Genomic DNA, 57,671 nt, shown 5'->3' on the forward strand with positions numbered 1-57,671 from the left:
GTATTTATCATCTGCACTTGCCGCACGGGATACCAGAAGCACCGGGACCTGTGCCCCGAGCACTACGCCGCCTGTACGTCCCCCGCCTATGACAGTGACCGTTTTTGCCGCTACATTTCCGCTTACAATATCAGGCATAACCAGAACGTCTGCATCTCCCGCAACCGGACTTTCGTACCCCTTGACCGGAGCCGACTGCGGGTCCATCGCCAGGTCATAACTGATCGGGCCTTCGATGATACAGCCCTCCACCCCTTCTTCTTTGATCTCTCCTGCCTCGACCGTTTCCTTCATCTTTGGATTTACTTTTTCCACAGCCGCGATAATGGCTACCTTCGGCTGCTCCACTCCCAGCGCATGGAAGGCCTCTACCGCATTGATGATTGCCGCCCGCTTCTGCTCTTTTGTGGGATATGTCAGAAGTCCCACATCGGTAATAGCAAAAACTTTGTGGTAGTTTGGGCTTTCCATAAAGGCCAAAAGGCTCATGGTATCATTTTTGCGGATACCGCGTTCTTTATTTACCAGCACTTTCATCAGTGTCCCGGTCTCCGTCCTGCCTTTCATAATGCAGTCCACTTCTCCCGCACGCGCCAGGTCGGCCGCCTTCTGGATACTCTCAATTGGATCCTGGATATGGATGATCGTGATTCCTTCTGCCGAAACCCCAAGCTTCTCCAAAATTCCCCTAATAGCCGGTTCATCGCCGATCAGAACCGGATCCACCATGCCATCCTGATAAGCACGGCAGACAGCTTCCAGTGTATGTTCGTCCTGAGCCGGTGTCACTGCAACGCGGCGTCTGACCGGCATGGAGCGAAGCATGTCTTTTAACTGTTCAAAATTCTTTATCATATTGGTTACTCCTTTGCAGGCGTCTGCACCCGCATCCATCCTTTGCTTGTTAACTGCGCGGATCTGTCACAACTCCCGCAATTGCAGTTGCCGCCGCAACAGTCGGGCTGCACAGATAGCTCAGAGTCTTTTTCGTCCCCTGTCTTCCGATAAAGTTGCGGTTTGCTGTGGACAGGATCCTCTCATCGTCTGTCATCAGTCCGTACGGCATACCGCAGCAGAGACCGCAGCACGGATGAGAGATCACAGCTCCGGCTTCAATGAATGTCCTGATATATCCCAACTCCATCGCCTGTTTGAAAATGGTGTTGGTCGCTGGAACTACGATAAAACGCAGTCCCCTGGCAATCTTTTTGCCCTTAAGGATCTCAGCTGCCGCCGCCATGTCCTCAATGCTCCCGTTTGTACAGCTTCCTAAATACACCTCATCGATTTTGGTACCTGCAATTTCGCTGACCGGATGAACATTATCCACCCCCTGCGGACAGGACAGCTGCGGTTCCAGACTGCTCACATCATAGGTTAACACCTTTTCATATTTTGCATCTTCATCAACGCAGACCCAGTCAATCTCTGACAACGGCATATCGTAGTATTCTGCGGTTTTCTCATCCGCCTCAAACAGACCGCATTTCGCGCCTGCTTCCAGCGCCATATTGGCTACTGTAAATCGCTGTTCCATACTCATCTCATGTGCTGCAGGACCCGTAAATTCCAGAGATTTGTACTGACCGCCATCCGCCTTAATATCGCCCAGTATTTTGAGAATAACATCCTTTGACATAACGCCGTCCTGCAGATGTCCATTCAGCACAATCTTGATCGCATCCGGAACCTTAAACCAGAGTTCTCCGGTAATCAGGGCCGCCGCCATCTCGGCTGTACCGATGCCGCTGCAGAAATTTCCTGCACCGCCATAGGTGGTCGTATGGCTGTCGGTGGCTGTGGCGATCTGCCCCGGTTTTGCATATTTTGCTTCATGCATAATGGTGTGGCAGATACCCTCGCCGATATGCAGCTTTTTGATTCCATACCGGGTAGCCAGTTCCAGGCCTGCATCGTAATGGCTGTAGTCGTTCTTCGCCACTGCGGTCGGCATACAGTGATCCCAGACGATTGTCACCTTATCCGGATCGTCAATCTTATCTGCACCGATCTTATTCATGGTATCCACCAGATAAGTGGTGTAAATGTCATGGATCATAAACATATCCGGCCTTGTGATCACGATATCCCCAGGTTCTACATGCTCTTTCCCTGCATTCTTTTTCAAAAGCTTCTCAGCCATAGTATAGCCCGGCTTACGGCACTGCTCAATGGTTAACGGTTTCATCTCTGATTTTTTAAGTCCTGCTGCGATCCGCTTCCTGGTATCCTCGATCAATCCTCCGTTTGAAACAATGTTAAACAGATTCTCCGGGACAGCCCCCACCCTGAAGCTTTTTCCATTGACTGATACGGTCTGTCCTTCCACATCCACCGTCACGATATCTCCGCCTTCACAGACGTCCTGAATTCCGTCACATTGCAGCAGAAGGATTCCGCTGTTAAATGCATTTCGGAAAAAGATTCTGGCAAAGCTTTTGGCAATGATGCAACGGACGCCGTTATAAGAAAGAACGGTAGCCGCCTGTTCACGGCTGGAACCACAGCCAAAGTTGCTCCCTGCAACCAAAATATCTCCCGCCTGGACCGTGGAACCAAACTCCGGCTTCAACAGCTCAAACGCGTATTTCTTCATTTCTTCGATTGTGGGAATTGTCCCGCGTTTTCCCGGAATAATAGTATCTGTATCAATATCATCTCCGAATTTCCAAATCTTACCGCTGAATATCTTGTCCATCTGGCTCCTCCTTACATCTCTTTGCTGGACGAGGCTGCCATAACAGACTCAACCGAAGCAGTATAAACTTCTGCATCTTCGCATCCCATTGCACCTGCAAACGTATACAGGCCTGTGGTCACAAGACGCTCCCCGGGCCCCATCGCCCCCGGACCCTGGACGACCACACTATGGTCGCCGGCTGCGCTGATCTGTGCACCATAGTCGATAAACTTGTGAAGGAGTCCCTCTTCCATGGCCTGAATATAATCTCTGCTGGTAGCCGGGCAGACGGTCAGGCGGAAACCAAATGCCAGTTTTTTGCCCTCTATCATAGCTGCCGCCTTTCGCAGTTCTTCTATGGTCCCACCAGTGTAACCGCCGATCTGTCCGGCCTTCACTGCAAGCCCTTCTACTTTGCTCTTTTCACAGATCTCCGCATTCTGCTGATCAGTTCTGCATCCGCAGGGCATCATCACCATGGGCTTTACACTTAAAAGATCCAGGACAAAACCGCTTTCCGGCCTCTGCTCTGTCATGCCTGCCGCATAAGCTCCGGTCTGGCAGGCCATACTGCAAAGCACCTCTTTCTGGTGCCGGTCCAGCGTTGGGCAATAGAATTCAACTGCTTTCCGGTTCAGCTCCCTGCTCCGGCTCAGAAACGCAAGCGCTGCATCCATGATGCCCACTCCCTCCTGCAGACTTCCGGTCATCGTCACATATTCCGTCTCCGGCACTACAATGCTGTAGCGTCCGGTCTCCACCACTCTCGCAAGCTCAGGGATGCTGACATTGATACCCAATGCGCCTTTTGCTCCAAAGATACTTCCGTGAGAACCTCCGCCGATGATGATCTGACCTGGCTTTACCACCTCATTTAACATGTACTGATAGCCTACGCCCTCAGCCTGGATATACGGACAGCCAAACCGCTCTGCAAACTCCAGGTTTTTCCGCAGAACGGCTGCCGCCTCCGGTCTCCCGGCCGGAACATCATGGTCATAAATAACAAGAACTTTTTCCGGTTCTGCCACCGTGGAAATCGCTTCCACGGCAGCATGTGATACGCCATCATTAATCACAATATAATCCGGTTCTACCGTAACAACGCTTCCGGCAGACCCTCCAAGCATAGTTTCAATAAATGTCCCCATACACGTTTCTCCTTACTGCGCCAGCGCTTTATATTTTGCATATCTCGCCATAGCTTCTTTCTCGGTCTTCGCAAACAGGTCTTCTGCCTCTTCCGGGAATGTCCTCTCCAATGCAGAGTAGCGGACCTCTCCTCTCAGGAACTCACGGAAATCCCCTGTAGGTTCTTTAGAGTCCAGTACAAACGGATTCTTACCCTCCGCCGCCAGTTCCGGGTTGTGGCGGTAAAGCTGCCAGTACCCAACCTCGACGGCACGTTTTATCTCGCCCTGCACATCCCCCATACCGCAGCGCAGGCCATGGCTGATACATGGGGCATAGGCAATGATCAAGGACGGGCCGTCGTAAGCCTCAGCCTCAATAATTGCTTTCAGGAACTGCGATGGGTTCGCCCCCATTGCAACCTGCGCAACATATACATCACCATAGCTCATGGCCATCATACCAAGATCTTTTTTCTTACTTCTCTTACCCGCCGCTGCAAACTGCGCAACAGCGCCGGTAGGGGTCGATTTGGACGCCTGTCCGCCGGTATTGGAATAAATCTCAGTATCAAATACCATGACGTTGACATTCGCTCCAGATGCCAGAACATGATCCAGGCCTCCGTAACCGATATCATAAGCCCAGCCGTCACCGCCGAAGAACCATACGGACTTCTTAGTCAAATGATCCAGATTTGCTTTGATCTCATCAACAAGCGCTGCCTCCTCTGCTGCCGGAGCATAGCTGTCCAGTGCAGCCCTGAATGCGGTACCGGTCACCTTAGACGCTTCCGTCTCGTTCATTCCATAAAGCCAGTCCTCTGCTGCTGTCTTCAGCACCACATCCGCAGTCAGCTTTGCAAGCTCTTTGACATGCATAGCCAGCTTCATTCTCTGCTGTTCCACGGATAACCAGATGCCCATGCCATACTCTGCATTGTTCTCAAACAGAGAACCGCCGACTGCCGGTCCTTTCCCCTCCGAATTGGTCGTATAGGGGAATGACGGGAAGCTGGTTGCCCATACCTGGGAACATCCGGTTGCCGTTGCCACATACATGCGGTCACCAAACAACTGCGTGATCAGTTTTGCATAGGGTGTCTCACCGCATCCGGGACATGCCCCCGGGAACTCCAGGAGCGGCTGCTCAAACTGACTTCCTTTTACAGTGGATATCCCCATCGGATTCTTCTTCTGAGACAGGGCAATGGCATATTCCCAGTTCTCAGCCTCATGACGGTGATCGTCCAGAGGCTTCATGGAGATGGCTTTTTCCTTTGACGGACACACATTCACACAGCTTTTGCAGCCCGTACAATCCAGTACCGAAGTCTGAATACGGTATTTGTAAGTTTCCATGCCCCTGCCAACAGCCGGAACCATGATGAAGCCTTCCGGAGCCTTTGCAGCCTCCTCCCCGGTTGCCAGAAACGGGCGGATACACGCATGAGGGCAAACATAAGAACACATATTGCACTGGATACACTTACTGCTGTCCCAGACCGGAACGGTTACTGCAATGCCGCGTTTTTCGTATTTGGAGGTTCCCTGCGGCATGGTGCCATCCGGAAGATCTGTAAAATCACTGACTGGAATATTGTCACCCTTCATCGCGTTAACCGGAATCTGAATCTTCCTGATCCAGTTCGGCAGATTCTCATCCGGCTGCCCGGTTTCCACCGCCAAATCCGCCCATCTGTCAGGTACTTCAACCTCTTCAACCATTTCTACGCCCTTATCCACAGCCGCGTAGTTCATATTGATGACCTTCTCACCCTTTTTGCCGTAAGATTTGAGAATTGCTTTCTTCATATAACCGACCGCTTCCTCAATCGGCATGATTCCGGTAATCTTGAAAAATGCTGCCTGCAAAATGGTGTTGGTCCTGTTCCCCAGGCCAAGCTCAGCCGCAATCGCAGTAGAGTCAATGGTATACAGATGCAGCTTTTTCTGTGCTGCTGCTTTCTTAAACCCGGCAGTCAGATGCTTCTCTAACTCCTCACCTTTCCAGTCACAGGTGATCAGCACATTGGCGCCTTCTTTTGCATCGGCCAGGATGTCATAACGGTCCAGATATGATTTATTATGGCAGGCAATGAAATCTGCCTGGTTTACCAAATATGTAGATCGTATCGGCTGCCTGCCGAACCGCAGGTGTGAACGGGTCACTCCGCCGGACTTTTTACCGTCATATTCAAAATATGCCTGTACATTCATATCCGTATGGTCACCGATGATCTTAATGGTGTTCTTATTCGCTCCCACGGTACCGTCGGAACCAAGCCCCCAGAACTTACAGCTGATCGTCCCATCCGGAACGGTGTTCACTTCCGGACCATAGGCGAGGGATAAATGCGTCACATCATCGTTGATACCGATGGTGTAGTGATTCTTCGGCGTTGCTGCTTTCATATTCTCGAACTGTGCAATCACCTGGGCCGGAGTATACTCCTTGCTTGCCAGGCCATAACGGCAGGCCAGTACACGGATATCCTTACCTGATTCCAGAATAACAGAACACACATCCTCATATAAAGGCTCACCGACTGCCCCTGGCTCTTTTGTCCTGTCATTTACAGTGATCAGCTTTACGGTATCCGGCAGCTGGCTTAAGAAATATTTGGAAGAGAACGGGCGATACAGATGGACATCGATATATCCAACCTTCTCCCCCCTCGCCATCATATGATCGACCGTTTCGCGGACGCAGCCGCTGGAGGAACCCATGACCACGATCACGCGGTCCGCGTCCGGTGCGCCATAATAATTAAATGGTTTATAGTCACAGCCGGTCAGTGCATTGATCTTATTCATATATTCTTCCACAATCTCCGGAAGCGCATCGTAGTAACTGTTGCAGGCCTCACGGCTCTGGAAATAGGTGTCCGAATACTGACCGGTCGTACGCAGCACCGGATGTTCCGGGTTCAGCGCATTCCTTCTGAACTTATCCAGTTCCCCCCAGTCAACCAGCTTCTTTAAATCCTCGTAATCCAGGCACTCTACTTTCTGGATCTCATGAGAAGTACGGAACCCATCAAAGAAATGTAAAAAAGGAACATGCCCTTTGATTGCTGCCAGATGGGATACTGCTCCAAGATCCATCGCTTCCTGCACACTGGATGACGCCATCATGGCGAATCCGGTCTGGCGGCAGGCCATAACATCTGACTGTTCTGCAGAAATGGAAATGGCATGAGTTGCCACATTCCTCGATGCCACATGAATAACCCCCGGCTTCAGCTGTCCCGCAATCCGGTACATGGTCGGAATCATCAACATCAGGCCCTGAGATGCTGTATAGGAAGAAGACAATACTCCGCCGTCCAGTGCACCGTGCATCGCGGATACGGCGCCGCACTCAGACTGCATCTCAACCAGCTTCACCTGCTGGCCAAAAATATTCTTCATTCCATTTGCCGACCACTTGTCGACCAGTTCCGCCATCGGTGAAGACGGAGTGATCGGGTAAATCGCCGCTACTTCAGTAAATGCATAGGAGGCATAAGCTGCTGCTTCATTTCCATCCATTGCTCTTTTTACTTTGCTCATGATTTTCTACCTTTCTTCCTCTGAGCCGCATATGTTCTCTTCCCTTAAAACAGCTGCAGTTCACATTTTTACAATTTGTTACTGAGAATTTTCAATAAGTTTAACGTATTAGTATAACGTTCATCCTATGGCACAAATAATAGTTTAACGTTTTACTTTTGTCAAGATATTTCTGATATCCTTTTCCAATTCCAGCATTTTATCCAGTTCCATTTACATATTTTTGTAAGTTTTGCACAGTGCCGTTTCTGTTTGCTTGACAAATGGGGTCTCAATAGATAAGATAGAGTTTAGTAAAACAATTATTATGGATGAGGCAATAAAACCTGATTCCACCGGAGGTATTGGATGGCTACTATAAAAGATGTCGCAAAATCAGCAGGCGTTTCCGTCACTACTGTTTCTATCATAATCAATGGTAAATCAGAAGAAAGAAAGATTTCCGCTGCAACGCAGGAGCGCGTGCAGGATGCCATGCGCGAATTGGGATATCAGCCTAATTTAAGCGCCCGCCGTCTGCGCTCACAGGACAGTAAAAAACCTGTCATTGCATTTTTCTGGCCTCTGGACTATCGCACCTCGATCCTTGCTTCATTTATGAATTCTCTGCAGGTCGAAATCCAGCGTATTGGTTTTGACTGCGAACTGGTCATTCAAACTTACGAAAATGATAAATTAGACCAGTATGATGCTTCGATTTTAAAAAACGGATACAGCGGTATTGTGATAGGAGCCTGTTCCAACAGTGATTTAAAATACTTAGAACAGCTTTCCCCGCAAATGCCTTTAATTCTGATCAACCGCTATTCAGAGCACTTTTCCACGGTATGCACAGACAACCGGGAAATCGGTCTGATGGCTGCAAGACAATTTCGGCAGCGAGGATATACGGAAGCCGCTGTCATCGCCTCCCAGCACTCTTACGTGGCAACCGGCCTCCGCACCCAGGCTTTCCTGTATGCATGCTCTCAACTTGGTATTAACGTCCTCAGCGAGCATATTTTTAAAAATCTGGGGACAATAGGCGGCGGATACCATGCAGCAGAAGCCTACTGCAACACACCCAATCCGCCCAAAGTGATTTTCTGTGATTCAGATGCTATGGCAATTGGTGCACTAAGCGCTTTTCATAAACACCAGAAGCAGATTCCAGAGGATGTTGAGATCCTCTCCATCGCCATGCTCGATCCCGAACATGCTGAACATACCATTCCGCCTCTAAGTGTGATCAAGATGCCCAATGAGGAGATTGGCAAGCAGTTAGTCGATATCCTGCAGGAAAAGATCACAACAAATAATCTGGAACCTACCCATATCAACCTGGAAGCTACTCTTGTTTTGCGCGAAAGTTTCCTCGGTATTCCGAAATCATAATATCAGCGTGCTTTTTAAGGGTCCGGTTTCCCGGATCCTTTTTGTCATTTATCAGTCTTAATATTTCTGCTCCTGCTGATTCCGATATTCCTATTTTTCCAAATTTTGATTTCTTTGAGTTCCCAAATTGGGGCTTGACAAACACGATTTGTTATAGTATTGTTGTTTTAACGTTTTAGTTTAACGTTACACTTATCCTGATTTATAATTCCTACTTCCCGATTTGGAATTATCAACCCAATAACACGAATCACCTTAGAAAGAAAAGGATGTGATACTTTGTTCTGGAATAAACGATCAAAGCTTCCAGATGGTATAGGTGCCGCCGACTTTATCGGTGCAGGCACTCCTCTAAAGTTCAACAGCGTAGAATTCCGAGATGGCCAGCAGTCGCTGTTCGCAACACGTATGACTACTGCCGATATGGTTCCGCTTCTGACCCGCATGGATCAGATTGGCTACGACAGTATGGAGATGTGGGGCGGGGCAACGTTTGATGTCGCTGTCCGTTTTTTAAAAGAAGATCCGTGGGACCGTGTCCGCGAGTTCAAAAAATACGTGAAGAAAACGCCTCTTAAGATGGTTCTTCGGGCACAGAACCTGGTCGGATACAAAGCTTATCCGGATGATATTGTAGAAAAGTTTGTAGAGACAGCGGCGGCAGCCGGTATTGATATTTTCCTGATCTTTGACGCGCTGCAGGATTTACGCAACTGTGAATCCGCTTTTCGCGCGGTAAAAAAAGCGGGAAAGAAAATAGAAGGTTCTGTACAATACAACGTCAGTCCTTTTCATACCACCGAGGTATTTGTTCAGAATGCTTTAGAGCAGGAAAAGATGGGGGCTTCCCTTATGCACGTTGAGGATATGGCCGGTCTGATGACCCCGCAGGCCGCCTACGAGCTGATATCTGCATTGAAAAAAGCTCTGAAAATACCGGTCCACCTACACTGCCACTGTACTGGGGGGATGGCTGAAATGGCATACTGGGAAGCGGTCCGGGCCGGGGTTGATGGTCTGGACGTGTGCGTTTCCGCTATGTCCATGGGACCGGCGCATCCTCCGATTGAAAGCTTTGCTGCTGCACTGAAAGGAACCAGCCGGGATCCCCAAATTGATGTCGGACAGTTTAAATCCATCAATGATGACTTTATGAAGCTTCGCAAGAAATACGCTGATTTTGAAACAAAACTTGTAGGTGTTGACGTTGGCTGCCTTCAGCATCAGGTACCAGGCGGCATGCTCTCGAATCTGGAAAGTCAGTTGACCGCTATGAAGCTGTACGATCGTCTTCCGGAAGTTCTGGAAGAAGTAACACGTGTCCGTGCAGATATGGGTTATCCCCCTCTTGCAACGCCATCCAGCCAGATGTGCGGCGCACAGGCAACTACCAATGTCCTGACCGGTCAGCGTTATATGATGGTCAGCAAAGAATTAAAAGAATACTGTCGCGGAATGTATGGTATGCCACCGGGACCGATCTCCCCTGAACTGATCGAAAAAGCTCTCGGTGATGAAACGTCATCTTTCCCCCGCCCGGGTGATATGCTCCAGCCTGGATTCGAAGCTGCCAAAGCTGAAATCAGTTCTCTGGCACAAAACGATGAAGACGTCCTTACATATGCCATGTTCCCAAACTATGCACCTGATTTTCTTAAAATCAAATATGGTTTATAGCCACTTAAATATAAAAATCAAAGCAGGAGAAACTAACCATGAAACAGGAAGATTCGCAAAAGCTGGAACGTTCCATCCAAATATTAAAAGAGTTGCATGAAGCGCGCGGCGGCAGCCTTTTGGATTCCCATCGTGCTATGGGAAATGACCCGAACCTGATCAATATGTTTTTGCAGCAATATGTAAATTGCAATAAAAAAGATATTTCCATTCCAAAAAAATATCGGGAGCTTATCGTAATGGCTATTGGCATGGCTACCGGTACGGAAACAACGATGAAAGTGCATGCTAAAATTGCCATGGAGAACGGCGCAACCATTGACGAAGTATTTGAAGTCCTCCGCATCATTTTCTTTACTTGCGGCGTGACCAAATTACTTCCTGCTCTTGAGACTTTAGGCGATCTGTTTGAACCGATAGAGATGCCAGAATAATATACTTACTTCTCCATGAATTTCTTTTGACAACTCGGCCTGCCTATGGTATCGTCTTTATAAGAAACGGGCTTGCACAACTCACCTTGTTGTGGCCTGCCCGTTTTTTATTGCAATCATGACAGATATCATTCGCTTTACCCCAATACTATTTCCTTATCTCCCCACTGCCATGCATAACCCACCCTAATTCTCCACATACTAATGCCCAACCAAAGGAGGTCCGCATTATGAACTTAGATAAACCCGTATGCAACTGCATGAAAGTGACAAACCGCAAGATCAAAGAGGCCGTAGAATCCGGCGCCCAGACCCTGCAGGAGGTACAATCGATCACCAAAGCAGGCACATGCTGTAAAAAATGCTGCGACAACATCCAGCATCTCATTGATCACTTTTTAAACGAACAATAAACCTCCCCATTCCAGCGCTACTTCCCCGCAGCTTCCACATCCCAGGAAGTCGCATCCTCCGGCATCGCCGCAGAACACAATCCCAGTTTATGAAAAGAATACCACTCCATGATCTTTTCCTCCGGCGCCGCCTTCAAAGCAAGCAGTACTTCCCTCGCAAATTCCAACGCCGCAGTCCCATTGGCCGTCACAATATTTCCATCTGCCACCGCCTGTTCCCTTCGGTAATACTCCTCACCTGTGTATACCTCACCAGCCCAGGCCTTCATATCCTCCAAATCATTACTTGTATGTTTCACCTGATTTAAGACCCCTGTCGTCCCTAAAAACGCGGAAGCATCACAGATGCCTCCCAACACTCTTCCAGCCTCAAAACATTTTTCCACCAATGGTTTGACCTGTTGCGCAGCTTCCGTTCTCCAGGACATCCCTCCGATTAAAATAAGAGCCTCATAGTCATCCGGTACGCTATAAATATCATAATCAGGCAGTGCGTGAAAACCTCCGATCGAGGACACGGCTTCTTTTGTCATCGACACCGTTTTCGACTCATACACCCCCTGCCCCAGCATCGACAACGCGGATGACAGATATGCACCCTCCCAGTCCGCATATTTCTCCAATATTACAAATAAAATTATTTTCTTTTTCATGCTTTTTCCTTTTCTATTTTTTGTTTTATTAAGAATTCCTCTGTCTGCTGTTTTGATAAATTGTCCGATTGGACAGTCACTTTTTGCAGATGCTCCGGGGGCTTCACCCCCGAAGCAACGATTGGTTTCCCAAAAAGATTATCTGACGATCTTTACAAATTCATCCATGGATCTCATACCAACTGCCGCTTTCAGATAGTCTCCCAAAACTCCCAGATCCCGTTCCTCAAGCACGCGCTGCCTGATATCCTCCGGCACAGGCCCATATGCTGATATAATCTCCAAAATTGCCTCTGCTCTTCCTTCTGCTTTTCCTTCCGCCTTTGCATCCCTGCGTTCCTGATCGATCAGTTCCTGAAGCAGCATATAATTTACCTCCAGTCTCCTGTCTGACTTTACATAGTTCATTGCTTTTTGTATGTTCTGGATCAGGGAATCTTCGTAATCCACCTGCATGTTTTTCAAATCTTCCCTCACAAAATTCAGGAAATTCACCAAACGCTCGGGGACTTCCTCCGGATTCTTTCCGCAGGTGCTTAAAAATATGCTTCTGCAGCCATCTCCCATGGACTCACCTGTCTCCAGGCACCGGTTCTCAAAAACATACCGGTAACGCTGCGCACCAAAAGGATCAAAATCACAAAGAAAAATAACATACGAATCCGGAAGCTGCGCGTAGGGAACTCCGGTTCCCAGCATCTCCATGTCCATCTGGCTGTGATAGTAACGAACCCGCTTCCCTATGGCTTCCTGTGAGCCTACCTGCATCTCCACATTATAGCGGCGGTGTTTTTCATCCCTGGCCATAATATCCAGGCGTACACTCTTATACTCCGGATGATAAAGGATACTTTTCTCGTAATCCACCTGGACTTCCTCAATGGGAAACCCCAGCAGCATCTCCAGAAATTCCCGGCACACATTCTCCCTTGACATGACCGCACAGAACATAAAATTATTCTTAAACGGCAAATCCTGTAAAGCATTCTTTTGTATCATACCTACCTCCGTCCCAGACAGAGGAATTCTACTTATATTGTAACACAACGATTTTCATGTTACCAGACTATTTCAGACTCAAAATTGTTTTTTCAAATTTCTTCTCCGACAAAATCTCATGGGTCACCAGCTTCATGTTCCAGATGCTTTTACCATCTCCTCATAGCAAAGATAATCACCATTGTCCGTAATGATCTGATGGAAGGACACTGCTGTGTACCCTCTTTTTAAATACATGGCTTTCGCCGGCAGGGAAGAATCCAGCTGTATGGTATCGTATCTGCCGGTTATCCTGTCCTCTGCAAAGTCTAACAATTCAGTTCCATATCCTCTTTTCTGAAAAACTGGTTCCACAAATAACCGCTCTATCTCATTTTCCCGGATCGTGACCGTTCCAGCTGCCTTTCCGTCCACCTCCAGAACATAAACCAGCCGCTGTTCCAGATCTTTTCTCACGTTGCCGCTGCTGTGATGGCACAGGAAAAAGTTCACCGCCCCTTCCGGATAATATCTGGGATATACCGTTTCTATGGTGCGTTTTACCAGCTCAATAATGGTATCGGCCTCCGCCGGTTCAGCAATTCTGATCATAATTTATTCCTCCACCCCAATTCTAACACATTGCCCACATCCCCACAATCCTTTTCCCCAGGAAGTCCACAACAGAAAAAGACCATTTCACATCAAAAACGGCTCCCGCCCGCAGATCTCTCCACAGGCAGGAACCGCCACAATTCTATTCCTGCATCATATTTTCCTGCATCATTTCTTCATACAGCGCTTATGCCGGATACATTCTATCCAAATGGATTTTCCGTCTTATACAGCATCCCCTTAGGCTGGTTGAATCCGATCTCCTCTACGTCCACGCCGATGTACTTGAACACTTCATACAGCGCCCTGCCGTAATGTCCGAACGCCACTGCCCCATGGTGCGGGAAGTTCTTTTCGATCAGCACATGGCGGTAGAATCTGCCCATCTCCGGGATCGCAAAAATACCGATGGAGCCGAAGGACCGGGTAGCCACCGGAAGTACCTCGCCCTGGGCCACATATGCGCGCAGGATATTGTCCGCGGTGCTCTGCAAACGGTAAAAGGTGATCTCGCCCGGTGCAATGTCGCCTTCTAACGTACCCTGGGTCACTTCCTCCGGCAGGGAGCGGGCCATAATGAGCTGATACTTCATCTCGCAGGCGGTCAGCTTTTTAGAGCTGGTATTGCCGCAGTGGAATCCCATGAAGGTCTCGTGCAGCTTATAATCATAGCTGCCCTTAATATCCTCCTCATAAAGGTCGGACGGCACCGAGTTGTTGATGTCAAGCAGTGTCACCGCATCCTGGCTGATGCAGGTGCCGATGAACTCGCTGAGGGTCCCGTAGATATCCACCTCACAGGAAACCGGGATGCCCCGTCCGGCAAGGCGGCTGTTCACATAACACGGCACGAAGCCAAACTGGGTCTGGAATGCAGGCCAGCATTTCCCGGCGATCGCCACGTATTTGCGGTAGCCTCTGTGCGCCTCGATCCAGTCTACGAGCGTCAGCTCATACTGAGCCAGCTTTTCCAGGATCTCCGGCTTTTTATTCCCGGCTCCCAGCTCCGCTTCCATATCCTTCATCACATCCGGGATCCGGGCGTCTCCTGCGTGGTTGTTGAACGCCTCAAACAGATCCAGCTCCGAGTTCTCCTCAATCTCCACGCCCAGGTTGTAGAGCTGTTTGATCGGCGCGTTGCATGCAAGGAAATTTAATGGGCGCGGCCCGAAGCTGATGATCTTTAAGCTGGACAGTCCCACAATGGCGCGGGCGATCGGTACAAACTCCTCGATCATGTCTGCGCATTCTTCCGCTGTGCCCACGGGATACTCTGGAATGTAGGCGCGGATATTCCTGAGTTTTAAGTTGTAGCTTGCATTTAACATACCGCAGTATGCGTCGCCCCGTCCCTGGATCAGGTTGCTGCCGCTCTCCTCCGCAGCCGCGATAAACATGGACGGCCCCTCAAAATGCTTTGCCAGGAGCGTCTCGGATATCTCCGGACCAAAATTGCCCAGATACACCACCAGGGCATTGCAGCCCGCGGCCTTCACATCCTCCAGCGCCTGTACCATATGGATCTCGCTCTCCACGATACAGACCGGGCATTCGTAAATGTTCTTTGCATCATATTTTTTGGAATAAGCCTCTACCAGCGCTTTCCGGCGGTTCACGGAAAGGCTCTCCGGGAAACAGTCGCGGCTCACGGCAACAATTCCTATCTTAATTTCCGGTGTATTCATCATGTCAATATCCTCCATTTTTATCATCTCATAACTGCTTCACAACCTCAGCCACATGCTCCGCCGTGAACCCGAACTTCTCAAACAAAGACTCAGCCGGCGCCGACGCGCCAAAGCCCTGCATCGTCACATACGCCCCGTCCAGGCCCACATACTCGCCCCAGCCAAACCCGCTTAAGGCTTCCACTGCCACACGCTTCCTCACCGCCTTCGGCAGCACCTTCTCCCGGTACTCTGCATCCTGCTTGGCAAACACATCCATGCTCGGCATGCTCACCACACGCACGTCGATGCCTTCCTCCGCCAGAAGCTTCTTCGCCTCCACCGCCAGGGACACCTCCGAGCCGCTTGCCATCAGGATCGCATCCGGCGTCTCCTTCGCACTGTCCTCCAGGATATAACCGCCCTTCAGCGCCTCCCTGCTGCTCCCCCCAAGCTGTGGCAGGTTCTGCCTTGTCAGTACCAGCGCCGTGGGCGCATCCTTCGCGGTCGCTGCAAAATACCAGGCCGCAGCCGTCTCCGTCGCATCCGCCGGGCGGTACACGTGAAAGTCCGGCATCGCACGCAGCATCGCCAGCTGCTCGATCGGCTCATGGGTCGGCCCATCCTCCCCCACTCCGATACTGTCATGGGTGAACACATAGGTCACCGGCAGCTTCATCAGCGCTGCCAGACGCGCCATGGGCTTCGTGTAATCGCTGAACACGAAGAACGTGGACACAAACGGCCTCATCCCGTGCAGCGCCAGGCCGTTCCCGATCGCCGCCATCGCCAGCTCCCGCACGCCAAAGTGCAGGTTCCTTCCTGCGTAGTTATCTTTAGAGAAATCCCCCATATCGCTCATATAGGTCTTGGTGGACGGCGCCAGATCCGCGGCTCCGCCGATCAGCGCAGGAACCTCATTCTTTAAACGGTTCAGCATGATGCCGGACAGATTCCTGGTGGCCTGCGGTTTATCCTCGTATGCCCAGAACACCTCGTCGTCATAAAGCTTTTCACCGATCTGCTTATCATGGTAAGCGTCCCACTGCTCCTTAAGATCCGGGTATGCCTTTGCGTACTCCGCAAACAGCCCTTCCCAGGCCTCCTGCGTCTTCGCGCCCTGAGCCGCCAGCATTCGGTAGTTCTCGTACACATCCTCCGGCACATAGAACGGCTCCTGGCTCTCCCAGCCCAAGTTCTCCTTGAGCGCCGTCACGTTCTCGGCCCCCAAAGGCTCCCCGTGGGCGCTGGCCTTGCCCTGCTTGGCAGGACAGCCGTAGCCGATCTGGGTCTTCACGATGATAAAGGAAGGCCTTAACTGATCCGCCTTCGCCTCCTCAATGGCCTTCCCGATGGCCGCAGGGTCATTTCCGTCCTCCACGGTGATCGTCTGGAAGCCAAAGGCCTCCATCCGCTTCTGCACATCCTCCGTAAAAGCAATGTCCGTGCTGCCCTCGATGGAAATCTTGTTGGAATCATACAGGACGATCAGCTTGTGAAGGCCCAGGGTCCCTGCCAGGGAGAATGCCTCCGAGGAGATCCCCTCCATCATGCAGCCGTCGCCGCCCAGCACGTAGGTATAGTGGTCCACCACCGGATATTCCGGGCGGTTGAACACGGCGGCCAGATGGGCTTCCGCCATGGCCATGCCCACCGCCATGCCCATGCCTGCGCCCAGCGGGCCTGTGGTGGCCTCGACCCCCACCGTATGCCCGTACTCCGGGTGACCCGGGGTCAGGGAGCCGGACTGGCGGAAGTTCTTTAGATCCTCCACGGTCAGACCGTAGCCGAACAGATGCAGCAGGGAATAGAGTAATGTAGAGCCATGACCGCCGGAAAGGATAAACCGGTCCCGGTCCTCCCACTCCGGGTCAGCCGGATTGTGGTTCATATGGTGCGCCCACAGCTCATAAGCCATAGCCGCCGCCCCCAGGGGCAGCCCCGGATGGCCGGAGTTTGCCTTCTGCACGGCGTCCGCCGCCAGGACGCGGATCGCATTTACGGATTTCTTCTCTAATTCCAGATTCATAACAGCCTCCTTGGATTTTTACTTTTTGCGCGCCAGAATGATGCTCTGTACAACCAGGAACACACACAGCATACCGGCTACGGTGATCCCTGTCCACCACGCCTGGTCCAGGCCGATGGAGGAAACGATATTCTGGATGGTACTTAAGGACAGCACGCCCACAAATGTGCCGAATATATTGCCTACGCCGCCTGTAAGAAGCGTTCCTCCGATGATGGAGGAAGCGATCGCATTCATCTCCATGCCCATTGCATGGGAAGCCGAACCGGAACCCACATGCAGGAAGTAGACATATCCGCCGATTCCTGCGAAAAGGCCGCAGAGCAGGTGGGATAAAAACCTCGTTTTCTTCACATTGATGCCCAGCATCAGGGCGCTCTGACGGTTGCCGCCCACCGCATAGAAATTCCGTCCAAGCTTCGTCCACCGCAGTACGCAGAACAGGATGACCACAAGCAGGATCGCCACGATCACACCGATTTCCACATAAGCGTTGACATATTTTCCAAGCTTATTTACCGTGCCAAGGCCCGGCACATTGATACGCGTATTCTTTATGGCTGTAAAAGCCTCATTTTCCACATTGAACGGCGCCGTATGGACGATCGTGGTCATGCCCCGTGCAAAGAACATTCCTGCCAGCGAAACGATGAACGGCTGGATGTCCAGGTATGCCACCAAAAATCCCTGCACCGCGCCGAATAAAAGCCCGATCCCCAGCGCGATCAGGAGGGAGGTAAATACATTTCCGCCGTGATAGTCCAGATATACGGCACAGCTCATGCTGACCAGCGCCACCACGCCGCCCACGGAGATATCGATCCCGCCGGTGATCATGACCAGGCTCATGCCGCAGGAGGTAATGATCAGCGCCGCATTGGCATTGAGGATATTAAAAAACGTCTGAGGTTTCAAAAATCCTTTTCCTAAAAACACCATTGCGCAGATGTACATGGCGAGGAATACGACCACCGTGATCAAAAGCAGCAGATTGGTGTCCGTAAGCTTCTTGCCTGCAGTTTTTGTTTTCATCATACCAGCCGGCCCTCCTTTCGCATCGTTAATTTCCTGCCCAAACCGGAAAGCTTTTCTTTCACTGCCGGGGCGCTGATGACCACCAGCACGATCACGACGATCGCCTTGTATGCCGGGAGCGCGTCAGAGGAAACATTGAATTTATAAAGGGTTGTGGTCAGAAACTGGATCACATATGCCCCCAGTATCGATGCCATAATATTGAATTTTCCTCCGCTCAAAACATTTCCGCCCAGAGCCACCGCCAGGATGGCATCCATCTCGATATCCTTCGCGATCACGGAATAGTTGATGGTGGAGAGGCGGCTGGTCTTGATCAGCGCCACTACTGCAACACAGAGTCCCAGGATCACAAAGCTCAGCCATTTGATAAAGGTCGGATTTAAGCCGTTTAAACGGGAGGAGCTTGCATTGATTCCGACCGCCTGGGTATACAGCCCCAGGTTGGTGAACTTTAACACCAGCATGGTGATCACCACGCAGACCACTGCCAGGAAAAACGGCGTCGGGATCGGTATCCCCGGAATGAATCCTCCAAAATAAGTAAAGGTTTTATCTGTCACGATCGGAAGTTCATTGTTGTTGATCCAGGCGGCAATGGAACGGCCCGCCGTGTACAGGATCAGAGTCGCGACCATGGGCTGGATCTTGAAGATCGCGACCAGCACGCCGTTGAAGGCTCCGAACAGCATCGCTACCAGACACGCTACAAGAAACGCCACAATGATCGGCGCCTGCAGCGTTCCGTCTCCGCCAAGCCCCACAAGGATCCGCAGGATCACAGAGCCTGCGATGGCGACAGCCGCTCCCACGCTGATGTCCTGACCTCCGGAAGCCGCCGTGACAAGAGTCATGCCGATGGCAAGAATGGCAACCTCTGAGCCATAGTCCAGGATTGTCATCAGATAGCCGGTCAGTACCGGGTCACCGGCGCTGTTATGCCCCAGCGTTACCTTAAAAAAGGACGGGTCCACAGCCAGATTGAACACAGCCAGCAGAAGCAGGGCCACGATCGGAATAAAAATCTGCTTTCTGAAGATACCTGCAAAATTTTTGTCTTTCATCACATCTCACCTCCTGCTATGGTCTCCATTACTTTCATCTGGTTCAAATCGTCGCCGGAAAGCTCCCCGACCACTTTGCGGTCGCGCATAACGATCAGGCGGGAGCAGGTGCGCAGCATCTCGTCCGTCTCGGAGGAGATGAAGGTTACGCTCATGCCCTCGGACGCCAGCTTTAACACCAGCTTCTGGATCTCTACCTTCGTACCGATATCGATCCCCCTGGTCGGCTCATCCAGGATCAGATATTCCGGATGAGTGAGCAGCCAGCGGGCCAGGATCACCTTCTGCTGGTTTCCGCCGGATAAGGACTTGATCGGCGTATCTGCGGAAGCGGTCTTGATCTCCAGAAGCTTTATGTACTCCTCGGCAAATTTATTGGCCTCTGCTTTGGTAAAGGGCTTAAAAAATCCTCTCAAAACCTGTGCAGCAAGGATGATATTTTCCCTTACAGATAAGTCTCCCACGATGCCGTCCATTTTCCGGTCCTCCGGAAGATAAGCGATACCGTTCTTCATGGCGTCCAGCGGCTTTGTGATCTTGACCGTTTTTCCATTCTTCTTGATGCTTCCTCCGGTCACCTTATCGGCGCTGAAGATCGCACGGACGCACTCGCTCCGCCCGGAACCCAACAGTCCCGTAAAGCCGTTGACCTCTCCCTTTTTGATGTAGAAATCAAATGGCCCGATCCCCGCGTCGCTTTGCAGTCCTTCTGCCTCCAGGACATACTCCGCCTTGCCTGTATACCCCGTCGTCTCATCCTTGATGTCTTCCATGTCGTTGAGCTCCTTGCCCAGCATCTTGGCAACCAGCTTCACTCTCGGCAGATCCTCGATCACGTATTCGCCTACCAGCTGGCCGTCCCGCAGCACTGTGATCTTATCACATACCTCATATACCTGGTCCAGGAAATGGGTGACAAAGATAATGCCGACCCCTCTCGCCTTTAGATCACGCATCAGTCCGAAAAGCTTCGCCACCTCAGACTCATCCAGGGAGGAGGTCGGCTCATCCAGGATCAGCACCTTACAGTCCATATCCACCGCACGTGCGATCGCTACCATCTGCTGGATCGCGATGGAGCAGTCGGACAGCTGCTGCGTGGCTTTTGCCGGAATCCCCAGATTCTCAAGCATCCGGTCTGCGTCCGCGTTCATCTTCTTCCAGTTGGTGATCTGTCCCTTTCCGCGGCCGATATACATATTCTCCGCCACAGTAAGGTTCGGGCATAAGGTGATCTCCTGATACACCGTACTGATGCCCAGGTTCTGGGCGTCATGGGGCGCCCGGATCACCGCCGGTTTATCCAGTCCCTTTAAATAGATCTCGCCCTCATCCTTCTCATAAACGCCGGTCAGTACCTTGATCAGCGTGGATTTTCCGGCTCCGTTTTCTCCCATCAGCGCATGGATCTCTCCCTCGCACAGGGTAAAATCAACTGCCTGCAGGGCACGCACTCCGGGAAAGCTTTTGTGTATGTTCCTCATTTCCAATACAGAATGTTCTTTCACCAGCAATATTCACTCCTTTTTATCAAGAAAGAGCGCGAAGCGTCTAAAGATATCTCTTTTATGCCGCGCCGCGCTCTCTCGATTTTTAGTGGAAAAGTATGGTTACCGTTCTACATCAGATGCCGTATTTCTCAACGTCCTCTGCTGTGATCGTGGTTGCGTCAAAGCCCTTCTCCTCCATGATGATGGTCTTCTCTGCAAGAGCTTCTCCATTCTCAACTTTCTTGATTACTTCATCAATGTAAGCTGCCTGGAACGGGTTGCACTGTCCGTCATAGTTCCAGTTCTGGTCTAACAGTTCCTGAAGCGCCCACTTGTTGCAGTCAAAGCCCATAACGATCACGTCTTTACCTACGCCGTGGGAGATATTTGCCTTGTCAAGAGCCGCAACAGCACCCTTTGCCATGTCGTCGTTCTCAGCATAGATCACGTTGAATTTGGTGCCGGAATCGATCACAGACTGAACGATCTGCTGTGCTTTCTCAGAGTTCCACTCTGCGGTCTGCTGAGTTACCAGATTCCAGGAATCCTCTGCCGCTACCTTTGCATCAAGCGCGCCGGTACGTCCCTGCTGTGCTGCGGAACCCATAACCCCCTGGATATGGATGATGTTGTACTCATCCAGGCCCTGGCTTTCCAGCCAGTTCACTGCGGTCTCGCCTTCCTTATCCATATCGGAAACGATGGATGCAAGGTAGAGGTCGTCGCTGGCGTCAATAGTACGGTCAAACAGGATCACGCCGATGCCTGCGTCCTGCGCATCCTTCAAAACACTGTCCCAGCCAGATGTATCCGCTGCGGAAAGAAGCAGGTAATCCACTTCATCCTGGATGAACTTCTGAGCTGCCGTGATCTGCTCGTCATTTTTTAAGCTGTAAGCGAACGAAGCGTCATATCCGTTCTCTTTTGTAAACATTGCCTTTAGATCAGCGTCGTTAGCTGTACGGTATCCGGACTCATTAGGATCGTTGTTGATGATGCCGACCCGGATCAGTTCCCCGTCTGCTGCGGGAGCCGCCGCCTCGGTTGCCGCTTCCGTTGCCGCTTCGGTCTTGTCCGCTGCCGCCGCAGTGGTCGCCGCCTCAGTTGCCGGTGCCGCCGTAGTGGCCGCTGTCTTGGAACCGCCGCATCCGGCAAGTCCTGCCGCTACCATGGATACTGCCATTACTGTTGCAAGCATTCTTTTTTTCATTTTACTACCTCCGCTTATATGATTTTTTCGTACTGGGATTTCTTGCTCCCCATGTCTGTATCTTAACATCCCCCATGCGCCGATTCAATTCTGTATTTCCTTTATTTAAACGATTTGTATGTTATTTACAATACAAATTTTACGTGTTATAATCAAAATCAAATACAAGTCATCTATCTATGGGTGTTTTTTTCTTATGGACGGGTGAAATTTTATGATTTCTGCTTTGATCGACAAAAAAGCACCCGGGTTTTTCTGCTGGGTTTATTTGGTGATTTTATCGGGAAGTCCGGAAAAAGTGGATTTTTTTATGATTAATATATAATTTTTACCTGTTTTACCAAAACAAATCAGGCATTTTTTACATAGGAATCGGGGGTATTCTATGGGGATTAAATATAAGTGGGTTGCCGAACGGCTGGAAGAATTAATAGAGCGGAATATCCGCACCGGGACCCAGAAACTGCCCACGGAGCAGGAGCTCTGCAGGCGGTATCGTGTAAGCCGCCAGACCGTCCGCATGGCCCTTGGCCTGCTGGAGGATAAGGGGCTGATCGTCTCAAAGCAGGGAAGCGGCTCCTACATCACCGGACGCTCCTTAAGGCCCCAGGGCAACGTGATCGGGGTCCTTGTATCAAGTGACCAGGAATATATTTATCCCGGCGTGCTAAGTGCCATTCGCAGCACGCTTTCCAACAGCGGCTTCTCCGCCCAGGTATTCGTGACGGATAACTGTGTCGCCGCCGAACGGGAGATCCTGCTGCAGCTTTTAAAGAAACCCCTGCGCGGGATCATTGTGGAGGGCTGCAAAAGCGCGCTGCCCAATCCCAACCTGGATCTGTACCGCAGGCTGATGAAAAAAGGATGCCAGATCGTGTTTTTGTATAACTATTATCCGGCGCTTCCCGACTGCCTCTACATCAAGGACGACAATACAGGCGGCAGCGCCCTCCTGGTAAAGCACTTATCGTCCCAGGGCCATACTGCCATCGGCGGGATCTTCAAGGGGGACGATATGCAGGGGATCGAGCGGTACCAGGGCTATATGGAGACCATGCGCGACCTGTCCCTGCCCATTTCGGACAGAGCTGTCTGCTGGTACGGTTCCCGTGAACTGGACAAGTTGATGCGAGAAAAAGATACATGTTTTTTAAAAAGCATGATCGCAGAGTCTTTATCTGAATGTACCGCCGTCATCTGCTACAACGACTACCTGGCCTACTATCTGGTGGACGAGCTTTTGCTGGCAGGCTACCGTCTGCCCTCAGACATGGCTGTCGCCGCCTTCGACAACACCTACTTAAGCAACTCCAACATCTTAAGCGTGACCACCCTCTCTCATGAGCCTCATGAGATGGGAACGAAAGCGGCTGAGGCGATCCTGAAACGGCTGAACGGGCTTCCCGTCCTGTCACAGGAAACCCGTTTTAAATTGAATCCGAAGGAAAGCACGCTGACGGATCTGTAAATACCTAAAAGCGCCCGTCAACGCCTCTTTTCTGCCCGGTACTCTCTCGGGCTGCATCCCTGCAGCTTTTTAAATACGAAACTGAAATAGTGGGCGTCCTTATACCCCACCTCCTTTGCGATCTCACCGGAGGTCTTATCTGTCTGTTTCAGCAGCTTTTTGGCCTTATCGATCCGCTTTTCCGTCATATACTCCACAAAGGTCTTCTGCATGTTCTGGCTGAAGATAGCGCTTAAATAATTGGCGCTCACGCCAATATGGTCCGCCGCCGAGTTTAAAGACAGTGTATCCCGGTCAAAATTGGTGTCCACATAGTCCAGCGCTTTTTTAAGGATCCTTCCTCCCTGATAGTTGTTGATCCGGTCACGGATTCCCATGGCTGTGGTGAGCATATTGGCAATATACTCCGTCACCTCGCTTTCCTCATTGCGAATAAGCTGTACCGCCTGCTCGATCTCCTCTGAATAATCCTTCTGGTCCGCGCCGATGGATTCCAAAAACGCAACAACAGCAAACCGGACATTCAGGATCACATAACTTCGGAACATCCGGGACTTTAAAGCGCTTAGGATATTGTGCAGATAGGATTCCACAAAATCATGGATCTCCTTATCCTCTCCTCTCGCCAGAAAATCCCGGATGATCTCCGGGTCCATCTGCATAAAATCCACATTCTCAATATTCTTCTCTTCCTGGTCGGTCAGATGATCGGAAAGCGTTGTCTCTGAGAGGATGTGGAGGTTCGGCATAATAAACCTGTATGCAAAATAGTGGTTCGCATCCTTATAACACTGTGAGAGCAGGCTTAACCGCTCCACCGGGGTCCCCACCGCCACATACCATTCCAGATAAGCCTCCTCCGGCACGCAGGTCTTTCTGAAATGGTCCAGGCTGTTCTCCACCAGATCTTCCATCTGCGGCGGCTCCGACTTGATGAGCACTCCAAAACAGTTGACATTCAACCGGAACAGGATATATTGGGGATGCCTCAGGAAATAGTGGAATACCTCCTCCTGTTTCCGTATGAACCGGTCTCCTGCGCCTCCGGATGACGCACCGCCTTTTTCATAAATGGAAAAAAGCAGGAGGTTGTAACAGGACGCTGTCAGGTTTAAGGACTGTCCGGCGGCTTCCTCGTAGATCTCTTTGACAGACAGCTTCCCGTCCAGGACCTTCTCGAAAAACCTCCGCAGGGAAAACTGTTCAAACTCCCGCACCTCGTCCTGATACTGGGCCTGGTAGTCCTTCTGTTCCATCTCCTGTTCGATCTTTTCCTTCATCTCCAGAAGTACATTCCGAAGCGCCGTCCGGGTGATCGGTTTTAACAGATACTGGTCCACCCCGACACTGATCGCCTGACGGGCATACTCAAAATCATCATAACCGCTGATAATGATGATCTTCATCTTCGGGAATTCCTCTTTCACGATCTCACTTAAGGAGAGACCGTCCATAAACGGCATCTTAATGTCTGTGATCAGCACATCCGGCCTGATCTTACGGATCATGGGCAGGGCCATCTCCCCATCCCCAGCCTCCCCCACCAGCTGGAAGCCATACTGCTCCCAGGGGATCTTATCGCGAAACCCCTCCCTTATGACCGTCTCATCTTCCACCAAAAATATCTTCAGCATCCTGTTCCCTCTTTCCTGCTATCTGGATTCCTCATCCAGAGCATCCTGTACATTTTCCTTCGTATACACGCCCTCCGGCACAAAATACAGCTTTGCCACCGGCCTGTTCTCTTCCATCTTCCGGATAGCCGCCTCCGCGTACTCCCCCTGGTTCGGGTTGCACTCGATATCTGCGGTAATAACGCCATCCTTCACCAGCTGCAGTGCGCTCTCCACCGCATCGAAGGAAATAACGATGATGTCCCCGTCCTCCCCCGTCGTCATGCCTGCATCACTGATTGCTTCCAACGCGCCAAAGGTCATATCGTCATTTTGTGAAATGACCACGTCAATGTCACTGTATTTGTGGAGCAGGTTCTCCATCTCCTCTTTCCCTTTTGCCGTCGTGAACTCCGCGTCCACACGGTCCAGGATCAGCCAGTTCTCATGCAGGGCTGCCACCTCGTCAAAGCCCTCCGTGCGCCCAATGGTTGCCGTGGCGCCCTTTGTTCCCTGCAGGACAACAATCCGTATACTTTCCTCCTGCCGCCCCTGTTTTTTTAAACAGGAGGCCAACGTCTCTGCGGCCAGCCGCCCCTCCTTGTAAAAATCAGAACCGATCCAGGTGGTATACAGATCCTGGTCCTGGACATTCACCCTGCGGTCGATCAGGATAACCGGGATCCCCGCCTCCTTCGCCTCCTGCAGCACCGTCTCCCATCCATCCTCTGTGATCGGAGAAAACACGATATAATCCACCCTCTGGGAAATAAAACTGCGCAGCGCCTTAATCTGGTTCTCCTGTTTCTGCCTCGCGTTGTTGAAGAGCAGAAAATATCCGTTTTCTTTTGTAAAGACCCGCTGGATGGAAGCAGTATTGGCTGTCCGGAACACCGACTCGCTGCCTACCTGTGACACGCCCACCACGATCAGGTTCTCGTCCGTAGGCGTCATCGTATCCTCCATCACAGCCCTGTATTCCCTGGCGCAGCCTGACAGAAGAAGCACGGCAAGGATCAGAATCATCATGATCCGGCAATTATTTTCTGCTCTTAAGCTCATATGTACCATACTCCTTTCGCAAATGTCATCCGCCTGTCCTCTGGCCCTCTGCTATTCTCCGGCCCTCCGCCACCTTGATCGCCGGAATGGTAAGCGTCACCGTTGTTCCTTCTCCTTTTTCCGACTCGATCTTCATACCGTAGTCCACTCCGAAATACATGCGGATCCGCTCATTTACATTAGCCAGTCCAAACCCTTTTTCCGTCTCGTTGCAGGGGCGCTCGACCTCTTTTCGCAGCTGCGCTAACTCTTCTTTGTCCATGCCGATCCCGTCATCGCTGACGGTCAGATAGAGGATATCTTCCCGCTTCTCCACCCGGATGCGGATAGCCCCCTTTGCCCGCTTATATTTGATGCCGTGATAGAGGGCATTTTCTACCAGCGGCTGTAACGTGAGCTTTAATATCTGATAATCATAAAGCCCTGGATCAATCTGGATATGGTACTCTAAGATATCCCGATACCGGACTTCCTGGATCTCCAAATAACTGCGGATATGCTGCTGCTCCTCCTTCAGGGAGATGATCTCTTTTCCCTTGCTCAGCACCAGCCGGAAAAAGTCAGACAGCGTCACGACCATGTTCACCGCTTCGTCCGCCTTGTTGCACTCGATCAGCCAGACGATCGTATCCAGGGTATTGTAAAGAAAATGCGGGTTGATCTGCTCCTGCAAAAGCCGCAGGTCAAGCTTCCGCATCTTCTGTTCATCCTCCTTGGTCCGTTTGATCAGTAGCTGTAAGTTCTCCGCCATGTCATTAAAACCACCTGCAAGGATCTCGATCTCATCCCTGGAATGGATATCTGCCCTGGCGCTCAAATCCCCCTCCGAAACCTTCTGCGTTGCTTCATAAAGCACCTTTACCGGGCGCAGGATATCGGCGGTGATCAGATACGTCACAATGATCGTCAGAATCACCAGAAGGAATACCAGCAGCCCGCATACCACCAGAAAGCTCTGGATCTGCTGGTTTAAGTCTCCAGTGACCGCCTCCATGCTTTTTGTCTGGTAATAGATGTAATACTGGATATTGTCCTGAATCAGCTCCGTGAGGATGTAGATATTATTGTCCAGCTCCTGGATATTTTCATCATAACGGCCGCCGATCTTTATATTCTCCAGGATATCATCCACCCGCTTTTCCAGGGTGTCAATATTGCGCAATAGGCTTTCCAGCCACATCCGGCTCTCGGCCTCCGTGGTGTAATCCCTGAGAGTGGTAAATTCTCCGCGCAGTTCCCCGATCAGGGCGTAAGGGTCCTTCAGCGTCCCGTCCTCAGAGATGTTCTCAAAATCCACATACCCCACCACCAGCTTGTAGAGGCTTTCATCCATGTCTTCTTTAAAGTTTAGGTTATAGTTGTTGGCAATGGTCAGATTGCTCACAAGGCTGTCGTAAGTCCTGCTGTATTTGATCATGGAGACCAGAAGGACCACCACCATGATGAGGAACGGAAGGACGATCGCCGCCGAGAGCATCAGTATTTTTTTATTGATTGAAAACCGGATCGGATTCTTATTTGAACCGTTCTGCTGAAATACGTCTCGTTCCATCTGTCCCTCCCCAAAATCCTGAAAGCCGTTTCGCTGGTCTCTTTCAGCTACAGCTTTACCAGTTCTCCGCAGACACTGTTTCACCGGCCGTTTCTCATCACAGTTCTGCCAGTTCCTTATAATTTTTGCTGAAACTTTTATAAAGCTTCTGGTACAGCGCATGATATCCTGCGCAGGTTTCCGCTTCAGCAGGCCGCGGTACCATGCTTTCCTTCCTGCTATGTTATCATTTTCCTAAGTATAATAAAAATCGGTCCGTTATTCAATAAAATAATTGAAACAAAAAGTTGCAATTGGATTTTAATTAGATTAAAATAAATATGAAGTTTTTATCTTCAAAAACATTTTACAGAGAGGAGATACCGTGATGCTGTACGAATACCTAAAAGACCGATATGGTGAAAACACCCCCATTCTCATATCCGATCTCCAGATCCCGGATATGACAGAGACCAATATCCGCCAGCAGATCAAAAAGCTGACCGATTCCGGTCTGCTCAAACGATACGATACCGGCATCTATTTCATCCCCGGAGAAAGCATTTTCAAATCCGGTACACAGTTGTCCTTAAACCAGGTGATTGAAAAGAAATATCTCCAGGACAGGGAACAGCGCTGCGGATATGTCAGCGGCGTTGCTTTTGCAAACCAGCTGGGCCTCACCACCCAGGTCCCCATGGTATGTGAAGTAGTCACCAACAAAGCGACCAAAGACTACAGGGAAGCCAGACTGGCAAACTCCCGCATTATCATCCGGCGTCCCCGCATCCCTGTAAGCGAGCAGAATTACCGGAGCCTTCAGTTTCTGGATCTGATGAAGGATATTGACATGGTATCAGAGATTTCGGGAGACGCGCTGCGCCGGCGTCTGCTTGCCTATATGGAACAGTTTTCCATCAGATTTTCCGATCTGGAACCATACCTTCCGTACTACCCGGATAAAATCTATAAAAATCTTTACGAAACGAGGTTGATGAATGGAATATCTACATGAAGATAAAAAGCGCTTTCGGGAGGCTGTCGATCTGACCGCTTACCAGACCGGAGCCGCACCGGAAGCCATTGAAAAAGACTACTTTGTTACTTTGATACTGAGGCTTCTTTCACAGAAGCTTTCCTTTATCGTTTTTAAAGGCGGAACCTCCCTGTCCAAATGCTACCAGCTTATCAAACGTTTTTCCGAAGATATTGATATCACGATTGATACATCTATTTCTCAGGGTCAGAAGAAAAAGCTGAAGGAAGCAATCCAGAATACTGCCAAAGAACTTGATTTACAGATATTAAACCTGGACGAGACAAGAAGCCGCCGCAGCTATAACCGCTATGTACTGGCCTATGAAACAGTCTTACCGGCTGGAGCCACCTTTCTTCAGCCTGCTGTATTGATAGAAACCTCATTTACCGCAATCTCTTTCCCCACTGCTCTGTTACCCGTACATAATATGATCGGAGATATGATGGAGACAGAGGCACCGGACCTGGTCGTCCCATACCAGTTGGAGCCATTTGAAATGAAAGTACAGAACCTCACCCGCACGTTCATTGACAAAGTATTTGCCATCTGTGATTATTATCTCCTTGGAAAAGAGAAAAAACATTCCAGACACATTTACGATATTTACAAACTTCTCCCCTTAGTCTCCGTGGATCATAATCTTCCCTCCCTCATCCCGGAAGTACGTAAAGCCAGGAGTGCCGCTGCCATCTGCCCGTCTGCGCAAAATGGTGTCAGCATCTCCTGGCTTCTTCAAAAAATCATGGATGAACAGGTGTACAAAGCTGATTATGAAACACTAACAGTACAACTACTGGAAGAAAATATTTCCTACAACACCGCAGTCACATCATTAACCGCTATCATAGACATGCATATCTTTGAATAAGCAGCACATATCCACTATATCCAGTTTATATGTCCCACACATCCGCCTGTCAATCCAGTTCACTCAGCCCCGTATAAAGCTCATAATACCGTCCCTTCATTGCCACCAGCTCATCATGGTCCCCACGCTCGATGATCTCGCCGTTCTCCAGCACCATGATCGCATTGGCGTTGCGCACAGTGGACAGCCGATGTGCGATCACAAAGGTGGTCCGGTCCGCCATCAGACGGTCCATGCCGTGCTCGATGTGCTTCTCCGTCCTGGTATCCACGGAGCTGGTCGCCTCGTCCAGTATCAGGATCGGGGCCTTAGAGAGGGCCGCCCTGGCAATGTTTAAAAGCTGCCTCTGGCCCTGGCTTAAGTTCGCCCCGTCTCCCTCCAGCATGGTCTGGTAACCATGAGGGAGACGATTGATAAAGGAATGGGCCGAGGCCGTCTTCGCCGCCTGGATGACCTCCTCGTCGGTGGCGTCCAGCCGCCCGTACCGGATATTCTCCATCACAGTGCCTGTGAACAGGTGCGTGTCCTGAAGGACCATGGCAATGTTCTGCCGCAGGTTATCCCGGTTAATATGCCGGATATCCACGCCGTCGATGGTAATCGCTCCGCCCTGGATATCATAAAAGCGGTTGATCAGATTGGTGATCGTCGTCTTGCCCGCTCCAGTAGAGCCTACGAAGGCAATCTTCTGTCCCGGCTTCGCATACAGGCTGATATCCTTTAAGATCACTTTATCCGGATTGTAGCCGAAGGTCACATGGTCAAGCACCACATGCCCCTGCATCGGCTCCAGCACTGCCGCATCCACATCATCCGCCGGCTCCGGCTCTTCATCCATCACGGAGAATACCCGCTCCGCGCCTGCCAGCGCTGAGAATACGTTGCTGACCTGCATGGAGATCTCATTGATCGGACGGGAAAACTGTCTGGAAAAGTTCAAAAATACAGTCAGGCCACCCACGTCAAAATTGCGGAAAATACAGAGCAGGCCGCCGATACAGGCAGTAAGGGAATAATTCACCTGGCTCAAGTTTCCCATGACCGGCCCCATGATACCGCCGAAAAACTGGGCTTTGATCTGATTGTCCCGCAGATCCCGGTTCAGAATATCGAACTCCTCCTGCGCCAAGTCCTCATGGCAGAACACCTTGACCACCTTCTGTCCGGTCACAGTCTCCTCGATATAACCGTTGACCGCTCCCAAAGATGCCTGCTGGGCTGAGAAAAACCGCTGGCTCCGCCGGGCCACCGCTCCCCCCGCCTTCATCATCAGCGGGATCATCACCACGGTCACCAACGTCAGCCAGATATTGGTGTAGATCATCAGCGCTAATGTTCCTATAATGCTCATGGCTCCTGCAAACAGCTGCACCAGCGTATTGCTCAGCATCTGCCCGATGGTATCCACGTCATTGGTAAACCGGCTCATCAGGTCGCCGTTGGAATTGGTGTCATAGAACCGGACCGGCAGGCTCTGAAGCTTCCCAAACAGATCGTTCCGGATTCTCCGGAGCGCCCCCTGAGCCACCGTCAGCATGATCCTGGCCTGAGCGTAGTTGGCGCCCACACCCACAAAGTACACTGCGGCCATCACGATGAGGGCCTTAAAAAGTCCCGCCGGGTCCCCGCGGCTGCCGTCCACCGGCACAATATAGGTATTGATGATCGGGCGCAGCATATAGGAACCAACAAGCGTTCCCAAGGTATTTAAAATAACGCAGATAAATGCCAGCCCCATCTTCATCTTATCTTCATTCAGGTATGCAAGCAGACGCCGGATCGTCTCCCGGGTCTCCTTCGGCCTGCCGCCGCCTGCCGCAGGCATATGGCGTCCCGGACCGTGGCCTGGGCCGCCCATGGCCCCACGGGCAGGCCTTCTGTGAGGTGTGCCTGCCGTAACGTCTTTTTAAGCTGTCCATTCTCTGTTTCTGATCCATTACGCGCTCACCTCCTTATCCCGCTGGGAGTAGTAGATCTCCTGGTACGCCTCACAGGATTCCATAAGCTCTCTGTGGGTGCCCATTCCAATGATCCGCCCATCGTCCAGCACGATGATCACATCCGCCTCTTCCACAGATCCGATCCTCTGTGCAATGATAAATTTGGTCGTATCCTTCAGGGTAGTGCGGAAGCACTCCCGTATCTTTGCCTCCGTGGCTGTATCCACTGCGCTGGTGGAATCGTCCAGGATCAGGATCTTCGGACGTTTTAAGAGCGCCCTGGCAATACACAGCCGCTGCTTCTGCCCGCCGGACACATTGACGCCGCCCTGTCCCATATCGGTCTCATAACCGTCCGGGAAGGAGCTGACAAATCCGTCGGCCTGGGCCGCATCTGCGATCGAGCGAAGCTCTTCCATGGAAGCAGTTTCATTGCCCCAACGCAGGTTCTCCTCGATGGTCCCGGAGAACAGCACATTTTTCTGAAGCACCATGCCGACGCCGTCCCGCAGATGCCGCAGGGAATAATCCCGCACATCCACGCCGTCCACCAGCACCTGCCCCTCCGTCGCATCATAGAGCCGCGGGATCAGCTGCACCAGGGAGGTCTTGCCGCTCCCCGTGGAACCGATGATGCCGATGATCTGGCCCGGCTCCGCCGTAAAGCTGATGTGCTCCAGTACCTTGTCTTTTCCGCCCTCCTCGTAGCTGAAGGAAACATCCTTAAATTCCACGCGGCCCGCCTTCACCTGAAGCTCCTTGTGAGCCGCAGCCTCATCCGTCAGGTCGATCTCCGTCTGCAGCACCTCATTGATACGCTTGATGGAGGCCATAGCCCGGGAGCTCTGCAAGAATACCATGGACAGCATCATCAGCGACATGAGGATCTGCACAATGTATGTGGTAAACGCAGTCAGATCCCCCACCTGCATGCTCCCTCCGATGATCAGGTTTCCCCCGTACCAGACCACTGCAAGGGTCGTGATATTCATCGCCAGCATCATCACCGGCATGGTCATGATCACGATCCGCATGGCTTTTAAGCTGGTATTCTGAAGATCCTCATTGGACCGGCGGAATTTATCCTTCTCGTAGTCTTCCCGAACGAAGGACTTGATGACCCGGACGTTGGTCAGGGCTTCCTGGATGCCGGAGTTCATCCTGTCCAGCTTGGTCTGCATAATACCGAATCTCGGGTAAGCCGTCATCATGATCGCGGCGATCACCACAGACAGTACCGGGATCACGATCAGAATGATCACGGCCAGCGTCCGGTTCATGATAAACGCCATGATCAGCGCCCCCACCAGCATCCCCGGCGCACGAAGCGCCAGACGCAGCCCCATCATCATGACCTGCTGTACCTGCTGGATATCGTTGGTCAGCCTGGTCACTAAGGAACCGGTACTGAACTGGTCAATATTTTTAAAGGAAAACTGCTGCACCCTGGCAAACAGATCCTTTCTTAAATCACTGGTAAAACAGATGGACGCCTTTGCTGAAAAATAGGCGCCTCCTATGCCGCTGACCGCCATCACCATCGCCACGGCTACCATACACAATCCGATGCGGACAATATAGGCGCTGTCCCGGTTTGCCACGCCGTTGTTGATGATCATGGACATCAGCTTCGGCAGCATGATCTCTCCGAATACCTCAGTCAGCATCAGGCATGGGCCGATGATAAACGCGCTTAAATATGGCTTTGCGTATTTTGCATAACGTTTCATTCTTATTCCTCGCTTTCTGTCTCAGGCATAAGACTGCTCAGATTCTGATACATCCGATCCAGGTATCCCTGCATCGCTGTCATCTCCTCCGGGGAAAATCCGTCAAAAATGCTGCGTTCCACCTTCTGGAACCAGCGGACGCTGTTTTCCACCACAGCCCTGCCCTTCTCTGTAATGCATATCTTATTATACCGGTTATCATGCTCATCCACCACGCGCTGTATGTAGCCGCCGTGTTCCAGCTTCTTAAGAGACACTGCAACCGTCGCCGGTGACACATGGTTCAGCTGCGCCAGCTCCTTCTGTGACACATCCGGATTCTCCGCGATAAACATGAGCAGCTGATGCTGGCTGCGGTACACACCGGTCCGGTTGAGCTGCCGCTCCAGCACCATCCGGTGCAGGCGCCCGACGCACATATAAGTCTCTACCAGTTCACGGTGGGGGCTTTCCCAGCCCTCAAAGCGATGAAACCTTCTCACGATGATACCTCCTTTTTCTCCTCATTACTCAAATCATCATTTAGTAAGCCTGCTAACTATCAGCTAATTAATAATTAGCTAGTTTACTAATTGTCTATTATAAAAGCACCCACACAAAAATGCAAGTGCTTTTTATATACTATGCGGATATTTTCTCTGTGTCACTGAAAACTGCCGCCGGATCAATACCGCGACTCATCTGCCGGCATCCTCCTTTTATCATCCTTCTTTGGCTGCGGCGGCTGCGGCTTCCGCCTCCGGATAGTCAATCATATAGTGTTCATAGGCGTTGACCACCAGCGTGCTCCCCAGCATATCTGTGCGTTTAAAGCCGGAGCCGTAGTTTGCGTGGACATGCCCATGGATAAACATCTTTGGTTTATATCTCTCGATCAGACGGCGAAAGCATTCAAAGCCCTTATGAGGCAAGTCTTCTAAGTCATGAAAGTCCCGCGCCGGGGCATGGGTCACCAGGATGTCGAAACCGCCCCGGAACTTCAGCTTCCACCACAGCTTCCGGATCCGCCACGCCATCTTTTCCTCTGTGTACTGGTTTGCCGCCCCCGGGCTGTACTGCATGGAACCGCCCAGACCAAGGATGCGGATGCCGCGGTACACATAGATATCGTCCTCAATACAGATGCAGCCGCTCTCCTGCCCCCGTTTGTACCAATAATCGTGATTGCCCAGCACAAACAGCACCGGCGCATGGCTCATGGTGGCAAAAAAATCCAGATAGTCGCGGCGCAAGTCCCCGCAGGCAATGATCAGCTCTACATCTTTTAATTTGTCCGCGTCATAATACTCATACAGCGATTTAGACTCATGATCTGCCAGTACCAGAATTTTCACATTCCCGTCCCCCCATCGTCTTCTCTTCCGTCTTAACTCCCTGCAGGCGTATCATAGGCTGCGCCTCCTTCTTGAAAAGCTCTATGGGCGGGATGCTTCCGATCACATTTCCAGCCAGCCAGTCCATACGCACGATCTCCTCCGGTGTCAGGCTGCGGCCTTCTGCTCCGATCACCACGCCGTCCTGGGCGTCGATGGGCCCCTCAAAGGGCTGGAACGCACCGCTGCAGATGGACCCTTTCAGGAAACGGATCAGCCTCTGGGTATAGTAGGGCAGATTCGCGGAACAGATCACATCGATCACATCCGCCGACATCCCCCACCAGTAATTGATCGCCTTCTTTCCCCTCATGTCCTTCCTGTCCAGTGCTCCCCGACAGATCAGATCGATCATCCGCTCATAGAATTTTCCCCAGTCACAGATGGAAGTTGCCAGGTTTTCCACAGTCCCATCCGGCAGTCTGTGGTACAGGCCGAATTCCCGGGACGCTTTCTCCGGCGTGATCATATCTTCCCCAACGATGTAGGTGACGCCCGCATCCTTCAGTTCCTGGCTGTTATGTTCATCAGAAAGCCCCGACCATTTTAAATGCACCTTCACCCGGGGATTGATCATCCGTGCGCCCATGGCGAATGCATTGATGTTCGCCATCCTCCCGTAAATGGGATAGTCCGCCAGATAGCCCAGATTGTCGGATTCGCTCATGGCTGCAGCCAGCGCCCCCATCAAAAACTTGGACTCGTAGGTCCTCGCATAATAGGTACAGATGGAGGAATAGGACAGGTTCACGGAACAGTTGAAAACACGGATCTCCGGGTGCTCCACCGCCGTCTTGACACTCTGAGCCGCCATCTCAGGAGATATGGTAAAGATCACATTGCATCGCGCCGCCACTGCCAGATTGATAGCCGCAGCCACTTCATCCTCCGTCCCGGCATGTTCAAAAACCACCGTCCTCAGCTTTCCGTCAAAACACTGCTCCAGGTACAATCTCCCCAACTCGTGGCTGTAAACCCAGCTGGAGGATTCTTTATCCTTGGGATAAATAAACGCGATCTTGAGCATTTCCGGCTTGATATCGTCGTCAGGCTTCAGCCAGTCAAACAGCCCTCCGCCGGCATTCCCTTTCTCTTCCGGCTGCTCTACCAGGGCGATCTCCCCGCCGTGAGCCGTTAAAAGAAGCTCATCCCAGATCTTATTTAAATCCCGCCGCATCTGGTCCTCGGTCCGCTCCTTCACCATATCATAGCCGAAGATCTCCACATAGATCAAAAACGCGTCGGACGCGGTCATCTCAATATCCCCCATCCTGCGCTCCCCAAACACCTTGGAGAACACGTCATGGGCGCCCTTAAAATACATCCTCTCGTCCTCGGTCCAGACCTCCTCCGAAGCCTTCCCCATAGCCTCCAGAAGATGCCTGTAGCTGCCCTCCCTGCTGAACCACACATCGCAGTTGAAGGAGACCTGATAAAAGTCCAGAAACTCATAATAAAGCCTGATATCCTTATCATCACTGCGCCGTGGGATCAGCCGGGTCACAGATGCCGGAATGCTGTAGGCCTTCACATATTTGAGCACGCTGACCCGCTTGTTTCCTTCCTGTACATAGTAGCGGTTCATAAACTCATACGCCACGATCGGATCGTGGATCCCCTCGTCGATCTGGTGGTCATAGAGATAAGCCCACTTGGCTCCAAACTCGGTCTTCTCCCCCAGAAGCGGCATAAAATTGCCAGCAAACGCCTGGGTCCGTCCCTGTGTCTTGGTTCCCACGATCCGCTCAAGAGGCACATCAATGACGCCTAAGTTCACCTCTGAAACAATATCCGTATTGGCAAGAATATCATCCAACACCGGAAGATAGGGATATTCACCCTTTGCCACCGACGTCTGGTACTGTTTCCTGCCCAGACGCAGCGCCCCCACATAATCATACAGTGCCATGTTTCCCTCCTCCACTTCTTTCGTGTATATTGATTGTTCAGGCTTCTGACGACAGGATCTCCAACAGCTCCTCACGGCTCAAGCTTCCGATAGACAGAGTTCCCTCCGTGATGACCTGCTCTGCAAGGCTCTGCTTGTTCTCCTGCAGCCTGATGATATTTTCCTCAATGGTATCCTTCATGATCAGGCGGAACACCGACACCTGCTTCTCCTGTCCTATACGGTGGGTGCGGTCCGTCGCCTGGTTCTGCGCAGCCACATTCCACCACGGATCATAGTGGATCACAATATCCGCCGCCGTCAGGTTCAGCCCCGTGCCGCCTGCTTTCAGTGAGATCAGGAAAACCGGCACATCATCTGTCTGGAATTCTCCCGCCAGCCGCATCCGGTCTTCCTTGGAGGTGGCGCCGGTCAGCAGGTGATAGCCGATGCCCTCTTTTTTGAGCCGCTTTCCGATCAGTTCCAGCATGGATGTAAACTGGGAAAACAAAAGGATCTTGTGTCCGCCCTCGATGCCGCCTGCGATCAGCTCTACACAGGTGTCCAGCTTCGCCGAACCTCCTTTGTAGCGGTCGTAACACAAAGACGGGTCGCAGCAGAGCTGCCGCAATCTCGTAAGCTGCGCAAGGATCTGCATGTTCTCCGGTCCGGCCAAAGCGCCGCTTAAGCTTTCCAGCTGATGCTTTAGCTGGAGGGCATTGGCTGTATACAGCTCCTTCTGTTCTTTTTCCGGCATGGAATAGACCACTGTCTCCAGCTTCTCCGGAAGCTCCTTGAGCACATCCGTTTTCAGTCTCCGCAGCACAAACGGCCCGGTCAGCCGATGCAGCGCCTTGAGGGCCCGCTGGTCCCCATCCTTTACGATCGGCGCTTCAAACCGTTTCTTAAAACCGGAATAAGTGAAAAGGAATCCCGGCATCAGATAATCAAAAATACTCCACAGATCTCCCAGGCGGTTCTCGATCGGCGTGCCGGTCAGCGCGAACCGCGTCTGCGCTTTTACTATTTTCACTGCCTTCGCGCTCTGGGTGGACGGATTCTTGATATACTGCGCCTCGTCGATGACCTGGAACCGGAATTCCATCTCCTGATACAGCAGCACATCCCGCTTTAGAAGGTCATAGGACGTCACGAAGATATCCGGCAATCCGCCGGCCATTTCCTCTCCACGAAGGATTGCCTCCCGCTCCGCCGCATTTCCCACCACCGTCCGGACCATAAGCTGCGGGGCAAAGGTATGGATCTCATTTTCCCAGTTATAGACCAGGGAAGCCGGGCAGACGATCAGCGCCTGGCTCTCCGGGTTCCTCCGCTTTTCATCCAGCAGAAGCGCGATCACCTGGATGGTCTTTCCAAGGCCCATATCGTCCGCCAGGATGCCGCCAAAACCATAGTGGTCCAGTGTCTTAAGCCACCGAAATCCCGTCTTCTGATATCCCCGCAGCACCGGCTGTAAGCTCTCCGGGATCTCGTAATCGCTGTCCTCCACAGATTTCATTCCGCGGACTACCGCTTTGAACAGATTGTCCCGGTAGAAGGTGATCCCGCTCCCCTCCTTCAGCACGCTGTCCAGATACAGCGCCCGGTACGCCGGAATCTGTACCATACCGCCGGCCAGCTGGGACCGGTTCACCGACAGGCCTTCCACCAGGCGTGCCACCGTCACCAGCCCATTCTCATCAAGCTGTAAAAACTCCCCGCTCTTTAACCGGTAGTAGGGCTTTTTCGGATCGTATTCCGTCAGGATCTTCTGCAGCTGCGCCTGGCTCATTCCCTCCGCATCCACGGTCAGCTCCAGCCATTTGCCGGAGGTCCGCACCCCCACATTGACGCGGGGCGGCGGCATGAGGCGGATGTGCTTCGCAGCTTCCGACACATAGACCTCTCCAAGGGCCATAAACTCCGCCATGCCCTCGCTGAGAAGCCGGTACATGGCATCTTCATCATCCCGGATGAGCAGCGTCTCCGCAGCCTCATCCCGGTACTTGAAATATTTTGTGATGACCTGGCTGATGCGGAACTCTCCCGGCACATCCCGGCAGACCGTCCGGGGCACCTTGTCATCCGCAGCCGGATGAAAGGAAAAATCCCCATAAGACAGGACCGGCTTCATGGTCAGCTCCTCCGGCCGGCTGCTGTCAAAGTGAAACGCTGCCTTAAGCTCCTGTGGGCGGTAGCTTTCTAAGTCAACATCTGCCGAATCCAGGCGGCTGTACGGCATCAGCTTCTGGAGCACCCTCTCATAAAACAGAGGGATATCCCGCTCCTGCACATCCAGAGTATGGCTCTTTTTGTCCTTTAAGACCTGTTCTAAAAATACGCCCAGCTGCTCTGTCGCCGCCTCATCCAGGCAGGTCAGCTTCTGTGCACTGCCCACATACCAGTGCCGTTCCCCGCGGAAACCAAACACGCCTTCATCTACAGACACCTCGATCCCGTCCCGCCCTTTTTTGCGTATCCGGACGGCAAGCTGAACTGGTTCTTTCTTCACCAGGACCTGGATACGGCTGCCGGAAAGAAGCTCCACCTCCAGCCACCGGCCTTCCATCAGTTCAAAAAATCTGTCCCGGTTGGCCTGGCTTAAGATCAGCTCCCGCAATCCCTGGACCGTAACAAAATTGCTCCGTCTGAACTGCTCGTAATGCTCTCCATAGACATTGACCAGCTCCATGAGCAGGGCGCACAGGGGCCGGTCCTCCCTGGCAAATGCCCTGAGGCTGTGATGGAACGTCAGCTGCTTGCCGTAGCTTAAGCTGGCTCCCGTCTCCACGGCCTTCACAAACGCCGTCAGATCCTTTATCACATAAAGCCGTTCTTTCCCTACCTTGAATTCCAGACTGATGATCCCCCTGCTCCGGATGACCAGCCGCGGGACCAGATGCACCTGGATTTCTTCTCCCTCCTGGATGATCTGCGCCACCTCCCGGTTGGTGTACTCCCGGATCATGGAGCGGATTTCCTGGGATGTGGACACCGGACGGCCCGCTCCGGCCTCCTGCTGCTTCTGCCACTCATCCCAGACCTTTTTTGCATGGGCGCACATGCCCTTATAGGAATTTCCATTTACACAAGAACAAGAGTAGTCGCGAAGCTGACTACCCTTGACAGAGAGATTGACCTGATAGGACTGTCCTGCCTCCTCCACGGCTGCACGGACGCCCAGCTCGCCCTTCCAGAACGTGCTGGTCTTCATTTCTGTTATCTTCATAAAGCGTCTCCATCCAAACCACGGTGAACGGGTTACTGTACGAAGTCCGTGTTACATGCGCTCAGGCGCTTCAAAACCAAGGACCTGGATACAGGCTGCCAAGACATCCTTCACCAGGGTGATAAGCTGGATCCAGCCAGCCTGCTGCGCCTTGTCTTCCTCTGCGATGATCCTGGTATCATGATAAAAGCTGTTGAACGCATTGGACAGGTCGTAAATATACTGGCAGATCTTGTGGGGCGCAGTCTCCGCAAAGCTGGACTCCATCACGTCGTTGTACTTGGACAGCTCCAGCATCAGCGCCTTCTCCGCATCGCTCACCGCCGGAAGGATGGCCGGGTCCCCGGCAAACTTGTCCTCCAGCCCTTCATATCTGGCCAGTATGGACTTGATCCGCACGATGGTATATAAAATATACGGTCCCGTATTTCCCTCAAAGGAAATGAACCGGTCAATATCAAACACATAGTCCTTGGCTGCCTGGTTGGACAGATCCCCGTATTTAAGCGCTGCAAGGCCAACGATCTTAGCCGTCTCCTTCGCCTCGTCCTCGGAAACGGTGCGGTTCTCCATGATCCGTGCAAACACGGCCTCATCGATATCGGAGATCAAGTTCTCCAGGCGCATGACGCCGCCGTCCCTGGTCTTAAACGGCTTCCCGTCCTTGCCGTTCATGGTGCCAAAACCAATATGCACCATGGGCGTATCTTCGTTTACATACCCCGCCTTTTTCGCCACCCGGAATACCTGGGTGAAATGCAGCGCCTGCCGTTTATCCGTGATGTAGATATATTTGACCGGCTTGTATTCCTTCTCGCGCTCGATAATGGTCCCCAGATCCGAGGTGGCATACAGCGCAGCGCCGTCGGACTTGCGCACGATACAGGGCGGCAGCTCCTTGGAGTCAGTCGGCTCCGTCACATCCACCACCAGCGCGCCCTGGCTCTCGTAGGCCAGCCCCTTGTCCTGAAGGTCCTGGATCAGCCACGGGATATAGGGTTCCGCATCGCTCTCCCCCTTCCACAGCTCAAAATGCACGTCCAGATTCGCATAGTTCTTCTTTAAATCCGCCAGGGAAACCGCCATAATATGTTTCCAGATCGCGGTAAACGGGGCATATCCGTTCTGGAGCCGGAACGTCGCGGTCTGCGCGCGCTCCTTGAACACCTCATCCTCCTTGGCCTTGACACTTGCAGTTGGATAGATATCCTCCAGCTCACTGATGGTAAAAGGCGGCTCTGCCGGATACTCTCCCGTATAGCTCTCGTCAAAATAAACCAGCTCCGGCTTCCGATCCCGAAGCTCCTCGATGATCAGCCCCATCTGAAGGCCCCAGTCGCCCAGGTGCACATCACCGATCATATGATATCCCAGATGCGCGCCCATACGCTTGATGCTCTCCCCGATGACAGCAGAACGCAGATGGCCCACATGGAGCGGCTTTGCCACATTGGCGCCGCCGTAGTCCACGATGATGGTCTCCCCGTGTCCCGTCTCCTCAAGCCCCAGCCTGGCATCCTTCTGCATACCGTTCATATAATCTGCAAGCCACTGTGCATCCAGACGGATATTGATGAATCCCGGCATTACTGCATTCAGCTCGGAAAACATCCCGGAGCTTTGCTCCGATACCTTCGCTACCACCTCGTTTGCGATATCGATCGGTTTCTTTTTTAAGGCTTTCGCCGCTGCCATGGCGCCGTTGCACTGGTATTCGCATAAGTCAGGGCGGTTGGAAAGCACCACCTTCGCATAGCTCTCATCATAACCGCAGGCAGTAAACGCCGTTTTCATCTCCGCGGCGATCAAATCAAGAATTTTTTTCACGTTCCTGGTCTCCTTCACTCTATTTTCCTCTCCGGCCATCCAGCCGGACTAACTGTGATTAACATCAAACTGAACAATAATTATACTGGATTTCAGAGGAAAATGCAAGACTGACGCTATTTTACAGCTTCTCTTTTGCCACTTTTGCAGCCACTTTTACAGCTGGTCATTTCAAAAGCTGTTATTTCTATAATTTATTTATTTTTTATGTCATTCTCAGCTGTTTTACTGGTATTTTATCCATTTAAATAGTATACTATTTATACATTATTATGAGGGGGAGCTAATTTATGAGAAAATTCCGACTATTGTTTGTTACACTCCTGATATCCAGTCTTCTTGCCCCGCAGGTCCTGGCAGAGACCAGCATACCGCCGGAGACGGAGGCGCCGGCTGCTTCGCCGGTCATTACGGTCGGAGGTTCTGCCGGTGGCGGTTCCGGGCTCAGCACGGCCACGTCCGCGCCATCCACAGTCTATCCTGCCGGTTCCTATCATGCAGGCACTGACATCCCGTCCGGGGAATATGTGCTGCTTGCTAACAATACCGCCTCATACGGCATATACATTATTTATGAAAATGCTTCCGAGGACGCGGACTATGTAGATTACAATACATTTGACTACAATGCCATTATCCGGCTTGAGGACGGGCAGGTTCTGTCCCTGAATAACTGTACTGCCAGCCCCTTAAGTGAAGTCCCGCAGATCGATCACTATTACGGCAACATGTATAAGGTCGGATACCATATCCCGGCGGGCACTTATGAGCTGAAGTCTTTGGACAGTTCCTCCTACGGCATCGCCTATGTGCTCTCCTATCCCAGCGACAATTATGATGTGGTTGAGGACTACACCTATGTGGAGGGCACGGCAGCCATTACCGTAAAGGACGGACAATATCTGCAGCTCAGCGACTGTATCCTGTCAGGCACCGCATCCGCAGCCTCTGCCACTCCAAACCACAGCAGGACCACCAGCTCCTGGTATGATGAATGGAGCAGCGTGGCGGAACAGGTGTCCGGGGATGAACAGCGCAGCTCTCTCATCACCGCTGGTTACCTGATACCGGGGCTTCCCACAAAGACCTCCACCCCGTCCACAGTCTATCAGCCGGGAACCTACCAGGGCGGAACCGATATTCCGGCAGGTGAATATGTCCTTCTCGGGAACGACCGCAATGCGGATGAGTACTCCTATTCCTCCGCCTGTACTTATATGATTTCCACCGTCAGCACTCCGGAAGAACTGGATCAGATTTTGGATTATGGCTCCTTTTATTACAACACCATCATCCGGCTGGAAGAAGGCCAGTTCCTTACATATGATAACTGTACAGCCTCTCCCATTGACCAGGTTCCAAGCCTTGATTACCGGAGAGCCAGCCATTTTAAGGTTGGATACCATATTCCGGCAGGTACATATTATTTCAGATCCGATGGATATGGCATAGCTTACATCCTCTCTTCTCCGTCCCTGCAGTACAGAGACATTGTGGATTATGAGACCACGTCCAGTTATGGCCGCAGCACCATCTCCCTGACGGTCCAGGATGGACAATACCTGTTCCTTGCAGGATGTGAGTTCACAAACAGTGAAACAACCGCCGCATCACCGGGGCCTGGAGGCGAAGCCACCGATTCCAGAACGGCTGCCTATATGGACTATTTAAAACAGTTATATGGCTATGAAGAAGAAGAGACCACCTCCCAGGTCATCACTGCCCCGGCGGAAGGCTGCGCGCTTTCAGCCACAACCTCTGTGCCGTCCACAGTTTACCCGGAAGGCTCTTACGAAGCCGGCACAGAAATACCGGCAGGCGAATACATGCTGCTCTGCTCTGATTACTCAGACAGCGACTACACCTACGGCGGCGCTTATGTGATCTCAACTGCCAGGGAGGCCTCGGATTACGACCAGATCATTGATTATAATTATTTCTCCTACAATGCCATTATCCGCATCGCAGAGGGGCAGTACCTCTACCTGGTCGACTGCACGGCCTCCCCGGTGGACGAGGTGCCGCAGCTGGATTACAGCAGAGGTGAGATGTACAAAGTTGGGCTTCAGCTGCCGGCAGGGACCTACCGCCTGAAAAGCAACGGCAGCAGTTATTCCTATGGCCGTGCCTACATCCTCTCTGCACCGAGTGATAACTATGAGGATGTGGTGGAATCCTTTACGGTAAGTGATGACGCGAAGACGGTGGTCACGGTCAAGAGCGGGCAATATCTGCAGCTTAAGAATTGTTTCGTCGCAGAGGCGGTTTCTTCTGACACCAGCTCTACCGGGCCGGCTTTTGCAGCGGGGAAGGATTGATCACAGACACATCTTTAAGTATTCTTACATAAATATGTTTTTAGAGGCAGGTCGCTAAACAGCGCCTGCCTCTTTTCATTACACAATCACTTCAGACTCTCACTTTTTCCAGACAGGCTGTCAAGCCTTATTTTCGCCAAAATCAGCCTGTTTTCGCCGATTTTATAGCATAAATAAAAAAGCCTAATTCTTTTTGCAAAGGATCAGACTTTTTCAGTGATCCCAAGAAGCCCTGTGCTCCCTGGGATCACTCATTTAATTCATATGAAATTCACATCAAACTCTGGACAGATACTCCCCAGTACGGGTATCGATCTTGATCTTGTCACCGTTGTCCACAAACAGCGGAACATAAACGGTAGCGCCGGTCTCAACGGTAGCCGGCTTGGTAGCGCCCTGAGCGGTATCGCCCTTGAAGCCCGGCTCGGTGTCGGTGATCTCCAGTTCTACAAATAACGGCGGCTCTACGGAAAATACTTTTCCATTGTAGGAGCATACCTTTACAAGCTCATTCTCTTTTACGAACTTCAAAGCATCGCCGATGGTATCCTGGGACAGCGCCATCTGCTCGTAGTTGTCCATGTTCATGAAGTTGAACAGATCGCCGTCTGCATACAGATACTGCATATCTACACGGTCAATCCTTGCAGCCGGGAACTTCTCGGTCGGACGGAAAGTTCTCTCTACAACGCCGCCGGTCATTACGTTTTTAATCTTGGTTCTTACGAAAGCAGCGCCCTTACCCGGCTTTACATGCTGGAACTCTATGATCTGGTATACTGCACCCTCGATTTCCAGGGTAACGCCGTTTCTAAAATCACCTGCTGAAATCATGTGATATTCCTCCTTGAATTTGCGTACTCGCTTTAATACGGTTGTTCTGAAGGACGGATCTCTTCCTAATATTACCGCCGTCCTGAACAGTTATGTTCTATTTTATAATAAATGATACGTTTTTTCAACTATTTTTTTCAGTTTGCATCCATTTGCGTCAGATAATCCATCGCCAGGGCATATCCGCGCAGCCCAAGCCCCACAACCTGACCGGTGCACACCGGCGCAGTCACGGAAACATGACGGAATTCCTCACGCTTGTGCACATTTGAAATATGTACCTCGATGACCGGCGCTTCGATGGACGCCAGCGCATCCCGCAGGGCGATGCTGTAGTGGGTAAATGCACCCGGATTGATAATGATGCCCTCCACGCCGCTGTGGTAAGCCTCCTGGATCTTATCGATCAGACCGCCCTCGTAGTTGCTCTGGAATACCTCCAGATCATGCCCTTCGGCAGCTGCCTTGTCCTCAAGCATCTTTACCAGGTATGCATAGTCCTGCGTACCATAAATACCTTTCTCGCGTATCCCTAAAAAGTTTAAGTTCGGTCCATTTAAAACCAGTAGTTTCATAATTTATTCCTGCCTCCATTTTTTCTGTCATCCGCCCAGCCTGTTCTTCCCGTGCCGCCGTTACAGTCCCGCCGTTATTCCAGCTCATGTTGCCGCTCTGATCATCACCGACGCAATCTCTGCCGCGATCTCCTCCGGCGTCTTTCCGTCCACATCGATCACACGGTGGGCAGCAGCCTCATACAGCGGATTCCGGTATGCCAGCAGCTCCCGGACTTTCTGCTCCACATTCTCTCCCATAAGGAGCGGACGGGTCGTATCACCCTTCAGACGTGCAAGCACCGTCTCCGGCTGCACCCGAAGAAATACCACCGTTCCAAGCTGCCTCAAGATCACACGGTTCTGCTCCAGCAGCGGCAGGCCGCCGCCCACGGATATGACCGACCGGTCCGTCTCTGCCAAAAGCTTTTCCAGCACCCTGGTCTCTGCCCGGCGGAATGCCGGTTCTCCCTGGGTGGCAAAAATGTCAGAAATGGACATGCCCGCCTCTATCTCGATCATCTGGTCCGTATCCAGCAAAGGACTGCCTGCTGCCGCCGCATATGCGCCGCCCACACGGGTCTTGCCCGCCCCCATAAAACCGATCAGGATCACGTTCTGTTTCATCACGCATCCCCTCCCAGAAACCGGGACAGAAGCTCCCGCGCTCCGTCGATCACAGGCTCCGGTATCTTTACCTCAGGATACCACATTTCATAAGCTGCAATCCCCTGATATAAAAGCATGTCCAGCCCGTTGCTGGTCCTGGCTCCTGCAGCCGCTGCAAGCTTCATGAACTTCGTCTCCACAGGCGTATAGATCACGTCAAACGCCGCGCCCAACTTCTCATAAAACTCCGGCTCTGTGACCGGCGCAGCTTCCACATCCGGATGCATCCCCACACTGGTGGTCTGTACGGCCAGGCAGTCTTTCTCCGGGATGGAACGCCACTCTGAAAGCGCCAGCGGCACAAGAAGCTCCCTGCCGAACCGCCCATTGATATCATCCGACAGAGCACGCGCCTTATCCACACTCCGGTTGAGCACATAGACCCGGGCCGCGCCTTCCTTCGCCAGTACATAGGCTGCCGCCTTCGCAGCGCCGCCTGCTCCCAGAAGGATGCATGTCTCATCCTGTATCTCCATACCAGCTTCCGTCATGGCCCGGAAAAGCCCTGCTGCATCCGTATTATATCCTTTATAGCCCAGTTCATCCCGCACCAGGGTATTGACCGCACCGATCGCCTCCGCAGCCTCATCGATGCCGCACAGATGCTCCATGACTGCCTGCTTGTGAGGGATCGTCACATTGACGCCGGTCACGTTTAAGGCATACGCGCCTCTCACCGCAGCGCCCACCTGTCCAGGCTGTACCTTAAACGGCACATAGGTCATATCCACGCCGATCTGCTCCGAATAGTAGTTGTGCATCATCGGGGACATGGAGTGCTCGATCGGGCATCCCATCACCCCGCATACCATAGTCTTTCCGCTTGTCTTCATTGGTCAGTCTCTTTTCTCAGTTTCTTTTTATATAGATACAGCACAGGAGCTTCCAGGTAACGCTTCAGAACGATCTGGATCTCCTCCTTTGGATCAATGGGTTTCACCAGGATTCCATAGATCCCGCACCGGTTTGCGCCGTACACATCCGTGAACAGCTGGTCTCCCACAAACAGGGTCGTATCCCTGTCGGTCCCCATGATCTCCATGGCCTTTAGATAATTCCTGATCCCCGGTTTGCCCGCCTTGTGGATATAGGGTGAGTTTACCTTCTCTGCAAAAGACGCCACCCGCGGTTCCTTATTGTTTGATAAAAGGCAGGTCCTGATCCCCAGCCTGTGAAGCCGCTCAAACAGAACAAGCGCCCGCTTGTCCGCCGGCGCTCCGTGAGGAACCAGAGTATTGTCAATATCGAAGATCACCCCGCGGATGCCCCTTTCCTGCCACTGCTCCCAGGGTATCGCATCTGTACTGTCCAGCCACTCCTTCGGGTAAAATTGTTCTAGTATCAATGCCGGTCTCTCCTTCTATAAATGTCACTTATTCTTCAGCAGCTTGCCCAGCTCTTCCATAAACGTATTCACATCCTTGAACTCCCGGTATACGGATGCGAAACGTACATAAGCAACCTCATCCATCTGCTTGAGCCTGCGCATCACCAGCTCACCGATGGCGGAAGTCTCCACTTCCTTCTCCTCCATATTGAAGATCTGGTTCTCGATCTCGTCGATCATGGAATTGATCTGCTGTGTGGATACGGGACGCTTGTGGCAGGAGTGGATGATCCCCGCCTCGATCTTGGAGCGGTCGTAAGCCTCCCTGGAACGGTCCTTCTTGATCACCATAAGCGGCATGGTCTCTAATTTTTCATAAGTTGTAAAGCGCTTCCCACAGGTCTCGCACTGACGGCGGCGCCGGATAGAGCTGTTGTCATCTGCCGGCCTGGAATCGATTACCTTCGTATCTGCTGCGTTGCAATATGGACATTTCAACTTTTTTTCCTCCTGGTTTTCAACCCCTTGATTTGGTTTTACGTCAATGTTTTACGTCAACTTACATTACGTCTATTTTACATTACCTGCCAAATATGCGCAAGCTGTTTTTCAGCCGGGGATGACGTGTTGGGATATCATATGGATTGCCGTGCCGGCGGCAGCCGCCATAAACTGCGGTCATAACTGGCTAATCATACTTACAGGCTTTCTCCACATCCTTGAGCTTCTTGATCTCCACCAGGATGATATCGTCCCCGATCTGTTTCACGTCGCAGAAGGAGATCACATACTCCTTTTCCCGTCCAAATATCCCGCAAAGGCACCCTGGCCCTGGTACGATCAGATGGGTGATACATCCGGTACACGGGTCAAATTCCACATCTCCCACATACCCCAGCCGTTTGCAGTCGCAGATATTGATCACTTCTTTTTTTTTAAATCAAAAATACGCATAGTCTACACCTGATTTCTCCCTTAGTGTATTCTATGCGTATTTTTCTGTTTTGTCCGTCCGGACCCTGAATTCCGTTTTATATGGGATATTCCGGAACTCCGGGCAATCCCTGCGTCTGATAAACCGGAGGATACTTTTCGTCCTTTATGGTCAGATAGAACCGTATATTGGTACAGACCAGATAGGGTGCGATCCAGATATAACCGATCCCAAACGTCAGATATCCCAATATAAAGATCCCGAAAAAGCTGAATTCCAGCCGGATCATCCGCCAGATATTCCCCTGCATCAGGTCTTTGCTGAACCGCATGGCTTCCATCACCCGAAGCTGAGGATCTTCAACCAATGCAGGCAGGGCCATAGCATAACGGCACAGGACGGCGATCGGCACCACCAGCATCAGGGGATATCCCACCAGGAAGCCTGCGCCGATATGCCTGCCGACAGAGAACAATATCCACAACAGCAGTCCCGGCAGACAGGACAGGATACTGTAAAGTGTCAAAAGGGACATAAGACCCAGATACCGTGGGAAATGATTCTTCACTGCAAAGAACAGGTCGCCTATCTCGCACTCCTCCCCCACAGCGATCCGGTAGCAGAGCCTAACATAGCCTACCATCAATATCAGAGAAAGGACCATATATACGATCATCATCGCCAACGTCATATAGACCATGACAGCCAGTCCCGTATTGTTTGGGCCTGCCAGCAGCCCCAATATAAACAAGACAATAAAAAACGGGATCATCAGCAAAAAACCAACCAGATACATCACCAGGACCGCACCGGAAGCATTTCCGTAATTGCCCTGGAGCGCTTTTCTCGCCTCCAGCTTAAGTTCAGCAGCAGTCTTCATCAGAACCCACCTCCCATCGGAATCCGCTGGAATATGGCCAGGATATTGTCCAGATCCAGGTCCGGCCGGGTCACGTCCGGGATCGCCGGAAGGTTCTGGATCGGGTTTGACCCGAAGCGGCTATCACTGTAAAGTCCCAAAGCTATTAAACCGCCCCAGAATGCCGCGCACAGCACCAGCCCGGCAATGGACAGCGCCAGCCCGGCCTTTGCCTGACCGCGCATACGCTCCTCTGTCCTGGACAGCAGCGCAAACAGGATGCCCAGCCCGCCAAAAATAAAACTGCCATAATAACAGCAGCAGGTCACTACCGCCAGGATCCCCATAACAAGCGAAGCAGTCGCCATGTTATTTGGCGGCTGCTTCTGCCCGGATGGGACCGGCCCGGATGTCTGGTTTTCCTGCTGCAAGGTACTTTCCATTTGATAATCCATACCAGTCTCCTCTGTAAAATCCTTAATGCTTAGAATAACGGAACAACTGCTCCCTCGTAGGTGCTCTCAATAAATGCTTTCGCATCCTCGCTGGTCAAAGCTTCCACAAGAGCCTTGACAGCCTCATCATTTTCCTTGCCTTCCTGTACTGCCACGATATTGCCGTAGGTCACCGCAGCCTCAGAATCAGAAGCCTCAACCGCCAGCGCGTCAGACACCTTTAAGCCTGCTTCGATGGCATAGTTTCCGTTTACCACTGCAATATCCACATCCTGCAGAGAACGCGGAACCTGTGCCGCCTCGATCTCCAGGATGTCCAGGTTCTTCGGATTCTCCACCACATCCGTCTTGGTCGCATTTAAGCCAACGCCCTCAGTCAGCTTGATCAGGCCCTGTGCTTCCAGCAGCAGCAGCGCTCTCGCCTCGTTGGTCGCGTCGTTGGGAACCGCCACTTTTGCACCGTCAGCCAGGGCATCCAGGGAAGCGGTCTTACCTGCATAGATTCCGAACGGCTCATAGTGGATCGCGCCCGCGCTCACCAGCTTGGTCCCGTTCTGCTCATTGAACTGCTCTAAATACGGAAGATGCTGAAAATAGTTCGCATCCAGATCCCCACTGTTCAGCGCCAGGTTCGGCTGTACATAATCGGTGTATTCCTTGATCACAAGCTTGTAGCCTTTTTCCTCCAGAGCCTTGGAAGCTGCTTCCAGGATCTCTGCGTGGGGAGCCGGGCTGGCGCCCACCAGGAGTTCCTTTAACTCAGCCGGAGCTTCCGCTGCCGTTTCACCGGTCTCTGCCGCGCTCTCTCCTGCCTTTGCAGTTGCCGCCTCAGTTGCTGCCGCTGTAGTCTCCGCCGGTTTGCTTCCTCCGCATGCGGTCAGTGTAGCCGCCAATACTGCTGCTGTGATGATGATTGATTTTTTCATAATGATTCCTCCTCTTTCCTGAAAAAAATTTGATTTATACGGCTTTTCGCCAACAGCCTCCGCGGTGGAAAATCCCGCTTGCGGCTGTTAAATCCAGTTGCTTCATTTCCCGGTGAACGTCAGCGGATACGCTTGTCGCTGACTCTTGCCATCTTCATTCCGATCTCCTGGATGATCTGGACAATGATGACCAGAATCGCCACGGTCAAAAACATCATATCCGACTGATACCGGTAATAACCATAGTTGATCGCGATACCGCCCAGTCCGCCGCCGCCGACAGCGCCTGCCATGGCGGAGTATCCAAGGATCGTGGTCGTGGAGATCGCAGCTCCCACCAGAAGGGAGGGCTTCGCCTCCGGAAGCAGTACCTTCCAAATGATCTGGAACGTGGAAGCTCCCATGGACTTGGCCGCCTCGATCACTCCGGCATCCACTTCCTTAAAGGAAGATTCCACCATCCTCGCAATGTACGGCGCCGCTGCAATGACCAGAGGCGGTACAACCGCCTTGGCTCCCAGGGTGGTTCCCACCACCACACGGGTCACCGGCATGACCATGATCAGCAGGATCAAAAACGGTATGGAGCGCAGCAGGTTGATGACAATTCCCAGCACCTTCTGAAAAAGTGGAAGGGGACGGATACCGTCCTTATCTGTCACCACCAGAATGATCCCCAGGGGTATGCCGATCACATAAGAGATCACAGCAGAAGTAAATACCATATACAGGGTCTCACCGATCCCCGACTTAATGAGTTCTATAATCTGCGGACTAAATATCATCGCCTGTCACCTCCTCAAACAGTATCTGCACGGATTTTAAATAGTTGAGCGCCCGGTTGGCATCCGCCTCATCCTCCGGGAGCTGGACGATCATCTGTCCCACGGCCTTGCCTCCAAGATCCCTTGTGGACGCATACAGGATGTTGACCGGAACCTTGCTGGCCAGGATCATATTGGCGATCACCGGTTCCATGGATTCTCTTCCGTCAAAGGTGATACGCACCTTCCTGGACTTGTCAAATGTCACATTGGTCACCGCATCTCCCAGGATCAGCTGCCTTCCGATCTTGGACTTGGGTTCTGAAAAGATGTCGGATACGTTGCCCACCTCGGCGATATGGCTGTGGTCAATGATCGCCACCCTGTCACAGATCGCCTCGATGACTGCCATCTCATGAGTGATCACGATCACGGTGATTCCCAAATCCCGGTTGATCTGCTTTAAGAGCTGAAGGATCGACTTGGTCGTATTGGGATCCAGCGCGCTGGTAGCCTCATCACAGAGCAGCACCTTGGGATTGGTCGCTATGGCACGGGCGATGGCGACCCTCTGCTTCTGGCCTCCGGAGAGCTGGGCCGGATATGCCTTTGCCCGGTCCTCTAAGCCCACCAGCTTTAAAAGCTCCATTGCCCGGTCCTTCGCCTGCTGCTTGGGAATCCCTGCGATCTCCATAGGAAAACAGATATTTTTCAGTACGTTCCTCTGGGCCAGCAGGTTGAACTGCTGGAAGATCATGCCCATGTTCTGTCTCGCCTTCCGCTGTCTTACCTCCGGAAGCGCCGCCAGATTCTCTCCCTCGAAGATCACTTCCCCTGAGGTCGGTACCTCCAGCATATTGATGCAGCGCACCAGCGTGCTCTTGCCTGCTCCGGAAAGTCCGATGATCCCGAATATCTCTCCCCGGTGAATGTCCAAGTTGATGTCGTCTAAGGCCACCACAGGTCCATTGGCGGTCTTAAACTCTTTTCCCATGTTCCGAAGCTGGATGATGGTTTCTTCCTGTGCCATATTGTGCTCCTCTTTTCCTGAATTTGAATGTATTCTTATTCCCGCCGGGCAAACGCAAAAACGCCGCAAACCCTGCACAGGCTTGCGGCGATATATCCGGCTATTCTACTCCGGTCCCTATCCGATTCTACTCACAATCCATGCAGACTATATCTGATTTTTCAAGCATACGAACATACGGCACATGTCCATCATCATGCCGCACATCATAGCCATATTCATCTGCATAGCCTTCTGCTGAGTCATATCGGTTCCTCTTTCTTTGCCACGTCAATAAAATCATTAAAATACTCTATGAGGCGTATTTTACGTCAGTGTGGAATGTTTGTCAAGTAAATTCAAGTAAATATTTGTATTTATTGTGAAAACCCAATCTCCTCCAACAGTCCCCGGTACTCCTCGTTCACCTTATCGAGATACGCCTCAAACTCCTCGTGTCCCTCATATTCCATGGTCCAGCCATATTTTTTGCAGGTGGTCTCCCAGCTCTCCGTCTCCGTCATTTTCTTTAAGATCTCCTCCCAATATGCAACTGCGTACTCCGGCATATCCTTGGGCCCGAATACGCCTCTCCAGTTGCTGAACTGGGCGTCGATCCCCTGCTCTTTGCAGGTTGGGATCTGGGAAACGATCTCTCCCTCCAGGCGCTCATCCGATGTGACGGCAAGTACCCGGATATCCCCGCTTTCCATCAGCCCTACCACATCGCTGATCCCGGCTGAGAGCACATCCACCCGGTTTCCCATAAGCTGGGCCACTGCTCCGCCGTTTTCAAAGCCTTCATATGCAACCAGGTTAAGGTTCCCTACTCCCGCAGCCCGGGCCGCCTGCAAAAACTGGATATGGTCCATGGACCCATATGAGGAGGTCCCTCCGATCCGCACAGAATGCGGGTCCTTCTTAAGCTGGGCCATCAGCTGGTTCAAATCCTTATAGGGCGAGTCCGCACGCACGGCAAAGCAGCCATAGTCCACCACCAGCCTGGCGATCGGCGTGGTATTATCTTTGTAATTCAGTTCCGTGCTGCCATTTAAATGGATCAGGCACAGCGGCGGAGAGAATATGGAAAGGATATCATCCCTGCCGCGGTTCTCCTCCAGGTATTCCAGGGATACCCGTCCGCCGCCCCCCGGCTTGTTGGTCACCGGAAGAGGTACTTTTACCAGCCCCGCCTTCTGAAGGCATTGGGATACAGACCGTATGGTCAGATCATAACCGCTTCCCGGTCCCGCTGGTGCGATCAGTTCCACCGACTCCAGCGGATAACTTTCTGATTCTTCCGGCTCCTTCTTCTCTCCACAGCCTGACGCCCCCGCGGCAAGCATAAGAAACAAACCATAGATTCCCATGGTCCTCAGGATTTTTCTCAAATCAAAGCTCCTCCTTCCCCTCCTGCCTGAATGCCAGTCTTGCGATCTCTTCAGACAGCTCTTCAAAACTCACAGGCTTGACCAGTATTTTATCCACAACCCCTTTCTGGTACATATGGAGAGCCGCCGACTCCACAAGCCCCGTGATCATGATGATCCCCATCGCAGGCTGGCTCATCCGGATCCGCTGTGCCAGAACGGTCCCCTTCAGCTGCGGCATCATGTAATCCACGATCGCTACATGAAAACGCCCCGGCTGTTCCTCCAAAACCTTCAGAGCCTCCTCCGGGTCCGTGTACCCATCCACACAGTATCCCCGTTTTTCCAGGCGCTTTTTAAAATATTTAACCACACGTTCCTCATCGTCAACCAGCAGGACGGAGACCTCTTTCCTGTTCTCCCGTCTGACCTCCTCCACTGCTGCCTGGATGGCAGTCGTCCCTCTGGTCGCCGGCAGATAGAGAAAGAATCTGCTCCCCTCTCCCGGCTCACTCTCCACACGGATAAATCCTCCATGGTTGACCAGGATATCCTTTACCACCGACAGGCCCAGCCCAGTACCGTCGCCGGAGCCTTTGGTTGTGAAGAATGGATTGAAGATCTGGCTTAAAACATGTTCCTCCATCCCACAGCCCGTATCCGCCACCAGGATCTCCACATAATCCGATCCTGCCAGCTCCCGCAGATTTTCCGGCATCCCTTCGCGGTTTACCCGCCGGGTACTTACCGTAAGGGTTCCGCCTGTATCTTCCATGGACTGGATCGCATTGGAATACAGATTCAGCAGGATCTGGTGGATCTGGGTCGCATTCCCGTATATGTTCGCATTCCGGTCATCCAGATGCTCCTCCATCCTGATATTGGAAGGGATGATCAGGCTCACCATCTTGGAAGCATCCTGGATCACCACATCCAGGTTTATGGTCTTATATCCCGAAGTATCCGTCTCCTTGCGGCTGAATGGAAGGATCTGTTCCACGATCTCCTTCGCCCGGGTCCCCGCCTTGTGGATCTCGTCAATATCCTCGTAATACTCGCTGCCCCGCCCCATCTGTTCCCGCAGGAATTCCGAATAACCCAGTATGGGCGTCAAAAGATTGTTAAACTCATGTGCGATCCCTCCGGCGAGCGTCCCCATCGTCGTCAGCTTCTGATAATGGCGAACCTCCTCCCGGCTCCGGTGCAGCTCCTCCAGCGTCCCGTTGATCTCTTTTAAATATCCCGTCTCCAGCTCCAGCTTCTGGCGTTTTTTCAGCAGCGTATAGATCGCCAGCCCGCTGGCGATGACCGTCAGAAGGACAGCGCCGAACAGCAGGCTGAACCGCCTCATATTGCTGAATTCGATCGCCACCGCCTGACTGTAGGGCATCACGGCAGAGATATGCCAGGAGGTCCCCCACAGATTCATTCTGGAAAAGGCGGCGATCACCTTGTCCGGAGGGATGATCCCATTAAAAAATGAATCATAGATCGTCATTCCCTCCTCCTGCCGGTACTGAACCTCCAGCATTGCCTTCTGGCTGCCATACTGGGGCAGGGTGTCAAACTCCGGGATATCCTCCCTTTCATTAAATCCCAGCATCCCGTCCACCGGATGCATGATAATGGTCCCGTGTTCATCCTTGACCATAATATAACCCGGTCCATCCACCTTGAGCGGCGCCACATACCGGTCATACAGTCTGTTCATATCGATCACGCTCACCACAGTCCCCAGATAACCGCTGCCCCCATACACGCTGTTGACCAACTCCATACCATAATGGTTCTCGCTGATGGGAAATACGCCTCCAATCCCGCTGGTGCCTTCTGTCCCGCACTTCTCCAGGTTTAATATCTTCTCGTCAAATTCCTCCAAAAACGGGTACTGGTTGTAATGAAAAATCTGCTCTCCCTTATTGTTTAAAAGGTACATCCTGGACGGTCCCTGCTGGTCGGACAGCATGTAAGAAAATATGTATTCCTTGATCTTTTCCGTCTCTCCAGTCCGATAGTGCTCCTCCATGGCATCTAAAAAACCCGGAGTCTGGGTCAGGATACTGACCTGCTTTAGCTGCTCGGAAATACACAGCTCCAGGTTCTGGGAAACGGCGCGGGAGACCAGCAGCAGATGCTGCTGCTGCTGACGTATGATCATCTGTGTATACGCCTGGTAGGTATTGTTCATGGCAAACGCCAAAAATATCAGGATCCCTGCCGTTACCACTGCCAGCAGAAGCCTCTTCCCTTTCTCCTTCATGTTCCCGCCGCTCCATCCATACGTTTTCTATAAGCATAACACGGATGACCTTATTTTTCCATCCATTCCACATCCCGGCCTTCCTTTACTGCCTCAGGATCTCCCCGCAGAACGGGCACCTTCCCCCTTTTAACAGCGGATATTTCATGTCCAGCTTCCCGCGGCATTTGGGACAGCGGTAGCGGTTCTTTTCCAGGATGTAGGAACCCAGGAGCATGCACAGCCCCGCCGCCCACATACCGGAGACCAAAAAAACGATCCCCAGGATGGCAGCCCCGATACAGACAGGCTTGACGCAGGTCAGCGGGATATCCGCTTTAATCACTCTTTTATTCATACTTACGTCCTCTTTTTCAACGGGAAAAACAGGCCTGCCGGTACAGACCCGTTCCTCCAGATATATGGCAGTCACAAATGGACTCAAGTTTAAGCTGCCGTACCCTTTTTCTTTTGCAGCAGCGGTTTGATCACCGGGTTTAATAATACAACCAGACAGATGATCAGGATGATCCCGGTTACGGGGCGGGTCACGATATTGACCGTCTCCTGCCACAGGGTATCACCGGAAGCGATCGTGTAAGCACGGCGAAGGTTGGACTCGCAGATCACGCCGAGCACCAGGCCTAAGATCATCGCCGAGCTGTTGAATTTACAGGTTACGAATACGAATCCGATCAGTCCGGAGATCGCCATAAGGATAACGTCCACGGAGGTGTTTTTCGTTGCATACGCCCCGATGGTCGCCATCATGATGATCGTCGGTCCAAGGACGCTGTACGGCACCTTTAAGACCTGTACAAAGATCCTTGCGATCACGATCGCTGCAAATACCATGATGATATTGGACACGAACATGGACGCAAAGGTCGCGGATAAGAACTGCGGCTGGTTGATCAGAAGCAATGGTCCCATCGTAACGCCTTTCAGCACCAGCGCCGACATCATGATCGCCGCCGCGTTGCCTCCGGGAATACCCAGGGATAACAGCGGTACCATGGAACCGCCCGTTGCCGCGTTGTTGCCTACCTCAGGGGCCGCGATACCCTCTAAACATCCGGTACCGAACTTCTCCGGCGTTTTCGAGATCTTCTGCTCTGCGGAGTAGCAGAGGAAGGATGCGATCGTTGCGCCTGCGCCCGGCAGGATACCGATGACCGTACCCAAAACTGAACATCTGGCGATGATCCATTTGACAGAAAGGATCTCCTTGATGGACGGCATCTTTGCCGACATCACAGTATTTTTACCGCCTACCGCCTGAAGCTTGGACGGCTTGTTGGTCTGCTTTAACACCTCGGTCACCGCAAAGAATCCGATCATGACCGGAATCATCTCGATCCCTGAGGTCAGGAATCTGGTCCCAAAGGTCAGACGCGGAACGCCAAGGAGCGGGTCAAGACCGATACATGCCAGCACAAGTCCGATCAGGCCGGAGATGATCGTCCGGCAGATATTGTCCGTTTCCAGGCTGGTCAGAATGGAAAGTCCCATAAAGGAAATGGCAAACAGCTCCGACGGTCCAAAGCTTAAAGCCGCCTGGGTCAGCTGCGGGCTCAAAAGGAGCATACATACCGCCGCGAACATACCGCCGATGGCGGAACAGATCAGCTGCATACCCAGGGCTTTTCCTGCCTCGCCACGCTGGGCCATGGGGTATCCGTCATAGGTTGTGGGCGCACTGGAAGGAACGCCCGGGATCTTGAACAGGATCGCCGTCATACCGCCTCCGGTGATGGACGCGCAGTAGATGGCTACCAGGAATGCGATCGCATTGACCGCATCCATTTTGTAAGTAAACGGGATGCCCAGGGTCACTGCCA

The 57,671-nt window shown here is 52.0% G+C and carries 47 protein-coding genes (2 of these 47 running past the window's edge); 8 read left to right on the forward strand and 39 right to left on the reverse strand.

Features of this window, described 5'->3' with window-relative positions; all coding sequences use genetic code 11:
- The 4 genes in view from AB1I67_RS20150 to nifJ are tightly spaced (at most 49 nt apart) and all read right to left on the reverse strand, a layout consistent with a single transcriptional unit that may run on beyond the window.
- On the reverse strand, positions 1 to 855 hold the 5' portion of the coding sequence (locus AB1I67_RS20150) for a phosphate acyltransferase (RefSeq protein WP_367031978.1). 39 nt of this gene lie to the left of the window's left edge; 855 of the gene's 894 nt are visible here — the first part of the coding sequence; its start codon is at positions 853 to 855; the stop codon falls past the left edge of the window.
- A 49-nt stretch (positions 856 to 904) separates the two neighbouring features.
- The gene (locus tag AB1I67_RS20155) at positions 905 to 2,698 is read right to left on the reverse strand and encodes an aconitase/3-isopropylmalate dehydratase large subunit family protein (RefSeq protein WP_367031979.1); all 1,794 of its coding nucleotides are present in this window, start codon (positions 2,696 to 2,698) and stop codon (positions 905 to 907) included.
- Positions 2,699 to 2,709: 11 nt separating this feature from the next.
- Positions 2,710 to 3,831, reverse strand: coding sequence for an aconitase family protein (locus AB1I67_RS20160; RefSeq protein ID WP_367031981.1), 1,122 nt, complete (start codon positions 3,829 to 3,831; stop codon positions 2,710 to 2,712).
- 12 nt (positions 3,832 to 3,843) lie between these two features.
- Positions 3,844 to 7,365 carry a pyruvate:ferredoxin (flavodoxin) oxidoreductase gene (gene nifJ, locus AB1I67_RS20165; protein WP_367031983.1) on the reverse strand — a complete coding sequence of 1,174 codons (3,522 nt, stop codon included), beginning with the start codon at positions 7,363 to 7,365 and terminating at the stop codon, positions 3,844 to 3,846.
- A 348-nt stretch (positions 7,366 to 7,713) separates the two neighbouring features.
- Between nifJ and AB1I67_RS20170 the strand changes: the two genes are divergently transcribed.
- From AB1I67_RS20170 to AB1I67_RS20185, 4 genes are all read left to right on the forward strand, one after another.
- Complete coding sequence (locus tag AB1I67_RS20170; RefSeq protein ID WP_367031984.1) at positions 7,714 to 8,739, forward strand: LacI family DNA-binding transcriptional regulator; 1,026 nt, start codon at positions 7,714 to 7,716, stop codon at positions 8,737 to 8,739.
- Between the two features lie 279 nt (positions 8,740 to 9,018).
- On the forward strand, positions 9,019 to 10,416 hold the full coding sequence (locus AB1I67_RS20175) for a pyruvate carboxylase subunit B (RefSeq protein ID WP_367031986.1): 1,398 nt from the start codon (positions 9,019 to 9,021) through the stop codon (positions 10,414 to 10,416).
- Positions 10,417 to 10,454: 38 nt separating this feature from the next.
- On the forward strand, positions 10,455 to 10,850 hold the full coding sequence (locus AB1I67_RS20180; RefSeq protein WP_367031987.1) for a carboxymuconolactone decarboxylase family protein: 396 nt from the start codon (positions 10,455 to 10,457) through the stop codon (positions 10,848 to 10,850).
- A 230-nt stretch (positions 10,851 to 11,080) separates the two neighbouring features.
- Positions 11,081 to 11,263, forward strand: a complete 183-nt coding sequence (locus AB1I67_RS20185; RefSeq protein ID WP_367031989.1) for a (2Fe-2S)-binding protein — start codon at positions 11,081 to 11,083, stop codon at positions 11,261 to 11,263.
- Positions 11,264 to 11,280: 17 nt separating this feature from the next.
- Here the strand turns inward: AB1I67_RS20185 and AB1I67_RS20190 are convergent, their stop codons facing one another.
- From AB1I67_RS20190 to AB1I67_RS20230, 9 genes are all read right to left on the reverse strand, one after another.
- A complete protein-coding gene (locus AB1I67_RS20190) occupies positions 11,281 to 11,916 on the reverse strand; it encodes a type 1 glutamine amidotransferase family protein (RefSeq protein WP_367031991.1) in 636 nt (211 codons plus the stop codon).
- Positions 11,917 to 12,054: 138 nt separating this feature from the next.
- Positions 12,055 to 12,915: an Rpn family recombination-promoting nuclease/putative transposase gene (locus AB1I67_RS20195; protein ID WP_367031992.1), complete on the reverse strand. Its 861-nt coding sequence runs from the start codon at positions 12,913 to 12,915 to the stop codon at positions 12,055 to 12,057.
- A gap of 132 nt (positions 12,916 to 13,047) precedes the next feature.
- Positions 13,048 to 13,506, reverse strand: coding sequence for a GNAT family N-acetyltransferase (locus AB1I67_RS20200; protein WP_367031993.1), 459 nt, complete (start codon positions 13,504 to 13,506; stop codon positions 13,048 to 13,050).
- Positions 13,507 to 13,712: 206 nt separating this feature from the next.
- Positions 13,713 to 15,197, reverse strand: coding sequence for an L-fucose/L-arabinose isomerase family protein (locus AB1I67_RS20205; protein WP_367031995.1), 1,485 nt, complete (start codon positions 15,195 to 15,197; stop codon positions 13,713 to 13,715).
- A 25-nt stretch (positions 15,198 to 15,222) separates the two neighbouring features.
- Positions 15,223 to 17,205: a transketolase gene (gene tkt, locus AB1I67_RS20210; protein WP_367031997.1), complete on the reverse strand. Its 1,983-nt coding sequence runs from the start codon at positions 17,203 to 17,205 to the stop codon at positions 15,223 to 15,225.
- Positions 17,206 to 17,223: 18 nt separating this feature from the next.
- Entirely contained in the window at positions 17,224 to 18,240 is a 1,017-nt protein-coding gene (locus AB1I67_RS20215; protein ID WP_367031998.1) for a sugar ABC transporter permease YjfF, read from the reverse strand.
- Positions 18,237 to 19,304 (reverse strand): ABC transporter permease, encoded by a 1,068-nt coding sequence (locus AB1I67_RS20220; protein WP_367031999.1) that lies wholly within the window; start codon positions 19,302 to 19,304, stop codon positions 18,237 to 18,239. Before AB1I67_RS20220 ends, AB1I67_RS20215 begins: the two co-directional genes overlap by 4 nt.
- Positions 19,304 to 20,812, reverse strand: a complete 1,509-nt coding sequence (locus tag AB1I67_RS20225; RefSeq protein WP_367032000.1) for a sugar ABC transporter ATP-binding protein — start codon at positions 20,810 to 20,812, stop codon at positions 19,304 to 19,306. Before AB1I67_RS20225 ends, AB1I67_RS20220 begins: the two co-directional genes overlap by 1 nt.
- 115 nt (positions 20,813 to 20,927) lie before the next feature.
- Positions 20,928 to 22,004, reverse strand: coding sequence for an ABC transporter substrate-binding protein (locus AB1I67_RS20230; RefSeq protein WP_367032001.1), 1,077 nt, complete (start codon positions 22,002 to 22,004; stop codon positions 20,928 to 20,930).
- 385 nt (positions 22,005 to 22,389) lie between these two features.
- On the opposite strand from AB1I67_RS20230, the gene AB1I67_RS20235 reads away from it, so the two are divergent.
- On the forward strand, positions 22,390 to 23,472 hold the full coding sequence (locus tag AB1I67_RS20235; protein WP_367032002.1) for a GntR family transcriptional regulator: 1,083 nt from the start codon (positions 22,390 to 22,392) through the stop codon (positions 23,470 to 23,472).
- Positions 23,473 to 23,489: 17 nt separating this feature from the next.
- Here the strand turns inward: AB1I67_RS20235 and AB1I67_RS20240 are convergent, their stop codons facing one another.
- The 3 genes from AB1I67_RS20240 to AB1I67_RS20250 are packed head-to-tail and all read right to left on the reverse strand — an operon-like array spanning position 23,490 to position 27,699.
- Positions 23,490 to 25,106 carry a response regulator gene (locus AB1I67_RS20240; RefSeq protein ID WP_367032003.1) on the reverse strand — a complete coding sequence of 539 codons (1,617 nt, stop codon included), beginning with the start codon at positions 25,104 to 25,106 and terminating at the stop codon, positions 23,490 to 23,492.
- An 18-nt stretch (positions 25,107 to 25,124) separates the two neighbouring features.
- Positions 25,125 to 26,147 carry an ABC transporter substrate-binding protein gene (locus tag AB1I67_RS20245; RefSeq protein WP_367032004.1) on the reverse strand — a complete coding sequence of 341 codons (1,023 nt, stop codon included), beginning with the start codon at positions 26,145 to 26,147 and terminating at the stop codon, positions 25,125 to 25,127.
- A 25-nt stretch (positions 26,148 to 26,172) separates the two neighbouring features.
- Positions 26,173 to 27,699, reverse strand: a complete 1,527-nt coding sequence (locus AB1I67_RS20250; protein WP_367032005.1) for a histidine kinase — start codon at positions 27,697 to 27,699, stop codon at positions 26,173 to 26,175.
- Positions 27,700 to 28,066: 367 nt separating this feature from the next.
- Here AB1I67_RS20250 and AB1I67_RS20255 point away from each other — a divergent pair, with 367 nt between their 5' ends.
- Complete coding sequence (locus AB1I67_RS20255) at positions 28,067 to 28,693, forward strand: DUF6088 family protein (protein ID WP_367032007.1); 627 nt, start codon at positions 28,067 to 28,069, stop codon at positions 28,691 to 28,693.
- A complete protein-coding gene (locus AB1I67_RS20260; RefSeq protein WP_367032008.1) occupies positions 28,677 to 29,585 on the forward strand; it encodes a nucleotidyl transferase AbiEii/AbiGii toxin family protein in 909 nt (302 codons plus the stop codon). Before AB1I67_RS20255 ends, AB1I67_RS20260 begins: the two co-directional genes overlap by 17 nt.
- A gap of 49 nt (positions 29,586 to 29,634) precedes the next feature.
- Here AB1I67_RS20260 and AB1I67_RS20265 read toward each other — a convergent pair whose 3' ends face one another.
- From AB1I67_RS20265 to argS, 7 genes are all read right to left on the reverse strand, one after another.
- Complete coding sequence (locus AB1I67_RS20265) at positions 29,635 to 31,410, reverse strand: ABC transporter ATP-binding protein (protein ID WP_367032010.1); 1,776 nt, start codon at positions 31,408 to 31,410, stop codon at positions 29,635 to 29,637.
- A 111-nt stretch (positions 31,411 to 31,521) separates the two neighbouring features.
- Positions 31,522 to 33,255: an ABC transporter ATP-binding protein gene (locus tag AB1I67_RS20270; RefSeq protein WP_367032011.1), complete on the reverse strand. Its 1,734-nt coding sequence runs from the start codon at positions 33,253 to 33,255 to the stop codon at positions 31,522 to 31,524.
- A 2-nt stretch (positions 33,256 to 33,257) separates the two neighbouring features.
- Positions 33,258 to 33,737, reverse strand: a complete 480-nt coding sequence (locus AB1I67_RS20275; RefSeq protein ID WP_367032013.1) for a MarR family winged helix-turn-helix transcriptional regulator — start codon at positions 33,735 to 33,737, stop codon at positions 33,258 to 33,260.
- Between the two features lie 219 nt (positions 33,738 to 33,956).
- Positions 33,957 to 34,589, reverse strand: a complete 633-nt coding sequence (locus AB1I67_RS20280; protein ID WP_367032015.1) for a metallophosphoesterase — start codon at positions 34,587 to 34,589, stop codon at positions 33,957 to 33,959.
- A complete protein-coding gene (locus AB1I67_RS20285; protein WP_367032017.1) occupies positions 34,561 to 36,537 on the reverse strand; it encodes a BMP family ABC transporter substrate-binding protein in 1,977 nt (658 codons plus the stop codon). Before AB1I67_RS20285 ends, AB1I67_RS20280 begins: the two co-directional genes overlap by 29 nt.
- Before the next feature lie 37 nt (positions 36,538 to 36,574).
- A complete protein-coding gene (locus AB1I67_RS20290) occupies positions 36,575 to 39,745 on the reverse strand; it encodes an SNF2 helicase associated domain-containing protein (RefSeq protein ID WP_367032018.1) in 3,171 nt (1,056 codons plus the stop codon).
- 51 nt (positions 39,746 to 39,796) lie between these two features.
- Entirely contained in the window at positions 39,797 to 41,572 is a 1,776-nt protein-coding gene (gene argS / locus AB1I67_RS20295; protein WP_367032020.1) for an arginine--tRNA ligase, read from the reverse strand.
- Between the two features lie 290 nt (positions 41,573 to 41,862).
- Between argS and AB1I67_RS20300 the strand changes: the two genes are divergently transcribed.
- Positions 41,863 to 43,890, forward strand: a complete 2,028-nt coding sequence (locus AB1I67_RS20300) for a hypothetical protein (RefSeq protein ID WP_367032022.1) — start codon at positions 41,863 to 41,865, stop codon at positions 43,888 to 43,890.
- A gap of 276 nt (positions 43,891 to 44,166) precedes the next feature.
- On the opposite strand, the gene efp is transcribed toward AB1I67_RS20300, so the two are convergent.
- The 16 genes from efp to AB1I67_RS20380 all read right to left on the reverse strand — a co-directional run.
- Positions 44,167 to 44,724 carry an elongation factor P gene (gene efp / locus AB1I67_RS20305; protein WP_367032023.1) on the reverse strand — a complete coding sequence of 186 codons (558 nt, stop codon included), beginning with the start codon at positions 44,722 to 44,724 and terminating at the stop codon, positions 44,167 to 44,169.
- Positions 44,725 to 44,861: 137 nt separating this feature from the next.
- Positions 44,862 to 45,299 carry a type II 3-dehydroquinate dehydratase gene (gene aroQ, locus AB1I67_RS20310; RefSeq protein WP_367032024.1) on the reverse strand — a complete coding sequence of 146 codons (438 nt, stop codon included), beginning with the start codon at positions 45,297 to 45,299 and terminating at the stop codon, positions 44,862 to 44,864.
- An 84-nt stretch (positions 45,300 to 45,383) separates the two neighbouring features.
- Positions 45,384 to 45,905: a shikimate kinase gene (locus AB1I67_RS20315; RefSeq protein WP_367032025.1), complete on the reverse strand. Its 522-nt coding sequence runs from the start codon at positions 45,903 to 45,905 to the stop codon at positions 45,384 to 45,386.
- Complete coding sequence (gene aroE / locus AB1I67_RS20320; RefSeq protein WP_367032027.1) at positions 45,905 to 46,780, reverse strand: shikimate dehydrogenase; 876 nt, start codon at positions 46,778 to 46,780, stop codon at positions 45,905 to 45,907. Before aroE ends, AB1I67_RS20315 begins: the two co-directional genes overlap by 1 nt.
- Positions 46,777 to 47,289: a YqeG family HAD IIIA-type phosphatase gene (locus AB1I67_RS20325; protein ID WP_367032671.1), complete on the reverse strand. Its 513-nt coding sequence runs from the start codon at positions 47,287 to 47,289 to the stop codon at positions 46,777 to 46,779. Before AB1I67_RS20325 ends, aroE begins: the two co-directional genes overlap by 4 nt.
- 27 nt (positions 47,290 to 47,316) lie before the next feature.
- The gene (gene nrdR / locus AB1I67_RS20330; protein WP_367032028.1) at positions 47,317 to 47,772 is read right to left on the reverse strand and encodes a transcriptional regulator NrdR; all 456 of its coding nucleotides are present in this window, start codon (positions 47,770 to 47,772) and stop codon (positions 47,317 to 47,319) included.
- Positions 47,773 to 47,962: 190 nt separating this feature from the next.
- Complete coding sequence (locus AB1I67_RS20335) at positions 47,963 to 48,199, reverse strand: YlmC/YmxH family sporulation protein (protein ID WP_367032029.1); 237 nt, start codon at positions 48,197 to 48,199, stop codon at positions 47,963 to 47,965.
- A 106-nt stretch (positions 48,200 to 48,305) separates the two neighbouring features.
- Positions 48,306 to 49,088 (reverse strand): DUF975 family protein, encoded by a 783-nt coding sequence (locus AB1I67_RS20340; protein ID WP_367032030.1) that lies wholly within the window; start codon positions 49,086 to 49,088, stop codon positions 48,306 to 48,308.
- Entirely contained in the window at positions 49,088 to 49,522 is a 435-nt protein-coding gene (locus AB1I67_RS20345; protein ID WP_367032031.1) for a DUF4190 domain-containing protein, read from the reverse strand. Before AB1I67_RS20345 ends, AB1I67_RS20340 begins: the two co-directional genes overlap by 1 nt.
- Before the next feature lie 29 nt (positions 49,523 to 49,551).
- Positions 49,552 to 50,448, reverse strand: a complete 897-nt coding sequence (locus AB1I67_RS20350; protein WP_367032033.1) for a MetQ/NlpA family ABC transporter substrate-binding protein — start codon at positions 50,446 to 50,448, stop codon at positions 49,552 to 49,554.
- A 119-nt stretch (positions 50,449 to 50,567) separates the two neighbouring features.
- A complete protein-coding gene (locus AB1I67_RS20355; RefSeq protein WP_367032034.1) occupies positions 50,568 to 51,233 on the reverse strand; it encodes a methionine ABC transporter permease in 666 nt (221 codons plus the stop codon).
- Positions 51,223 to 52,242: an ATP-binding cassette domain-containing protein gene (locus AB1I67_RS20360; protein ID WP_367032035.1), complete on the reverse strand. Its 1,020-nt coding sequence runs from the start codon at positions 52,240 to 52,242 to the stop codon at positions 51,223 to 51,225. Before AB1I67_RS20360 ends, AB1I67_RS20355 begins: the two co-directional genes overlap by 11 nt.
- A 356-nt stretch (positions 52,243 to 52,598) precedes the next feature.
- Positions 52,599 to 53,612: a tripartite tricarboxylate transporter substrate-binding protein gene (locus AB1I67_RS20365; RefSeq protein WP_367032037.1), complete on the reverse strand. Its 1,014-nt coding sequence runs from the start codon at positions 53,610 to 53,612 to the stop codon at positions 52,599 to 52,601.
- Between the two features lies 1 nt (position 53,613).
- Positions 53,614 to 55,851, reverse strand: a complete 2,238-nt coding sequence (locus AB1I67_RS20370; RefSeq protein WP_367032039.1) for an ATP-binding protein — start codon at positions 55,849 to 55,851, stop codon at positions 53,614 to 53,616.
- Positions 55,852 to 55,936: 85 nt separating this feature from the next.
- Positions 55,937 to 56,188, reverse strand: coding sequence for a hypothetical protein (locus AB1I67_RS20375; protein ID WP_367032040.1), 252 nt, complete (start codon positions 56,186 to 56,188; stop codon positions 55,937 to 55,939).
- Between the two features lie 89 nt (positions 56,189 to 56,277).
- On the reverse strand, positions 56,278 to 57,671 hold the 3' portion of the coding sequence (locus AB1I67_RS20380) for a tripartite tricarboxylate transporter permease (RefSeq protein WP_367032042.1). 121 nt of this gene lie beyond the right edge of the window; only the last 1,394 of its 1,515 coding nucleotides appear in the window; its start codon lies off the right edge, out of view — the gene reads right to left on this strand; the stop codon is at positions 56,278 to 56,280.

Source organism: Clostridium sp. AN503, from assembly GCF_040719375.1.
Classification (GTDB): Bacteria; Bacillota; Clostridia; order Lachnospirales; family Lachnospiraceae; genus Brotaphodocola.

Bases quoted from the DNA above. Each gene is read 5' to 3' on its own strand.
- AB1I67_RS20260 (WP_367032008.1), top strand. From the start codon at position 28,677: ATGGAATATCTACATGAAGATAAAAAGCGCTTTCGGGAGGCTGTCGAT.
- AB1I67_RS20235 (WP_367032002.1), top strand. From the start codon at position 22,390: ATGGGGATTAAATATAAGTGGGTTGCCGAACGGCTGGAAGAATTAATA.
- AB1I67_RS20265 (WP_367032010.1), bottom strand. From the start codon at position 31,410: ATGCCTGCGGCAGGCGGCGGCAGGCCGAAGGAGACCCGGGAGACGATC.
- AB1I67_RS20215 (WP_367031998.1), bottom strand. From the start codon at position 18,240: ATGATGAAAACAAAAACTGCAGGCAAGAAGCTTACGGACACCAATCTG.
- AB1I67_RS20360 (WP_367032035.1), bottom strand. From the start codon at position 52,242: ATGGCACAGGAAGAAACCATCATCCAGCTTCGGAACATGGGAAAAGAG.
- AB1I67_RS20230 (WP_367032001.1), bottom strand. From the start codon at position 22,004: ATGAAAAAAAGAATGCTTGCAACAGTAATGGCAGTATCCATGGTAGCG.
- efp (WP_367032023.1), bottom strand. From the start codon at position 44,724: ATGATTTCAGCAGGTGATTTTAGAAACGGCGTTACCCTGGAAATCGAG.
- AB1I67_RS20290 (WP_367032018.1), bottom strand. From the start codon at position 39,745: ATGAAGATAACAGAAATGAAGACCAGCACGTTCTGGAAGGGCGAGCTG.
- AB1I67_RS20240 (WP_367032003.1), bottom strand. From the start codon at position 25,106: ATGCTGAAGATATTTTTGGTGGAAGATGAGACGGTCATAAGGGAGGGG.
- AB1I67_RS20245 (WP_367032004.1), bottom strand. From the start codon at position 26,147: ATGAGCTTAAGAGCAGAAAATAATTGCCGGATCATGATGATTCTGATC.
- AB1I67_RS20220 (WP_367031999.1), bottom strand. From the start codon at position 19,304: ATGAAAGACAAAAATTTTGCAGGTATCTTCAGAAAGCAGATTTTTATT.
- AB1I67_RS20190 (WP_367031991.1), bottom strand. From the start codon at position 11,916: ATGAAAAAGAAAATAATTTTATTTGTAATATTGGAGAAATATGCGGAC.
- nifJ (WP_367031983.1), bottom strand. From the start codon at position 7,365: ATGAGCAAAGTAAAAAGAGCAATGGATGGAAATGAAGCAGCAGCTTAT.
- AB1I67_RS20270 (WP_367032011.1), bottom strand. From the start codon at position 33,255: ATGAAACGTTATGCAAAATACGCAAAGCCATATTTAAGCGCGTTTATC.
- AB1I67_RS20375 (WP_367032040.1), bottom strand. From the start codon at position 56,188: ATGAATAAAAGAGTGATTAAAGCGGATATCCCGCTGACCTGCGTCAAG.
- AB1I67_RS20255 (WP_367032007.1), top strand. From the start codon at position 28,067: ATGCTGTACGAATACCTAAAAGACCGATATGGTGAAAACACCCCCATT.
- AB1I67_RS20205 (WP_367031995.1), bottom strand. From the start codon at position 15,197: ATGATGAATACACCGGAAATTAAGATAGGAATTGTTGCCGTGAGCCGC.
- AB1I67_RS20200 (WP_367031993.1), bottom strand. From the start codon at position 13,506: ATGATCAGAATTGCTGAACCGGCGGAGGCCGATACCATTATTGAGCTG.
- AB1I67_RS20355 (WP_367032034.1), bottom strand. From the start codon at position 51,233: ATGATATTTAGTCCGCAGATTATAGAACTCATTAAGTCGGGGATCGGT.
- AB1I67_RS20160 (WP_367031981.1), bottom strand. From the start codon at position 3,831: ATGGGGACATTTATTGAAACTATGCTTGGAGGGTCTGCCGGAAGCGTT.
- AB1I67_RS20315 (WP_367032025.1), bottom strand. From the start codon at position 45,905: ATGAAACAGAACGTGATCCTGATCGGTTTTATGGGGGCGGGCAAGACC.
- aroQ (WP_367032024.1), bottom strand. From the start codon at position 45,299: ATGAAACTACTGGTTTTAAATGGACCGAACTTAAACTTTTTAGGGATA.
- AB1I67_RS20345 (WP_367032031.1), bottom strand. From the start codon at position 49,522: ATGGATTATCAAATGGAAAGTACCTTGCAGCAGGAAAACCAGACATCC.
- AB1I67_RS20285 (WP_367032017.1), bottom strand. From the start codon at position 36,537: ATGGCACTGTATGATTATGTGGGGGCGCTGCGTCTGGGCAGGAAACAG.
- AB1I67_RS20300 (WP_367032022.1), top strand. From the start codon at position 41,863: ATGAGAAAATTCCGACTATTGTTTGTTACACTCCTGATATCCAGTCTT.
- AB1I67_RS20370 (WP_367032039.1), bottom strand. From the start codon at position 55,851: ATGAAGGAGAAAGGGAAGAGGCTTCTGCTGGCAGTGGTAACGGCAGGG.
- AB1I67_RS20350 (WP_367032033.1), bottom strand. From the start codon at position 50,448: ATGAAAAAATCAATCATCATCACAGCAGCAGTATTGGCGGCTACACTG.
- AB1I67_RS20195 (WP_367031992.1), bottom strand. From the start codon at position 12,915: ATGATACAAAAGAATGCTTTACAGGATTTGCCGTTTAAGAATAATTTT.
- AB1I67_RS20250 (WP_367032005.1), bottom strand. From the start codon at position 27,699: ATGGAACGAGACGTATTTCAGCAGAACGGTTCAAATAAGAATCCGATC.
- tkt (WP_367031997.1), bottom strand. From the start codon at position 17,205: ATGAATCTGGAATTAGAGAAGAAATCCGTAAATGCGATCCGCGTCCTG.
- AB1I67_RS20340 (WP_367032030.1), bottom strand. From the start codon at position 49,088: ATGAAGACTGCTGCTGAACTTAAGCTGGAGGCGAGAAAAGCGCTCCAG.
- AB1I67_RS20170 (WP_367031984.1), top strand. From the start codon at position 7,714: ATGGCTACTATAAAAGATGTCGCAAAATCAGCAGGCGTTTCCGTCACT.
- AB1I67_RS20155 (WP_367031979.1), bottom strand. From the start codon at position 2,698: ATGGACAAGATATTCAGCGGTAAGATTTGGAAATTCGGAGATGATATT.
- AB1I67_RS20185 (WP_367031989.1), top strand. From the start codon at position 11,081: ATGAACTTAGATAAACCCGTATGCAACTGCATGAAAGTGACAAACCGC.
- AB1I67_RS20180 (WP_367031987.1), top strand. From the start codon at position 10,455: ATGAAACAGGAAGATTCGCAAAAGCTGGAACGTTCCATCCAAATATTA.
- aroE (WP_367032027.1), bottom strand. From the start codon at position 46,780: ATGAAGACAAGCGGAAAGACTATGGTATGCGGGGTGATGGGATGCCCG.